The sequence below is a fragment of the Mycobacterium sp. NGS24 genome (assembly GCF_059813065.1).
The window spans coordinates 1-56863 of the sequence record NZ_JCALDW010000007.1; the positions used below are offsets into that span (position 1 = coordinate 1).

The following is a 56863-nucleotide window of genomic DNA, read 5'->3' on the forward strand; positions in this document are numbered from 1 at the left end:
GCTGTTCGATCACGCCAAACCGCTGGCGCTATACCACACCCAACGCCTGGCCTCACCGGCCCAACGCATCATGCTGCACGCCAAAGACCGCGGCTGCACCAAACCCGGCTGTAGCGCCCCCGCCTACCACAGCGATGTCCACCACGTCACCGCCTGGACCAAAACCCGACGCACCGACATCACCGACCTCACCCTGGCCTGCGGCATCCACAACCGCCTGGCCGAACACGGCTGGACCACCCGCACCAACACCCACGGCCACACCGAATGGCTCCCCCCACCCCACCAAGACCACGGCCAACCCAGAACCAACACCTACCACCACCCCGAAAAACTCCTCAACCCCGAACACGACGACGAACCCGCTTGACGACTTGACCCGTCGCTACCCGGACAACTCCCGGCGGATCACCTTGCCTGCGGGATTACGCGGGATGCTGTCGACGATATTGATGTCCCGAGGCTGCTCGAAGCGGGAAACCTTGCCCTTCAGGAACTCTCGCAGGGCGGACTCGTCTACGTCTGCGTCCGGCCGCAGTACAACGAACGCTGCCAGGCGCTTGCCGAACTGCTCGTCGGGAACACCGACCACCGCGTTCTCGGCGATGTCGGGATGGCCGGCGAGCGCGTTTTCCAGCGCACGCGGATAGACGTTCTCACCGCCGGAGACGATCATGTCGTCTTCACGGCCCACGATGTACAGCCGGCCGGCTTCGTCGAGGTAGCCCATGTCCCCGGTGCCGGCCATCCGGTCGATCACCGTCTTGGCTCCGCCGCCGATGTAGCCTTCCGAATTCAGTTCGCCACCAACGAATATCCGCCCGGTAACCCTCGGCCCGACCGGCCTGCCGCTGCGGTTGTAGATGCGGACGGGGCATCCCGCGACGGGCCTGCCCACGGTCTCCGGGAAGCGCCGCAGCTCGGCCGGTGTCGCCAGAGATCCGATTCCGACCTCGGTGGAGCCGTACAAGTTGTAGACCACATCGCCGTATTCATCCATGAAACGCCGGGCGAGTCCGGGATCGAGCCGGTCGCCGCTGGACACCACTACTCGCAAGCAGGGCAACGGGTTTCGCGCCCGAACTCGTTCCGGCAGGTCCAGGATGCGGGCCAGCATGATGGGCACCGCACTCAAAGCGTCGGCCCGGTGCAGCGATGCCTGCGCCAGAGTTGCTTCAGCGTCGAAGCGCCGATGGGTCAGGACAGTTCCGCCCAGGCTGACAGTCAGCGTCAGCATGCCGAAACCCAGACCGTGAAACATCGGTGTTGCCATGGCCATTCGGGTGCCGATGTGCAGCCCGGTGCGCTCGAGAACCGTGACGCCGACACCCAGTCCGGAGCTGACCTTCGGGGTGCGCGGCACCCCCTTGGGAACGCCGGTGGTTCCCGACGTCAGCAGAATGATCCGGCCCGACCGCGCGACCTTGGGCCGCGGACCGCCCCGCGGCTCGACCTGCTGCGGGTCGATTGCTGTGATGGACTCGGCGGTTTGGTGTATCTGGTGCAGAAACTCGTTGTCGCAGCACATCGTCAGGATCTGATGTGCGTCCAATGCGCCGGCCAGCGCGTCAGTACGGAATTCGGTGTTCACCAGCACCACGTCCCCGCCCACCAGGCCGGTGGCGAACACCGCCGCGAGGAAGTTGCGTCCGTTGCGGCACATGACCCCAACCGGCTGGCCAGTCCGGAGGCCGGCGTCGCACAACGCACGCGCCAGCGATTCGGTCATCGCCTGCAGCTCGCGGTAACTCAACGCACCGTCGTCATCGATGATCGCGGTGCGGTCAGGCCACCGCGCCGCCGAAACCGCCAGCAGCGTGAAGAGGTTGGTGCCACCCCGGGCGACCTCGCGCACCAGCCGCAGCGCCGTCAGCGGCCCGGGCGGGGCGAGCAGACCCGACGACAGCACCGCACGAGCTGCCGTGCCCAGCACGCTGTCTGTCACGATCGTCACGCTAGCCCGGGACGGGGCTGTGCAGTAAACCGGCGGTGCCACAATCGGGCCGCGGTTTCGGCCGGCCCGGCCAGCAGTACCGAGGCGAGTTCGGCGGGCCACACCCACGGTGGTTCGCTGGTGCGGGGCCGTTCGATGATGGCCTTTGCGATTGCATCGGCCGCCTCATCAGGAGTCAGCGCCGGGAGCCGGCCCAGCAGCGGAGTGGGCTCGATCATCCGGGTGCGCACCAGCGCGAAGTAGATCGTCGACACGCGGACGCCGTCACCGTGCAGTTCGGGCGCCACGCTGCGCAGCCAGCGGTCGAAGGCTCCCTTGGACGCCTGGTAGGCGCCCCAGTGTGGTCCGGGAACCACCCGTACGCCGACACTGGAGACGTTGACGACGTGCCCGCCGCCCGCCTCGCGCATCGCCGGCAGCAGTCCCAGCAGCAGCCAGATCGGCCCGAGGTAGTTGATGTCGATCGTGCGTTGAAAGTCGTGCGGCCGGTCGTACTGGTCCTGCAGCGACCTGCGCAGCGACTTGCCCGCGTTGCTCACCACGATGTCCAGTGGTCCGTGAGTCTCGTTGATCTGCTTGGTCAGCACGCTGACGGCGGTCTCGTCACTGAGATCAGTCGGGTAGGCGACCGCCCGTCCGCCCCCGGCGTTGATCGCGGCGGCGAGGTCGTCGAGTCGCTCCGCGGACCGGGCCACGATCAACACCGTCGCTCCGGCCGCGGCCAGTTTGCGGGCAGTGGCTTCGCCGATGCCGTATGAAGCACCGGTCACCAGCACGGTCAGGCCGGCCACCACGTTGCGCAACTTGTCGGGATCCGATGTGCGCGCCGGATTGGCAAGGCGGTCGACGCCCGTCTGCAGAGCCGCCTGTACCAGATTCATGGCTGCGTCTCCCGGTTGCGTTCGACCTGTGCCCTCCCATTGTGACCCATGGTCACCACGGAAATTCAAGTCCTCGATCCAGTCCCGCACGACGCCTGGCTGGTCAGCGGATCGAAATCCAGCTCTCACGAGTGCGCAACCAGAACCGGCTGCCGGTCTCCTCGCCGAAGTGCCAGGCGATGGCGGCACGCAGATATGCGTCGGGGTCCGGCACCGGTTCCCGCCTCGGTACGTCCAACAACGAAAAGTCGGCCACGCAAACCACTCTGAAACATCAGGGTGGCAGCTGTCGCGTTCCGGGGCGACCCGCCACCAGGGATTCAGCGGTTATTGATCTTGCGGGGGTCGATCCCCACCCGCTCCCACGCGTCCGCCGCCCAGGACGCATAGACCACGCGCAGCGGTAATCGGTTGAACAGCGGATTGAGCGCTCGCATCACGGCGGCGAACCGCTGAAATCGCTTTTCCTTCTTGGCGTTCCAGTCCAGCTGACAAACTTCGCGCATTTGCGGCGGGCAGGTTCCGGCGACGATCAGCCGGGTATATGCGTTCAGCGGCGCGGACAGCACCTTCCAGATCGGCCGCGGAATCCGGCGCGGTCCCGGGATCCCTTTGCGGATGTAACCGGTGCCGTACAGCACCGTCTTGTGCGGCACGAATCGCTCGAGCATGCCGTCCCAGTAGGCGACGAACTCGTCATAGGTCTGCGGTTGGCCCCGGTCACTGACACCGTAGAGGCTGAACCAGACCTTGCTTTCCTCGAAGATCTGTTCCTTCTCGGCGCGCGACAATCGCCGGATGAAAGTGTCGGTGTTGTAGAGCACCTGGTCGACGAACGTGGCGTGCGCCCAATAGAACAACTCCGGATTGAGCGCGTGATACCGGGAGCCGTCGCTGATGGTGCCCTTGATCGGCTTGTGGAAGTCCCGCACGGTGCGGCCCCACGCGTGTGGATCCTCGGAATAGACGGTTTTCATCAACGGCGGCGCGGTGCGTTTCGCCCGGCCCAGGGTGTCGCTGAAGATCACCGAATGGTCCAGCACACCCTGGCCGAGTTGCTCGATGCAATTCTCGGTACCGGCGACCCGCTGGAATCCGAAGAGTTGGGTGCGGTGGTCTCCGTAGAACTTCCAGATCAGCGAGTCCGGACCGAGCACCGCGGTGTCGTCGACGTCGTCGATCACCATGGGCGTCGCTTCGCGCACGCCGGTATCGAAGCCAAACCCGAGTTCAGCAGTCATCAGGACCCCCCAGTCCAGTTGTGAAGCACAGACACAAAACTGTACCTTTGTTTCAAAGGTACCCCAGGACAGCGGCGTAGGTCGACTGCTGTGGTGACCGCCACAGCCAACCCGGTGCGGAAGGGAGGAGGCACAGCCATGCCTGCCAAGTCCACAGAGACCGACCTCGACCGCAACATCCTGGACACCGCTCGGGCGGTGTTCGAAACCTACGGGGTTCGCCGCGCCAACATCGAAGACATCGCAGCCCGGGCCGGTGTCAGCCGGAGCACCATCTACCGGCGATTTCCCAGCAAAGACGACCTGTTCGAAGCCGTGGTGCGGCGCGAGGGCAAGTCATTCTTCACCACGCTGGACCAGGCCACTACCGGTCGCAACCCCCAGGAGGCGGTGATCGAGGCTTTCGGCCTGGGGGTGCGCCTCATCCGGGACTCACCCCTGTATTCGCGCATCGTGGAAAGTGAGCCCGAGCTGTTGGGCATGTTCTCCCGATCGCAGGCCTTCCCGATCAACCAGTTCGCCGACGGGATCGCGCTCACGCTGCGCCGATGTGGCGCTGAGATGCCTGACGCCGACCTGGCCAACATCGCCGACATTCTGTTGCGGGTCGCCGTCGGGATCATCGTGTTCCCCACCGACCGCCTCGACACCGAGGATCCCGCGGCGGTGCGCGAATATGCGGCGCGTTACCTGGTGCCGATCATCAGCCGGTAGCCGCTGTACTGACCCGTGCGCAGGTGGCCGGCATGCCCTGACCCGCTTGTACCCTGGCGTGGTGACTCCTGTTGTGCAGGGCTCCGACCTGGCGCAGCGGGTCCAGCTCGACGTCTCCGGCATGTCGTGTGCGGCGTGCGCAGCGCGGGTGGAGGCCAAGCTCAACAAGATGGCCGGCGTGCGCGCATCGGTGAACTTCGCCACCCGGGTCGCCACCATCGACGCCGTCGAGGTCCCGGTCGACGAGCTGTGCGAGGCCGTGGCGAGGGCCGGCTACCAAGCCGCACCGCACGACGAGACGACAGCCCGCCACCAGGACGGCCCCGACCCCGACGCCGCCCACGCCCGCAGCCTGCTGCGGCGACTGCTGATCGCCGCCGTGCTCTTCGTTCCGCTGGCCGACCTGTCCAGCATGTTCGCCATCGTGCCCGGCGCCAGGTTCCCCGGCTGGGGATTCGTGCTGGTGGCGCTGGCGACGCCGATCGTCACGTGGGCCGCGTGGCCGTTCCACTCGGTCGCGCTGCGCAACGCCCGCCACCGGACGGCGTCCATGGAGACCCTCATCTCGGTCGGCATCGCCGCCGCCACGGTCTGGTCGTTCGCGACGGTCTTCCGTCCCACCCCGCCCCGGGACACGCACGGTATATGGCAGGCGATCCTGCACAGCGACGCGATCTACCTGGAGGTCGCCGCGGGCGTCACGGTGTTCGTGCTGGCGGGCCGATACTTCGAAGCCCGCGCCAAATCGAAGGCCGGCGGCGCGCTGCGTGCCCTGGCAGCCTTGGGCGCCAAGAACGTGACGGTCCTGCTGCCCGACGGCGCCGAGTTGGTGATTCCCGCCGGCGAACTCAAGAAGCGCCAGCGTTTCGTCGTCCGACCCGGTGAGACCATCGCCGCCGACGGCGTCGTCGTCGAAGGCACCGCAGCCGTCGACACCAGCGCCATGACCGGCGAAGCCGAACCCGTCCGCGCCTCTCCGCGGTCCGACGTGGTGGGCGGCACCGTCGTGCTCGACGGGCGCCTGATCGTCGAGGCGACCGCCGTCGGTGCCGACACCCAGTTCGCCGCGATGGTCCGCCTCGTCGAAGAGGCGCAGGCGCAGAAGGCTCGGGCGCAACGCCTTGCCGACCGCATTTCGGCCGTGTTCGTTCCGGTGGTGTTCGCCATCGCGCTGGTCGCCGGGGCCGGGTGGCTGGTGGCCGGCGCCGGTGCCGATCGCGCCTTTTCGGTGACGCTCGGCGTGCTGGTGATCGCGTGTCCCTGCGCGCTGGGACTCGCGACGCCGACGGCGATGATGGTGGCCTCGGGGCGCGGCGCGCAACTCGGGATCTTCATCAAGGGTTACCGGGCGCTGGAGACCGTCCGCAGCGTCGACACGGTGGTGTTCGACAAGACGGGCACCTTGACGGTCGGGCAACTCACGGTCAGTTCGGTGACGACCGCCGACGGGCACGACCGCGATGAAGTCCTGTCGCTGGCCGCGGCCGTGGAAGCGGCGTCCGAGCATGCGGTCGCCGCCGCGATCGTGGCCGCCTCTCCAGACCCGTTGCCCGTCAACGATTTCGTCGTGGTAGCGGGTTGTGGGGTATCGGGGGTCGTGGACGGCCGCCATGTCGAGGTGGGCAAGCCGACGTGGGTCACCCGCACAGCGCCGGGAGCCGCCCTGCTGGAGTCCGCCCGCGCCGACGGTGAAACACGCGGCGAGACAGTGGTGTTCGTCGCGGTGGACGGCACGGCGCGCGCGGCGATCGCGATCGCCGACACCGTCAAGGACTCAGCGGCCGACGCGATCGCCGCACTGCACCAGCGCGGGCTGCAGACGGTGCTGCTCACCGGCGACAACAAGGCGGCGGCCGACTCGATCGCCGCTCAGGTGGGCATCGACACAGTCGTCGCCGACGTGCTGCCGCAGGGCAAAGTCGATGTGATCCAAGGACTGCGCGAGCAGGGCAGGACCGTCGCGATGGTCGGCGACGGGATCAACGACGGCCCCGCCTTGGCTTGCGCCGATTTGGGATTGGCGATCGGGCGGGGCACCGACGTCGCTATCGGCGCTGCCGACATCATCCTGGTTCGCGACGATCTCGACATCGTGCCGCAGTCGCTGGATCTGGCGCGCGCCACCATGCGCACGATCCGGATGAACATGGTCTGGGCGTTCGGCTACAACGTCGCCGCGATCCCGGTGGCCGCCGCCGGACTGCTCAATCCGCTGATCGCCGGTGCCGCAATGGCGTTCTCGTCCTTCTTCGTGGTGTCGAATAGCCTGCGGCTGCGTAACTTTGGACACAGATATGAGGTAAACCATGGCTGAACAAGTATTTTCGGTAGCCGGACTGCACTGCCAGGGCTGCGTCGCCACCATCACCACCGCACTCACGTCGCTGCGGCCCGTCAATGCGGTCAGCGTGGAGTTGAATGCCGAAGGCACCTCCGCAGTGCGTGTTTCGACCAATGTCGAACTCACCCGAGAGCAGGTCCAAGCGGCGTTGGCGGGCGAGGGCAACTTCACCGTCGTCGAGTGAGCCCCGCCTTGTGACATCAGCGGCGCATCCGCGCCAATTCGCGCAGCATGGCGTTGTAGGCCTCCAGGTCGTCGTCGGCGTAGTCGCTGTCGGCGTGCCGGTCACTGCGTGAGGCTACTTTGCGGTCCTGGCGGGCCCACTGCGTCACCAACGCCACGATGACGATGATCACCGGCAATTCCGTGAGGCTCCAGGCAATTCCACCGCCAAGATGCTGGTCGGCCACGATGTCGTGCAGCCACGGCAGGTTGACCGAGCGGTAGAACGTGCTGCCGACCGGCGTGGCCATCGTCATCAGTGCGATTCCGAAGAACGCGTGAAACGGCATGACAGCGAACAGCAACCCGATACGCCCGGGGTAGGGCAGGCGCCGCGGGCCGGGATCGATGCCGATGATCGCCCAGTAGAAAAGGTAACCGACCAGCAGAAAATGGATCGCCATGAACTCGTGGCCCCAGTGGTAGCGGACCAGCGTGTCGAACAGCGGGGTGAAGTACACCACGAAAGGCGAACCGACGAACAGGACGAACGCCACCACCGGATGCGAGACGAACTTCGTCACTTTGGAGTGCAACAGCCAGGTCAGCCATTCCCGTGGGCCCGGCGCCTCGCCCTCTGCGGCGGCCGGCAGCACCCGCAGCGCCAGCGTCACCGGTCCGCCCAGCACCAGCAACACCGGGATGAACATGTTGAGGATCATGTGTTCGGCCATGTGCATGCTGAACATCGCCGATCCGTAGGCCCGCAGTCCCGAGCTACTGGCGAAAACCAGTGCGGCGCAACCGCTGAGCCAGGCGATCAACCGGCCGACCGGCCACGTGTTGCCGTTGCGCCGCAGCCGCAGGAAGCCGACCGCATACGCGATCGCCAAGACCAGACCGGCCGTTCCGATCAGTCCGTCGAAACGCCAGAAGCTCAGCACCCCGAGGACGGTCGGCGGTCGCGACAGTTCGTAACCCAGGAACACGTCCCAGCCGGTGAAGTGGTGCGTGAGCAGGCGCGGCCCGGTCTGCACCGCCATGGCGGCGATCGCCGCCGTGGCCGCCGTCATGGCCAGCGCGACAAGCGTGCCAACGCCCGCGGAGTTCTGCGGCCGGACGTATCCGCAGCAGTCAGCCAGCAGCACCAACGCGGTCAGGCCGCCCACCACGAGTCCGAGGCGGGCAAAGGTCGAGCCCAGCGTCCAGCCCGGGATCAGCAGGTACAGCAGCACCGCCCCGTAGGTGATGACGAGCCCACCGCAGATCACCCGCAGGCCGCGCACGAAGGGGGTCGGCATTGCCCCGGTCAACGCTGCAACCACCGTCAGCCCGGTCAGTACCGAGACCGCGGCGGCGACGACGAGCACGGTGCTGGTCGAATAGTCGTGATCGGGGCCCTGCCCCGCGTTACCGGTCACCGCGGTAGCGACGACCGCGATCAGCGCGGGAACCAACAGCACCACATGGCTGAGCCAACGGGTGCTGATCCGCAGCGTCACCGCGATCGGCAGGGCGCAGACCAGCACGACGATCCAGGCCCGCGCTGTCTCGGACAACTCGACGGCGTCCATCAGCGCCCCGCTGCCCAGCAGCGCAACCGCATCCACCCCGGTGTCGTGGGCGGCCTGGATGACCACCATCAGCGCGGCCGTGATCGGCCAGAAAAGCGAAACACGCTCTGCCACAAGATGGATGCGGAAGGCAGCGGGATCGAGTAGGCCGTCCGCCTCCGGCCGCGAGATCACTACGACCAGGATCAGTGCGCCCAGGCACAGCGCACCCAGCATCGACGCGACGAAGTAGCCGACCGGTTCGGCGACGCTGACAAAACCGCCGGGGAACGGGTTGCGGCCTTCGGCGTAGCGGCCTGGCCCGGAGATCCATCCGTAGCCGGCGAGGGCGATTGCGACAACCGCGAACCCGACGGCCAATGCCACCCTTTGCACGACCGGCGACCGGGCAGGCGGCGTCGTCGCTGCGCTCGGCTCGGTCTGCACCCTTGCAGCTTACGGGCGCACATACAGCCGGTTCGTCGGTGCAACCGCATAGTCTTCGGTGAATGATCGAGGACCTGCCGCTGCGTTGGGCTGTCACCGCCCTTTTCCTGCTCAGCGGTATCGGCTTCGCGCTCGTCCTGGACCGTCGGTCCTGGACGTCGGCGATCAGTCACGTACTACACCTCACGATGGTGATCGCGATGGCAGTGATGGCGTGGCCGCAGGGTCGCCGGTTGCCCGCCACACCGGCTGAGGTCTTTTTCCTGGCTGCGGCGGTGTGGTTCGTGATGACGGCGGTCCTCGCCGCCCGCGTGATCGCGTCCCGGCTCGCGCGGGGTTATCACGCGGTGAAGATGCTGGCGATGGCGTGGATGTACGCCGTGATGGGCGGGCACCTGACGCCCGGGAGTGCCCACGCGGCGCCGGACATGTCGATGCCGGGCATGGAGATGGCCGAGGCCCAGGAATCCACGAGCGAGGCGGCCCACAACTGGATCGGCACCGGCAACTGGGCGTGGGTCGTGGTCTTCTCGGTCGCGGCTCTGGTGTGGGGATACCGGTTCCTCAAGCTGCCACGGCGGCGCGGCAGGCGGTGCTGGCGCAAGCGGTTGGGCAGTGCGGTCCAGGTGATGACGGCTGTCGGCATGGCGATCATGTTCGCCGTGCTTGCCACGGACTGATCCGTTCCGGCTGCGACGAGATCTCACCCCGCCCACGCGTGCGCCAACAGATCCGGGATCGACTGCACCGGCGCGGTGAGTTCGGCAACGGATTCGAGGCCGAGTGCAATGGTCGGGTAGTCCGCCAGATGCTCGGCGTAAGACCGCCCGCCCAATGTCATGCCGAGGGTCAGCCAGCCGTCGACCACCGACCATCTGCGCGGATTCGTCTTCGCCCAATCGCTGCCGTCGAGCCGATACTTCCACGCTGCAACGTCGAGTTCGTCAAGCGCAAATCCGTTGAGCAGCTTGGCATAATCCGTCGCTTCGCCGCGCAACACGGTGATGCCGCGCCCTAACCCGGTGGGCGCTGCCGAGACGCGTCGCAGGATCGCGGACGCCGCGGCGCGTCCGGTGGTGATCTCTTCGGTGAGCGTGAGCGAAGGGTAGGCCTGCACCGCGTGACACGCGTCGGCGACCGAGACCAGGACATCGGCGGAGTCGCGCACCTGATAGTCCTCGCCGAGCACCCGGGGCAACCGAACAACGGTGAAGTCGAGCGTCTCCGGCGCGGCGGCGACGATCAGTTCCGCCAGGGACTTGGCCGCCGCGTACGGATACGGCGCTGTGCGGGGATCGGTGACCCGCGGCGCCGTGACATCCGCGTCAACGACGAAGGTAGACAAGTGCACCAGTTTGGTGTTGCGCTCGGCGCACACCCCGACCAGTGCGGAGACCAAATCGACGTTGGCCGTGCGTAGTTCGCGATAGGGCACCAGCACATTGGTATTGCCGATGCAATTGATGACGGTCCCGGCATCGCTGTCGCGCAACAGCGCGTCCAGTTCCGCCGCACCGAAGTTCGGCGGGAGTTGTTGTATCCGTACCCCGTCCAGGGTCCGCAGCGCACCCCAGGGACCGGCTGCGGGGAGGTCCGACCTGGCGGCCAAAACTATGTCGGGACAGTGCACTCCGGACTTCTTGAGGTCCAGGATTGCGCCGGCGAATCCGGTTCCGAGGATGCCCGATGCGCCCAGTACGACGAGGGCCGCACCGGAGCCGGTCCCCGCGCGCACCGGGTTCACCGGTCGCGTCAGCACGGCGAGATCGTGCTCGATCTCGGCGGCCGTGTCGGCGTCCATCCAGGACCCGACCGGGGCTGTGTCGGCAACCAGGTTGGCGGCGGTATCGGCACTGATCAGATCGAATATGGAGACCTGTCGGCCCAGGAACTGCCGGCTGTCCGGCAGGATCCGGATCAGGTCCAACGATCCGATGCCCTCGTCGAGCAACGACGAGTCCGCCTGAATGACAGTCCCGAGCCGCCGGCTCCAGACCTGCGCCAGGGCGGTGGCTCTGTCGTCGGCCTCGGCATCGTCGCGCGCCGCACCCGCGAATTGTGGCAGTGCGCGCAGGTGGTCGCTGTCCACCTTGCCGTTCGGCTTGCGTGGGATCGTCGGCACGCCGACAACGAAGAACGAGGAGACCCCCGCGTTCAGCAGGATCAGCCGGATGCGCGCCGCCGCGGCGGCGTCTTCCGCCGCCTCGCGGGTTCGCAAGGTTTCGAACCACACCCCGAGACTGCCGTCGTGCAGCTCGACGGCGACATCGGAGACCGCGGGGTCTTCGGCGATGCGCCTGGTCACGTCCGCGATGTCGACCCGCTTGCCCGCGATTTTGACGACGGCGTCCTTGCGGCCGGCGAACAGCGGAAAGCCGTCACCGTCCAGGGTCACCCGGTCGGCGGTGGCGAACGCCCGAAGTTGCGTGCCGTCGTCGGTGGTCACGGTGCCGAAGCTGCGATCCGCTGTCCCGAGATAACCGGCGGAGACCAGGTCGCCGACGACGACGATTTCACCGAACCCGACGACGACGGTGTTCGGCACCATCGGCCGGCCCACCCTGAGCCGGGCACCGCCCGGCACGTCGGCAGCATCCGGCAGATAGGTCACCACCACGGTGGTCTCGGTCGGCCCATAGGTCGATACCAGCGAAATCCGTTGTGCTGTACCCGAATCGATCCACTTGTCGACGGCGACGGGTCGGACGGCTTCACCGCCGATGACAATTTGGCGCAGGCCTGAATCACGCATCGCGTCAAGTGCGTCGCGATCCTCACACAACAGATGCCAGACGGCAGTCGGCAGGTCGACGACGGTCGCCGCCCGGTCCACGAAATCTCTTGTGAGCGCTGGGAAATCGCCGGTCTTCATCGCTGTGGTGCGGACCAGCCGCGCTCCGCAGCGGACCGCACCGAAGATCTCCTCGACGCTGATGTCCGACGTCAACGGTGCGCATTGCAGCACCGTGTCCGACCGCCCCCACCCGTAAGCACGCGTGACGGCATCACAGAACAACGCCAGCGAGCCGTGGTCGACCCGGACGAGCTTGGGTTGGCCGGTGGATCCCGATGTCGGCATGATGTATGCCGGTTTCGTGGCGAGTGAATTGTCCTGGACCACGTGTGCAATGCGTTCATCAGCCCGCGCGCGCACTGACTCACTTACGACTTCGGGAAAACTGATATCGGACACGTCCAGGGCATGGGCGGCCAGACCAGCACCGTGCTCGGCGATCGCGCCGGCGCGCAGCCCGACCTGGTCCGCGGAGTCGCAGACGCTGTAGGCGTAACCGGCGAGGTGGCAGGCGATCAACAGATCGATCGTCTGGTCGGTGTCGTCGTCGGTGAACACCATGACGTCGCCGGGTCTACCGATGTGCTGCGTCAACCACGCCACCCAGCGGTACACCGTTGGGCGTCTGTCGAGCAGGTCTCGAACATCGACACCTGCGAACCACGCCGGTGTCGACGGTCGCGGCATCTGGGCCGAATCACTGTGGCGCAGTGCGCCGTCCGGGCCGGCCACCAGCCATTCGCCGACCGTCGTGGCCAGGGGCTGTTCCCACCGGGTCGGCATCGCCGCCAGTGCCGCACCGATCCGTTCTGCGATGCCCGTCTTCGACTCCGGCAGATCGGCCCTGTCCCAGATCGCCAAGTGCAGGGTGCGCTGTTGCTCGTCCAGCACGCTCGCCACCGTCATGCCCTCGACTGGGCCGATGTCCGTCGCTACGGGAGCCTCCAGCAGGAACGGCCGCAACTCGGGCGCGCACGTCTCGCGGATGAAGTTCAGCGTCAGCGCCTCGATGTGGGACGTGCGGTTGATCGCCAGATACATTCGGCGGTAATGCTCTTCCCGAAGCCAGCGGCGCCGCACAGCTTTGACATAGCCTCGGTCCAGGGTTCGGACCACGTCGTGCACCGACGCGAAGGGGGAGAAGCGGGCGGAATGTGCGACCGAATTGACCAGACACGTCGCGACATTCAGCGTCGGGTCGCCGAATCGGTTGTCGACGGCGTGGACCAGCAGACACTCGGTACTTTGCCGAATGCTGGCATCCACTGCCACCGCCGCCGCGGACACCAGCACGTTCAGCGGTATCTGCTGGTCCTCGGACAGGGCGAGGATTGCGTCAAACGCGCTGCCGGACAACGTCACCGATTCGCGTAGGACACCTTTGGCGGCCGTCGCGGGCGCCGTCCCCGCACCCTGTCCGTGCGCACCCAGCCGCGCTTCGTCGGCGAGCTCGCGCTGCACCCCGGCGGCAGTCCGCTGCAACGACTCTTCGACTTTGGCTCGCTCCCGCCGGTGAGCCTCGACCAGTTTCGCCAAGCCCGCAGAAACACCGGGCTTTTCGATGATGTCCACGGCGGTGAGATGGCGCGCCAGGGCAGCTTCGATCAGCCCGGTTCCGCCACCATCGACCACGATGTGATGGCTGCACACCGACATTCCGGTGATCGAACCGTCCTCATCGGTCCACACGGTGTAACGGATCAGCGGCACACCGAGGATGCCGGAGGACCAACTGCCCACCAGCTCGTCGTCCGGCGGGCCCGGGGCACCCGGGCGCACCCGGACGATGTCGTCGAATGCCAAGCGCAGTACGAGTTGCGGATAATCTTGGTCGGTCGCAGCCGGTTCGAGCACGCAGAGCTGCACCGGGTTCTCCAGCACCGAGGCCTCCAGTGCGCTGAGAAACCGGGACAGATCCAGCGGGCGGAACCGGTACTTCTTACCGATCAGGTACAGCTCCGGGTCGTTGTCCTGCAGCACCCCGTGGTAGAGGTTCTGTTGCGACCGGCTCAGTGGAACCGGTTCAGACGGACTCACTCGCGCACTCCAGTTCGCGCACCCAGGCCGCGATCGACAGATTGTCCGCCAGCCGGGACGGCATGTCGGATTCCCGGTCCACCCCAAGCTGTTTCATCAACAGGACGAACCGGACGGAGTCCAATCCCAGGTCCCGGAGATCGGTGGCGTCGCCGTCGGTCAGGTCTTCCTCGTCGATGTACAGCACGTCGCAGACAGCCGCCAGGACCGTGTCCCGCAGATTCTCAGCCACCGGTACCCACTCCCCCCACCGTTCCCGCCAGCGAGGCCCGCATGACCTTGCCGGACTGGGTGCGCGGAATCTCCGCGACGATCACGATCGACGACGGTCGCGCCGCCGACTCGGACTCGCCCCGGAAATGCGCCGCGACCGCCTGCTTGAGCTTGCGGGCCTCGGCGTCGTCAAGACGCTTCGACGGGACGACGGCCAAACCGACCAGTGCCCCGAATTCGGGGTCCGGGATTTCATAGCACGCGGCCTCGCGCACACCCGGCACGCGTTCGGCGATTCGATCCACCTCGTCCGGCGCGATGTTCACGCCGCCGGAGATGAACATCTCCGACGATCTGCCTTTGATATAGAAGAAGCCGTCGTCGTGCCGCTCCAGCAGGTCGCCGGTGTTGACCCAGCCGTCGACCAGTACCTCCTGGGTACGGACGGGATTGTTCCAGTACCCCAACATGTTTGCCGGTGACTTGATCCACAGCGTCCCGAACGAGGCAGACGGTGCCGCGTCCGGGTCCGTGGGGGCGCCGCCGTCCGGGCCGGCGAGGTAGAACTCGACACCGGGGTAGGGACGTCCCACCGCGCCCGCCTCGATCTTGGCAATCGAATTCTCATCGGTCGGCAAACACAAAGCGGTGCAGCCTGTTTCACTCAATCCGTAGACCTGGGCGGTGCGCACTCCGGTCGCTTCGATGAAGCGCACATCAGCCGCGATCGCCCGCGACCCGCCATATCCGACCAGCCGCAGCGACGGAACCTTCCCGTCACTGGATTTCAGTTCAGCAACCAGTTTCGAGAGGAGGGTCGGCACCAGGCAGGTCGTCGCGACCTCGTTGGTGTTCAGAATCTCCATCAGAGAGGTCGTGTTCTCACCGCCGGTGATGCAGGTTCCACCGCGCATCAGGCAGGTGAAGATCCACCACAGTCCACCGATGTGTGTCGCCGGCAGCGGTGAATAGGTGGTTTCGCCGTCCACCCAGGTGACCCAGTTCAACCCCGTTTCCCGCAGGATGTCCGGGATGGCGAAAAAGGTGCGGTTGGCCAGCAGGACGGCTTTCGGCTCGCCCGTCGTGCCGCTGGTGAAGATCATCGCCAACGGAGTCTGCGCGCCCTGCCGGTCAGGCTTGGCATCGTCGACGTTGTCGATGCTCTGACCCGTAGCCGCGAAATCGACGGCGATCGCCGGTATCGAAGCCGGCAGGGCGGCCGATCCGATCCTGCTGGCGGGCGCGACGAGAATCGCCTCCGGGCTGGTGATCTCGGCGAACCGCGCGATGGTTGCCGGCGGCAGGTTGCCGTCGGCCATGACCGCGATCGCCCCGAGCCGGGCGCAGGCCAGCACCGACAGATAGGTCTCGGGACCGTTGTCGGAGATGACGAGCACCCGGGAGCCCTGCGTCACCGCATGCGCTCGCAACCCTGCGGCGAGCCGCTCTACTTCCCTGACGAGTTCCCCATACCGCAGCGCGCTGCCGCCGTCGCAGCGGCGCAGGGCAACTGCCTCGGGCCGCTGCTGCGCTTGGGCAACCACGCGCTCCAGCACGGTGGGTGGTAAGTGCGACATGACTGTGCAGCTTTTCCTTCCAGCGGGTTCAGGGGATGTTGAGCGCGGCCAGTTCGACCTCCGCGGTCGCGGCTCCGCCGAACTCGTCCCAGAACTCGATGGTGCAGGGAACCGAAAGATAGCGCATCGATCGTTCCATGACCTGGAAGTTCTGGCACAGCAATCGCGCGGAGAACTTCTGCGCGTGGATCATCCGCTTGAACCGCGACGAGGTGTTCTTGATCAGCATGCTGGGCAGCTGCAGGCTCAAGAAATCCGCGATCGACCAACCCCGCAGTGGCGGAATTTGCTCATGCAACACTGCCGGCGCGAAAGCGCTGTATGCGAGCTGATTGAAGCAGATGATGAGTTCGACCGCGTTGAAATGCCCCGTGCTGCGAATGTACGCCGGGTCGCTGATGCTGAAATTTCCGTACGCCAGAACCGAATCTTCGGTCGCCTTGTAGCTGGCGTCGATCAAATAGCGGCACCCTTTGTAGGCATACGGCTCGAGCACTTGCTCAAGCAATTTCTCGTCAATCGGTTCCGTATCGCTGATGTCGGTGAATTCAGTCGTCCGGGTGTACGGGGACAAAGTGATGGTGGTCATGCTGGATATCCTGGTGTGATAAGGCCGTCCAACATGGTCAGACGGTGAGTGGTCAGATGTCCCGCGGCGGTACCGTGTTTCGCCCGGTGCATGAGCACGCGGTTGTCCCACAAAATGATGTCGCCGACTTCGTAATGCTGGGTGTGGATGAATGGCGATTCGTATTCGGCGTCGAGCTGCCCCGTCGCCTCCATGAGTTCCTGCAGCACCGCCGGGTCGAGGACATTCCCCTCTGTGTCCTCGATCTTGGTGGTGCCGGTCGCGCAGATGTACAGAATCTCCTGGCCGGTGTGCGGGTGCCTGATCACCGTCGGCCACTTGATCGGCGGCGTGGTGCGGTTGATCTCGTCCCAGACTTCGCCGATCGGCTTGTAGACGTCGCTGGGACGAATCTTGATGTGGCGCCTGGGATCGTGCGTGCTGAGTGTGCCGCGGACCGCGTCCTGCTTGGTGGCCGGCAGCGACTCCCAAACTCGGTTGAGATCGATGAAATAGGTTCCGCGATCGTGCCCGGGCACCGTCAGCGGCAGCACCATCGAAAAGGCGAACGGCTCCGGCATGAACATGTAGTCGATGTGCCAGAACGCGCCGGTTTTCGGGACCCCTTGGCCTTGCTCCGTGGACGACACAAAGATCTCGTGGTGGTCCTTGTGGTGGTAGACCGGCTCGTAATAGGGAACGATTTCTCCGATCAGCCGGCCGAGGTTGATGAATTCTTCCGGTGTCGGGTGCACATCTTTCAGAACGACGAGCTTGTTCGTGTAGACGATATTGCGGAGTTCTTCGGTGGTGATATGGTCCAGATTCGAGGGATCCAGTCCGGTGACTTGCGCACCGAGCCCCTCACCTTTGACGTTGAGCGTCATTGACGATTTTCCTTTGTCGATTTCGGTTTGGCTGTGTCGTGTCGGGGCCGGCAGCGCGCCTGAACACGTATTGCGCTAATTTGGACCAGCGTGCACCAACCTCCTTGGCTTCGATGTGATTTCTCGAGAATGCCAGTGCGCGCTCCGCGTATTCTCAAAGCATTCTTGGCGGATTCTTGGAGTTGGGGTCGGCATTATCGGCGTCCCGCCGCGCTGTAGGTGTCGTCCGGCCACGTGGTGGGCAGCAACGGGACGCCGGTGTTGTCGAGTGCTTGTCGCACCAGTCCGGCCGGGCTGGTGGCGGCCGTCGGCAACGTGCCGGTGAAGCCGAGCGGACCCGCCCCCTGCCCACTGGTGCTTGATTCCGGTTCAGCGTCGTCGGCGACTTCCAGGTCGGCAGTGAGGAATTCGTCCCGGTATCCGCGTACTCCGGTCTTGCTGCGTCGGTGCCGACTGATTCGCCCGGTGGCGGGGGCCGGTCGAGTTGGCGCTGCGGCCCCGACGCTGTCGGCCATGTCGTCGGGGGATTTGGCACCGGCTTTGGGCCCTGAACTCACCCCGGGCGGCGCCGACGCCGCGACGGCGTAACCGATGCCGGCGGCCGGCGGTGCACTGCCGGCCGGAGCGGACGTGGGTGCACTGGATACCGGACTGCTGGCCGGTGCGCTAGCGCCGGCGACGGCCGCGCCGACCGGTGCAACAGCAGCCGGCAGGTCTGCGGCGACGTGCTGGCCGACGCTGGGCACCGCGGGAACAGCAGACAACCCGGCCGCCGGCCACCCGTTGAGCCACTGCGCCAACACATTCAGGGCCCCCAGCGCACTGAGCGCCGGGGTGAAGAAGGGCAGCAGCAATAGCGCATAGGACGCGTAGTACGGGTACCAGAGGATGTCGTACAACAGCAGGGCGATGACAGCCAGCACGACGGTAGCCCCCGGACTGAACCCGAACTGCTGGAAGAAGTTCAAGAAATAGGTGTACGGGTCGGCCATCAAATCTGCCAGCTCGCTGAAGAACTGGGAGATCGAGCCCAACCCGTCCCACGGCGCGCCGAGCGCTTCCGCGCCGCTGGTGCGAATGGGCGGTGCCGGTGCGGTGGTGGGGGTCGCGGCCATCGCGGTTTCGGTGATGGTCTGGTAGACCGCCATGGTGTCGGCAGCCTGAATCCACATCCGGACGTAATCGGCTTCGTTGACGGCGATGGGAATGGTGTTGATACCGAAGAAGTTGGTGGCCAGCAGCACGCCGTGCACCGTGTGGTTGGCGGCCAGTTCCACCAGGGTGGGCATGGTGGCCAGGGCGCTGCTGTAGGCCGCGGCCGCTGCGTCGTGTTGCGTGGCGAACGCCGCACTGTCGGCCGCGGCTTGCTCCAACCAGGCGAGGTAGGTGCCGTGTGCGGCCACATATGTGGCCGCACTACTGCCCTGCCAGCTGCCCTGGACCTCGGCGAGCAGCTGGCTCAACTCGGCTGCGGTATTGCTGTACTGGATGCTGAGCCCCTGCCACTGGGCTGCGGCGGCCAGCAGCGACCCCGGGCCCGGCCCGGCGCTCAACAGGGCCGCATGCACCTCCGGAGGCATCGCCATCCATATCGGGCCGGTCAGGCGTCCACCTCCTTCTCGCGCGTGTCGGAGGTGTAGTCGTTGCGGGCCGGCGGAAAGTTCCCGCGGCGCTCAATTGGAGCAGGACCCTCGTGCGCAGGCCAGTACAGTCAGATCCATGCCAGTCGTCGACGGCCGTCACCTCGACGGGATCTCCGAGACCGCACTCATCACGCTGCATCAGCGAGCGAGCGAGGCCGCCCGGTCCGACGGCATCATCGACGACCCGATGGCGATCGAGCTGCGGGACAGCATCGACTACGACTACGAGAACTTCGGCCGTACCCATCAAGCCACTGCGTTGCGCGCCTTGGCATTCGACGATGTTTCACGCCAATTCCTGGCCGCGCATCCGCGCGCCACCGTCGTCGCACTGGCAGAGGGACTGCAAACGAGCTTCTGGCGTCTCGACAACGGCGAACTCAACTGGATCTCGGTGGACCTGAAGCCGATCGTGCAGTTGCGCCGGCAACTGCTGCCCGCCTGCGACCGGCTGCGGTACTGTGCTCAGTCCGCGCTCGACCACTCCTGGATGGATCAGGTCGACGACACCGACGGTGTGCTGATCACCGCCGAGGGATTGTTCCAGTATCTCGACCGCGACGCGGTGTTTGCCCTGATTGCGGCGTGCGCCCACCGTTTTCCCGGTGGCCGGCTGGTTTTCGACAGCATCCCGTGGTTGCTGAGCGTGTACTCGCGGCGGCGGGGGTTCAAGCTCAGCAAGTACTACACGGCGCCGCCGATGCCGTTCTGGTTCACTGCCGACAACTACGACGACTTGCGCGCGGTGGCCGGTGTCCGCTCGGTGCGTGAGTTGCCGGCGCCCCCGGGGCGGGGCAGGCTGCTGCGGAGCGTCGTCCCGCTGGCTTACCGGCTGTCTGCGCTGCGCCGCTTGCGGGCTCCGACCACGCTCGTCGAATTCGGTTGACCGGTTTGACTACCGGCGGAAAAGTACGGGTGCACCGGGAATTATTCGCCGCCGTTGCGCGACTATAGAGACATGGATTGCGAGGTGGCCCGCGAAGCCTTGTCGGCTCGCATCGACGGGGAGCGGGAGCCGGTACCTTCGGCGCGCGTCGACGAGCACCTGGGCGAGTGCGCTGCCTGTCGAGCCTGGTACGAGCAGGCAGGCGACCAGGCCGAACTGCTGCGGCGCCTGGTCCAGTCCCGGCCGGTGATCACACCACTGGGCCCGTTCGGGCCCGACCGCATCCCCCGGCCCCGACGGGCCCGAATGGCTTGGCAGCGTTGGGCTTTGCTCGGTGTCGGCCTGGTTCAGCTGATCCTGGCCGTCGCACAGGCCCTGGGCCTGAGTGTCGGATTGGGTCACGATCACGGTGGCAACCCGGGCAGCCACCTGGTCAACGAGTCGACGTCGTGGTCGGTCGCACTTGCGGTTTCGATGATGGGTGCGGCGTTGTGGCCGCGTGCCGCTGCCGGTCTCGCCGGCGTGCTGACGGTGTTCGTCGGTGTGCTGACCGGCTATGTGGTGGCCGACGCCCTGTCCGGTGCCGTCACCGCCGCGCGGATGCTGACCCACGGTCCGGTGCTGCTTGGCGCCGTCCTCGCGATCATGGTGTGGCGAAGCCACCAGACTCCCCGGCCGGCGCCGTCAGATATCGCAACAGAGCCGGAGATTGTGTTGCCCGACAACGCATCTCGCGGCCGCCGGCGCGGTCACCTGTGGCCGACGGACGGGGCGGCCTAGCCTTTCGGTCGGCGGCCCACGCCGAAGTTGCGCAGCCGCAGGCTGTTTGACACCACGAAGAACGACGAGAACGCCATCGCTCCCCCGGCGATCAGCGGGTTGAGCAGCCCGGCCGCGGCGATCGGGATCGCGGCGATGTTGTAGCCGAACGCCCAGATCATGTTGACTCTGATGGTGCGCATCGTCGCCGCAGCCAGATCCAGCGCCAAGGGCACCACTTCGAGGTCGTCGCGCACCAAGATGACGTCAGCCGCACCGATCGCGACGTCGGTGCCACGTCCCATCGCCATACCCAGATCGGCGCACGCCAGTGCCGGTCCGTCGTTGATGCCGTCGCCCACCATGGCCACCACGTGCCCGCGCTCGCGCAGCTGCTCGATCACGTCGACCTTGCCTTCGGGCAGGATGTCGGCGATCACCTCGTCCAGGCCGACGCGAGCGGCCACCGCGGCCGCTGCTGCCGGGTTGTCTCCGGTCAACAACACCGTCCGATAGCCCCGCTCGTGCAGGGTGGCGACCGCGCCGGCCGCCGAGTCCTTGACGGTGTCACCCACCGCGATGACACCGCAGGGCGCACCGTCGACTTCGACGAGAACCGCTGTCTCGCCCCGTGATTCGGCGCTGCGCCGAGCCGCGGTGAGGACGGTTTCCGGTCCCGGGGCGCCGATCCACGACGGTTTGCCGACTCGCACTTTGCGGCCGGCCACACTGCCGCTGACGCCACGACCGGGCGCCGCACGGAAGTCGCTGACCGGTTGGTGTTGGGCTGCCGATGCCGCGATCGCCAGCCCGACCGCGTGTTCGGACGCTGCCTCCACTGCCGCCGCCAGCTCGCGTACCTCGTCGGCGTCCCAGCCCGGCGCCACGGTCACCGCGCCGACCGTCAAGTGGCCCGTCGTCAACGTGCCGGTCTTGTCGAATACGACTGTGTCGACAGCGCGGCTGGCCTCCAACGACTGGTGGCCCTTGATGAAGATGCCGAGTTGGGCGCCACGACCGGACGCCACCATCATCGCTGTCGGGGTGGCCAGGCCCAGCGCACACGGGCAGGCGATGACCAGCACGGCCAGGGTGGCTGAGAAAGCCTGATCAAGCCGTCCGCCAGTGATCAGCCAACCAGCGGCGGTCAGGGCCGCGATCGCGAACACGCACGGCACGAACACCGAGGCGATCCGGTCGGCGAGTCGTTGCGCCTCGGCCTTCTGCGCCTGCGCCTGTTCGACCAACCGGACCATGCCGGCGAACTGGGTGTCGGCGCCCACCGCTGCCGCCTCCACGATCAGCCTTCCGTCGAGCACCGTCGTGCCGCCGACGACCTGCGATCCGGGACGCGCCCGCACCGGTTTGGCCTCGCCGGTCATCGCGCTGATGTCCACCGCGGCGGACCCTTCGACGACGAGTCCGTCGGCGGCGATCGTCTGACCGGGGCGGACAACGAAGCGCTGCTGCTCTTGCAGCTCGTCTGCGGGAATGACCGATTCCGACCCGTCAGCCTGCAGCACCGCTACATCCTTGGCGCTGAGCGCGGCCAGCGCCCGCAGAGCGCCGCCGGCCCGCGACTTCGCCCGGGCTTCGAAGTAGCGGCCCGCCAATACAAACACCGTCACGCCTGCGGCGACTTCGAAGTAGATCGCGTCACTGCCCAGCAGTGCCTGCCAGACACCCCGCCGCTCGGTGGTCGGGTGGACGCTGAAGACGGTATAGAACGACCAGATGGTGGCGGCCGTGATGCCCACGGAGATCAACGTCTCCATCGACGCGCCGCCGTGCATCGCGTTGCGCAGCGCGATGCGGTGGAACGGCCACGCCGCCCACAGCACCACCGGCAGGGCCAGCCCGGTCAGCACCCACTCCCAGCCGGTGAAACGGGAGCTGGGCAGTACCGCGAACAACACCGACAGGTGCGCCAGCGGGACAAAGCACACGGCGGCGACCGCCAACCGGATGAACAGATATCGCGCACGGTCGGCGTCGGGGTCGCTGCCGAGGTCACCGCCGCGGCGCACCTCGGCGTCATACCCCGCAGCGCGGACCGCCTCGCACAGCTGGTCAGCCGTGACGTTCTCACCGGATTCGACGGTCGCGACCCGGGTCGCGAAGTTGACCGAGGCACGCACGCCGGGCAGTTTGTTCAGAGTCGATTTCACCCGGTGAGCGCAGGCGACGCACGACATCCCGGTGATGTCGAGTCGGACGACCTCGAGCTCTGGGTGCGCCTCAGTGGGGGCGGTCGTCGCCGTCATCGTGGGTCCTCATCTCGTGAAAATCCGTTCCGACTAGATCAGTCGTAGCAACCAGCCCGCTAGTTCCCACCTCGTCGTGGAAGTTATGCCCTATTCTCAACATCCGTGGCGACAGGTGGCGACGACGACCAGATCACCCAGCTCGCCAAGTGCGCCGGACGAGGCGACCAGGCCGCGCTCACGCAGTTCATCCAGGCCACCCAGCGCGACGTGTGGCGGATGGTCGCTTATCTCACCGATCCCGCCAGCGCCGACGATCTGACGCAGGAGACGTTCCTGCGGGCGATCGGCGCGCTGCCGCGCTTCGCCGGGCGTTCCACCGCCCGCACCTGGTTGCTGTCGATCGCGCGTCGCGTCGTGGTCGATCAGATCCGGCACAACACGAGCCGGCCGCGCACCACTCACGTGGTCGATCTCGACACGGCGCTCGCCGCCGGCCAGGCGGTGGGCCCGCGCGGCAACCGGATCGAGAACATGGTGGAGATCCGGATATTGATCGACGGACTCGACCCCAAACGGCGCGAGGCCCTGGTGCTGACCCAGATCCTCGGGCTGTCCTACGACGAAGCAGCCGAGGTGGCCGGGTGTCCGGTCGGTACCGTCCGCTCCCGGGTGGCCCGGGCGCGCGACGATCTGCTGCGCGCCGCCAGCGAGAGCGACCGCACCGGCTAGTTCAGCGCTTGAGCGCAGGATGACTGCGGGTGAGCAGCGGCAGCATCCACTCCGGTGGTGCGATCCGGAACAGTCCGGACGAGATCCGGTTGACCAGACCCGGTACGACGACGGCCTTGCCGGCGGCCAGCCCGTCGATTCCGGCCTGCGCCACCTTATCGGCCGGGACCCACATCACCCGAGGTAACGCCGCGTCGGCCTCTTCCTTGGAGAATCCGGCCGCTTCGCCGAAGCCGGTGTCCACCGGGCCGGGGCACAGCGCCGTCACCGAGACGCCGGTGCCCGTCAATTCACCCCGCAGGCTGTGGGAGTAGGACAGCACGAACGCCTTGGCCGCGCCGTAGGCTGCTTGCCCCGGCAGCGGCCCGAACGCGGCCACCGAGGCAACGTTGAGGATGGCGCCGCGATGGCGGTCCACCATGCCCCGCAGGAACCGGCTGCACAGGTCGACGACAGCGGCGACGTCGACCTCGACCAGGTTGAGTTCCTGCTCGGGGTCGGATTTCGCGACGACGCCCGTGGTGGACAGCCCGGCGTTGTTGATCAGGATGTCAGGGGTCAGGCCGAGGGCAGTGACGCGGTCCAGCAGGCTAGCCCGGTCGGTGCGATCGGACAGGTCGGCGGGCAGTGGATGCGCCGATGCGCCCAATCGGGCGGCGATCTCTTCGAGGCGGTCGGCGCTGCGCGCCACCAACACCACCTGATAGCCGCGTTTCGACAGGATCTGGGCGAGCTGCTCGCCGATACCCGACGAGGCACCGGTGACGATCGCGGCGCGGTCCTTACCGGCTGGTGGGAGGGCCATCTGCTGACCGTACCCGGTATCTCAGCAGCGCTCGGCGCCCCGCTCCATCAAGCGGAAAGCGCTGGCCGACCGGCTCGGTTGGCTGCGCCGCACGGCGTGCCACGCGTGGCAGGCCCGCGCCTTGATGGGTGCGACGATGTCAGCGCCACTGGGGCCCGGATTCATCCAGTTGTGTAGTGCTGTCACGGCAGTGGTCCCTCGTCAGTGCGACTCGTGTTGTCCTCGGCGAGTGCCGGGTCGGTGCGGCGGATGAGTCACTTGTTGAATTGCAGTCTGTCCCCTTTACATCATGGCCGCCCTCAGGTGAACAACGAGAGAACCGGCTGTGTGGGATCCGGCACAACTGCGTGGGGCAGGCCGCGACGTCACACCATGCGGCTTCCGCGCTTCGCAATGCGCACTGTCGTGTCAGCCAACGAAACGTCGTGACCCGCTGTACACCGGACGTGCGGTGCCACGGCCGCACCGCAGCCGTCGTGGACGAGCTCCATCGCACCGGCCTCGCCCTGCAGCAGTCTGCCGAATTCGATCAGGCTGACGAGCACCGGGAACAGGGCGCGGCCACGCTCGGTAAGCACGTATTCGTAACGGGTGCGCTGGCCCGGCCGTTGATAGGGCCGCTTTTCCAGCAGGCCCGCGTCGACGAGTTGGCGCAGCCGTTTGGCCGCGATCTGTTCGGTCACCCCGGCGCGGCGCGCCAGATCGTCGAAGCGCCGTTCACCGAAGAACGCCTCCCGTAGCAACACCATCGCTGAACGGGTGCCGATCAGCTGCAGCGCGTGTTCCATCGGGCACCAGTCCGCCGCCGCCCAACGGTCCCGATCAGCTAGCTGGCCCGCTAAGTTCATGTCTGTCCTGTTGTGCTGCAATCGATTACGGATGGATGATCAGACAGTTGCTGGTCGCCGTGGCCAACAGCTTGCCGGTGCCGCTGGTCAGCACCGCTTCGGCGAGCGCGGTACGGCGGCCGAGGTGTTTGACGGTTCCGGTGGCGCGCACCGGTCCGGTGTCGACGCTGATGGCGCCGATGAAGCGCACCGACAGATCGAGGCTGGTGTAGGCGACGCCGGCCGGCAGCATGCTGTGGACCGCACAGGCGGCGGCCGAGTCCAGCAGCGTGCAATACATGCCACCGTGGACGGAACCGATCGGGTTGTAGTGGAATTCGGCCGGCGTCATGGTGAAGACGGCGGTCCCTTCCGAGACAGCCTCCAGTCGCGCACCGATCGTCGTCATCACCGGCGGCGGCGCCACTTCGCCGTCGACCATGGCCTTGAGGAAGTCCAGCCCGCTGCGGTTGCGCGCCGCGTTGGCCGGCTCCAGCGGATCGGCCCATTCGATGGTCCGGGTTCGCCCGGCTCGTCGGGTATCGCAGGTTGTCTCGGTCACAGCGACCATCCTCACCGCTGACTAAACTCGAGTCAAGTCAGTGTCGTCTTGGTCACTCGGCGGTATTCAGGAAGCGGTCATCGCAGCACGTTCGAGGTCCAACAACTGCTCGCCGTGCAATTCCTCGTCGTAGGCGCGGCGCCCGCCCCGCGCCCCGAACAAGCGCTTGGAGATCACCAGGTACAGGACGGCGGCAATGTTGATGGTCAGGGTGGCCACCCTGGTGGTGGTCACTCCCTTGAGCAGGTCGTGAATCTCCAGCGGCAGAAAGACAGACGTAGCCACCACCGCGAAGTACTCGCCCCAACGTTTGAGCAACCAGAGGCCGATGCCTTCCACGATCTGCAGCACGGCGTATGCGGCGAGCAGGCAGGTTATCAGCGCCAGCGTGGAAGGCTTTGCCGCCAAGGCCTTTTCCAGCTCGTGGATGGCCGACATCTGATCGACCTTGAAGCCGGCGGCGCGAAAGATCGGCAAGTCGCGATCGAGGGTGGCCTGAATGGCTCCGCGCGATCCGCGAAACGTCCAGACCGCCCACGCAGCCAGACCCAGAATCACAGCGCGCCCGAGTCTTTCGACGGCCAGTGCACGGATGATGATGGCTTGACGCAGGGCCTTGCCGCGCATGATCAACGGCGCGTCCTCCGGGCGCCCGCGACCGTGCGGCTCGCCGAGCGCGAAATCACCACAGCGTAGGCAGCGCCACACGTCGCCAAGGTTGGTCTTGGCATGCAGCCGGTCGGCCAGCGCCTCGTCGTCGGGGGCGTAGGTGGCGTGGCCGGCGAACGCGCAGGTGATCAACTCCCACCGGTTCAGGGCACGGTTCCTGGCTTTGGTCACGCGCGCTCCTTCGGGGCCGGTGTGCGACCGGTCCGACGCCGGCATGCGCAGATCATTCAATGTGGGTAGCAGACAACGCAAGCGGATCCGTGCCGCGGCTTTACGTCCTTGCGACACCACCGGCTCCTCGGCATCGAACCACTCGACGGCAAGAACCCCCGTTCCATAGAGTGAGTCCTTGAACATTCGGGGCTGTATCTCGAATGTTCGAAAATTCAGGAAGAGGGTCTGTGGCGATGCGGGCAGTGGTATTGCGTGGCGGCAAGTTGGAAGTGCGCGATACCGCCGACCCCCGGCCCGGCCGCGGGGAGCTGTTGTTGCGGACGCTCAGTACCGCGATCTGCGCCTCCGACGTGCACTTCATGGATCACCCGGAATTGGGCGTCAACGACCCCACCGGCCGATCGCTTTACGACGCCGACCGGGACGTGGTGCTCGGTCACGAGTTCGTCGGCGAAGTAATCGAGCTCGGACCCGACTGTTCGGATCAGTGTGCGCTCGGCACCCGCGTAACGGCCATGCCGGTCCGCCTGGTGGACGGCGGTGCCGGAGGCATGCGCATCATCGGCCAGCATCCTGAAGCGCAGGGCAGCTTCGGTGAACTGCTGGTGGTCTCCGAGGCAGCTGCCAAACCTGTCGACAGTGAAATCTCCAGTGACGCAATCGCGCTCACCGATGCCTTCGCCGTCGGCGAATTCTATGTGCGATCGGCGGCCGTCGCGCCCGGTGAAGTCCCGATCGTCGTCGGTGCCGGCGCGGTCGGGTTGTCTGCCGTTGCCGCCCTGGCGAGTCGCGGCCTAGAGCCGATCGTCGTGTCCGACTTCAAGGCCGAACGACGCGAACTGGCCCGGAACGGATTCGGTGCCCACGTTGTGGTCGACCCCGCCGAGCAGTCGGCGTTCGACGCATTCCGCGAGATTCGCAGTCAGCGCGGATTGCCCGGGCCGGCAGTCATTTTCGAGTGTGTCGGCGCCCCCGGCCTGATCCAGCGGCTCGTCGAAGACGCCGAATTCGGCACCCGGATCTATTGCGCCGGCGGCTGGTACACCGGCGACACCCTGGACATCACCACTGCCACCCGGCAAGGCGTCACCATTCAATTCGGTGGCGGCCCACATCCGCAGGACTGGTACGGCACGCTCGAGGCGATCGTCTCGGGACGACTCGACCCATTACCCAGCGTGGGCAAGGTCATCACCCTCGACGAAGTGCCCGACGCGCTCGACCTCGCCCGCCGATCCGATGGTCCGCCCCGGATCGTGGTTCATCCCAACGGAGCCGTCAAATGACTGAACGCGAAGACCGCCAGGATATTTCGGAGCTGTTGGTGCGTTATGCCACGGCCATCGACCGGCGCCAATGGCAGCTACTCAGCACGGTTTTCGCCGCCGAGTGCGACGTGGACTACGGCGAGATCGGCACCTGGACGAGCGCTTCCGCGGTCGCGGAGTTCATGGAACTGGCGCACGCGATGGCCGGATACACGTTGCACCGGCTGAGCAACATCGCGATCACCGTCGAGGGTGACCGCGCCGAGGCCCGCACCTACATCGACGGCCTGATCATGGCGGCCGACAACCAGGGTGGTGTCAACGCGGTCGGCTTCTACGACGATGTGCTCGTCCGCACGAACGAAGGCTGGCGCATATCGAAGCGCCAATTCACGTCGGTGCGCATCACCGCGGTGAGCTAGGAGTGCCGATGAACTTCGCCGCGAAGTACGGCCCGTGGGCATTGGTCGCGGGCGCATCCGACGGCGTGGGTGCCGCGTTCGCCATGGGCCTGGCACAACGCGGGGTCAACGTCGTGCTGCTGGCGCGGCGCCGGGACGTGCTGGATCAGGTTGCCGCACAGATTAATTCGGCGACTCACGCGCAAACGCGGACTCTGGCAGTCGATCTCGCGCAACCGCACGCGGCGACCATCATCGCCGAAGCCACCAGTGATCTGGAGATCGGCTTCCTGGTGTACTGCGCGGGCGCCGACCCGAATTTCGAGCCGTTCCTGGCCAACTCGGTCGAGGCCGCGGAGTCGATGGTGCGCCGCAACTGCATGGTGCCGATGCAGCTGTGCCACCACTTCGCTCCGGCGATGGTCGAGCGGGGGCGCGGCGGCATCGTCCTCTTCGGATCGGGCGCCGGATTCGCCGGCGCACCCAACATGGTCGCCTACGGCGCCTCCAAGGCATTCGACATGGTCTTCGCCGAGGCGTTATGGGCTGAACTGCACGGCAAAGGCATCGACGTCCTGGGTCTCATCCTGGGTAAGACCGACACCCCCGCACTGCGCGAACTCGAATACCGCCGCGGTCAGATCACATCGGCCGACGACATGCCACCCGGCGCGGCCCCTGTCGACGAGGTGATCAGCGAAGCGTTCGACAACCTGACGAACGGTCCGACCTGGATCGTCGGTGCAGACATGCGCGCGGCGATGCAGATGCTCGGATCGCTGACGCGCAACCAGGCGGTCAACCTGATGGCGCAGGCCAGCGCTGCGGCGATGGGCACACCTCCGCACTAGCCTGCCAGCTGATCAGCACCCGTCCGTAGAGCAGCCGGCGGACGCGGGCTCCGGGGAGCACCGCGCGAACGTGCGTGCGCAGCTGCGAAAACGTATCCGGCGGAGGCCATTTGATCGGCGCGGTGTGCTCCCATTTTCCCTTGACCTGGTTGACGACCGCGCAGGCCACCCAGCTGGTCAGGTGCCACAAACTTTCTCGCAGGGCAGGTTTGACGAAGCTGACCACGGCCAGCGTTCCGCCGGGTCGCACCAGGCTCGCCAATCTTGCCAGCGCGGCTCGGGTGTCGTCGATGTGGTGCAGGGCGGCGTTGGACACCACGGCGTCGAACCCGGGCAGATCGGCCGTCATGACGTCTGCATGTGTCCAGCGGACCGAAGTACCGGCAAAGCGAGCCCGGGCACGCCCCAGTACGGGAGCGTCGATGTCGATCGCGGTGACCTCGGGTATTCGAGCGGCCAGGCGGGCGGCCAGAAAGCCGTCACCGCACCCGACGTCGAGCACCTCGCGCGCGGTGGGCGGGACGGTCGCATCGACCAAAGAGTCGTAGTGGATGTTGATGTTCCACGGTCGTTCCGCCGACACGCAGCCAACCTAACCGCTCGACCACCCTATTCTTCGCCTGGGGACGTTTTAGTCAGGACGTGCGCAGAGGAGATGCAATGAGTCAGTACCGGGAAGTGCTGGTCGTGGTCGGCGTGGGCGGCATGGGTCAGGCCATCGCCCGGCGGCTCGGTCCGGGCAAGACGGTACTGCTGGCCGATAACAACGACGCCACCCTGAGCTCGGTGACCGACGCGCTGGTCGCGGATGGGTACGAGGTGCAGAGCCAACGCGTCGACGTGTCGGCCGCGGAGTCAGTGCACGCACTCGCCGACTTCGCCGCCTCCCTCGGCACCGTTACCCAGTTGGCGCACACCGCCGGCCTGTCCCCGGCACAGGCTTCGGCACAGGCGGTGATGGCCGTCGATCTGCTCGGTGTCGCCCTGGTGCTGCAGGAATTCGGCGAAGTGATCGCGCCGGGCGGGGCCGGCGTGGTGATCGCCAGCATGGCCGGCCACCTCTTCCCGCCGTTGACCGCAGACCAGGAAAAGGCGTTGGCGCACAATCCGCCCGCGGAGTTGCTGGACCTCGAATTCATCAGCAGCGTCACCGAATCCACGTTTGCCTATCCGATCGCCAAGCAGGCCAACCTCATTCGGGTCCGAGCTGCCAGCGCACAATGGGGCGAACGCGGTGCGCGGATCAACTCGATCAGCCCGGGCATCATCTCCACTCCCATGGGTCAGGAAGAGTTGGCATCCGCGGTCGGTGACGGTATGCGGGCGATGACCGCGATGTCGGGCACCGGCCGCATCGGCACTCCCGACGACATCGCGGCCGCGGCCGCATTTCTGCTCGGCCCCCAGGCATCTTTCATCACCGGCGCCGACCTGCTGGTCGACGGCGGGGTAGTCGCTGCCCTCAAGGCCGGGAACCGCTGACAGCCCAGCGAACCTGACTACCGTTCGTGGTATTCGTGCAGAGTTTGACCGGCATACTCGCTGATGGTCACGTATCCCCGTCCATCGGGGTGGAATGCGATCGCCTCACCCTGCCGTTCGGCCGCGACCGGCCCCTCCACCGGTTGCTCGCTGAACGGTGACCAGGAGCTGCTGCCGGTGCTGCGGTCCCATAACAGCACGTCGTCGTAGGTGCGCACCGCCAACTGCGACCCGTCCGGCGAGAAGTCAGCGCTGGTGACGAGTTGTTCGTCAGCCGCCGAAAGGTTCAGTGTGGCAACGTGTGTCAGTGTCCTGGTGGCCGGGTTGGCGCCAGCGGTGCTCCACCCGCTGTCCGGTGTCGAATACACCCGGGAGACGTCTCCGTCAGTCTTCTCGATGAGCAACATGTTGTGGTGGACCGGATCGACCGCCAGCGCTTCGGAATTGAGCTTCAGCCCGTTCGGGTAAACCAGTTTCTGCTGCTGGACGCCGGTCAGCGTCGTGTTCGTCGGGTTGTTCGCGGTGCCGGTGACGATCGGCTCCTCGACACGGTAAATGGTTACGCTGCTTCGTGATTGACCGTTATCGCCGATGTCGCCGACATAGATGTAGGACTTGCCGTCCGGCCCCTTGGCCACCTCGATGTCCTCCCAGTCGTTGGCGGTTGCTCCACTGAGTTGGTAGGTGGCCAGCGTCTGGCCGGTCTTGGCGTCGATCGCGAAGATGCGCGCGGTGTCCCCGGAATCGTTGTGCACCCAGTAGACGTCCGGGTTGTTGATGCCCGCATCGATGCCGGAGATCTCGGTCAGATTGGCGTCGGTGACGGTTCCGCCGTTCGACGAAACCAGGTCACCGTCGCGGGCCGCCGCCACGGCATTCGGCCGCGGTGGTTCGCTCGGGGTGCCGGGATCGGTCGGGGATCCAGGGTTCGTCGCTGTGGCTCCCGACGCCCCGGCGGCACCGTCAGCACCCAGCAACCCACCGGACCCGCCAGCGCCACCCGCGCCCGGAATCTGGCCGGTGCCGCCGCGGCCACCGACGCCACCGTCACCGGAAAGCCAACCGCCGTCACCGCCGCGACCACCGGCAGGAGCCGCAGCCATGGCATCGACAGCCGCGCCACCCTGACCACCGGCGCCACCGCGTCCGATCAATCCGGCGCTGCCACCGCGGCCGCCCGCGTGACCGGCGGCGCCCGAGCCACCGTCGCCGCCGTCGCCGTACAGCAGTCCGCCCGCGCCGCCGTCCTGTCCAGTGCCGGGCAGGCCATCCGTGCCGGTGCCGACCAACGGGCGACCCAGCAGAGTTCGGGTGGGTACGTTGACCAGGTCCAATGCCAGTGCGGCCGCGTTGTTTGTCTCGGCCGTTGCGTACGCGCCCGCCCCCGAACCCAGCAACTCGACGAACCGGGTATGGAACGCTCCGACCTGCGCGCTCAGGAGTTGATACTCGCGACCATGCTCGGCGAACAGGGCGGCCACCGTGGTCGACACCTCATCGTTGGCCGCGGCCGGTATCCCGGCAGTTGGTAGCGCCGCGGCGGCGTTCGCCACTGCGAGGGCCAACCCGACGCGCCCTAGTTGAGTTGCTGCCGCCGACAACAACTCCGGTGCCGTTACCACGTACGACATGGCCGCCTCCGTCCACCGCTCATATAATCAATCGATTGATCGTAAATGGAACGCGTCGTTCAGGGGCCGGAAACAGGAAACCAATTGATCAGTCGATCACTTCAGGCGGCGTGAATCTCGGGCAATAGGTTCGGCCCCGCTCCAGGATTCGCCCGACGCTGCAATCAATCAGTTGATCGCATCAGAGCTGCTGCTGCCGAAGAGTGCCCCGGCGACCAGGACCTTGGACGCGCCGAGCGCATCGTGGAAATCCGCCGGCGCCAGGGTGGCTGCCAGTTCGGTCAACCCGTAGATCAGCGCGTAGACAGCCTCCAGCACGGCCTGCGGATCGGGGTCCGGCCCGAGCTCTCCGTTCTGGTGTGCATCGCCGACGATGTCGGCGAGAATTTCGCGGACCGACTCGAACCCCGGGCGCGTGTCACCGGAGGCGCCATCGCTGCCGATGTTCTCGGCCCGAATCGCCCACTCGAAAGCAGCCAGGTCGGGGTAGTCCCGCAGTAGCTCTCCACACTCCTCGAGCACTGCTGTAATGCGGTCGACGACGGTGCCCGCGGCTGCGGCGGCGCGGCGTAACCGTGGCATCGCGGTTTCGGACCGGGTCGCGATGGTCGCCCTGATCAAGTCCGATTTGTTCGGAAAATAGTTGTACAGGCTGGCACTTGTCACGTGCGCCAACTGTGCGATCTGGCGGATCGTCGCCCGGGAGTATCCCACCTCGGCCACACACTTCATCGTTGCCAGGATGACCCGCTGCCGAGTCTGTTCGCCGCTGGCGCCGGCCGGACGCCCCAGCTGCGTGCGGGCCATGCGTCTCGTGTCCTCACCGGCCCGATCGGCCACTCGCAGGTGCTGCACCGAACGCGGCACATCGGTCGAATATATTCGACCGATCAATTATTTCCGGTGTCCGCGGCGGTACCTGGCGTGACCGGCGGCTCTTCCCCACTCGGTCGGCCGGTCGGCGCCAGCGGCGAGCAGACCCGTCGGCGAATCATCCACGCGACGATGAAGTGTGTGGCCACGACCGGCTACTCCCAGGCATCCATTCGCGAGATCGCCCGCGCCGCCAACATGACCAGCGGCAGCCTCTATCACTACTTCCCCAATAAGGCCGAACTGATCCGAGCGACCGGGGAAGAGATCGAGCAGATCGTCCTGCCGCGGCTGCGCGACGCCGCTGCCCGGTCCGACGAGATCGTCGACCGACTCGAGGCGGTACTGGACGAGTCCAAGGCTCTGATGCGCGACTACCCCGCCTTGGCCGGATTTCTGCAGGCCACCCGTGCGCAGGGCACCACGCAGTCGCGTCCCGAAGGCCCGCAGTACCCGGGATCCAGGGCACTGCGCGACGTCGTCACCGAGATCATCGACGACGCCCGAAGCCGCGGCACGCTGTCTCCGAGCACCAGCACGACCGCCGCGACCGAAGCCGTGTGCGCGCTCACCCGAGGCCTGTCCGAGCAGGCCGCGCGGCTGTCGCCGCAGGCATACGACGCCACCCTGGAGTCGATCAAACAATTGCTCAAAGGCACTCTCTTTGGCATCCCGACCGAACGGTGACCAGAGTCTGCCGGCTACGCGACACAGCATTACCGCAGGTGCAGGCACACCCCACCGGCTCGCTAGGTACCGGTCGAGCCGCTAAAATTTCTCGTCGTCGTTACGCTTGCATTGGTTTGGGATGCGGTGAGGAGGGAAAAATAATGCCCATGATTTCGCGTGTTCTGGGGTCCGCGGCTGCCGTAGCCGCAGGGGTGAGTTCGGCAATATTCATGCCCGTCATACCGTCCGCGTCGGCGGCGCCGCCGTGCCCGGATGTGCAGGTGGTGTACGCCAGGGGTACCGGGGAAGACGGTTTGGGCGCCACGGGTCAGGCGTTCGTGGATTCTCTGCGGCCCCGGATCGGTGCGCAGTCGATGGACGTGTACTCGGTCAACTACCCCGCCAGCGACGAATGGGCCACCGGGATCGATGGCGTCCGGGATGCCGGTGCGCACGTCAACTCGATGGCAGGTGCGTGCCCGAAGACCAAGATGGTGCTCTCCGGCTTCTCCCAGGGCGCGGCCGTGATGGGCTTCGTCACGTCGGCCCGGGTGCCCGACGGGGTCGACCCCGCCACGGTGCCCAAACCGCTGGACCCCGGGGTGGCTGATCACGTCGCCGCGGTGGTGTTGTTCGGGACGCCGAATGCGCGGGCCATGGAGTTCCTCGGTCAGCCGCAGGTGGCGATCGGACCGCTGTACCAGGCCAAGACGCTGAAGATCTGCGCCATCGACGACCCGGTTTGCTCCGAAGGCGTCAACTTCGCCGCCCACAACTCCTACGCCGACGATGCGGCGGCGATCGATCAGGGTGCCGCGTTCGCGGCCAGTCGGGTCGGCGCGCCGGGTCCGGCGCCGGCGCCGCCTCCGGCCGGGTTCGGGGAATAGTCGCTGCGACCAGGGACCGGCCGCCCATCTCACACCATGGCGCGTCGCCCCGGGCAGGTGTCGTGAGACGCACACTCGGTGCTGCGGCGATCAGGCGTAGCGGTCGCGCAGCTTGGTGAGCGTTGCCTCGATACCGGTCGCGTTAGATTTCGCGAAGCCCATCCGCTCGTAGTACTTCAGCTTGTTCTTCAGCGTTCCGGCGCTGTGGTAGTCGAAAGTCTCGGTGACCCGGGTCAGCGTCGGGGAGAGTGCCTCGAACTCCCAACGCCACCGGTGCCCCAGCGGATGACGCCATTCGACCACCTTGTCCGGTTCCAGCACGGTCACCGTGCTGGTGATGCGGTATGGCACGCCCAGCATCTTCATATGGGTCGAAAACTTAGATCCCTCAACAAGATTGGCCGGCGTCTTGATGTTGTCGCGAACCGTGCCGGATCCGTCGAGTTCACTGTGACGCCGGGGATCGGCTGCCATCTCGAACAGTTCGGTCGCCGGGGCGGCAACCTCCACCGATCGACTGACCCGCCGTGGTCCGGCATCGACGACGTTGATGGTCATCGTGTCTCCCTTTCTCTCAATTGTTGCGGCTCTGCGAAATTCGGATCCCAGGCCGCGGACGGCACGACGCGCGCCGGCCAGCGGCCGGATTTGACCAGTCGCGTGACCTCGTCGCGCAGTAGCACCCCGACCTTCGCGGCGAACTCGCGGGGCACCTCGAGCGCAGCAGTGGCCGCGACACCGAGCTGATGACTGATCTCCGGTTCGCAGATCGGTGCATACCGCAGCAGGCCGGCCCTCACCTCCGCGTCGCAGGCCGACAGCGGCAACACCGCATGCGCCAGCCCCGCCCCGACCAATGACTTCGCCACGTCGGGCGAGTCCGTCGAAAAGCGGGCTGTCACAGTGACTTTGAGACGCAACGCGGTGTTCTCCAAGGTGTTGCGGATCCCGGTGGGCGCACCGGGCAACACCAGCGGCATAGTGGCCAGTTCGGTGAACCGGACCGGGACGTCCGGTGCCAACCCGGATGCGGGACCGCCCACCAGCACCAGCTCTTCGACCAGCAGTGGACGGAAGAACAGCCGGTCGTCGGGCACCGGATTGATCACCGCGAGGTCGATCGCGCCATGGAGCATCCGCTGCACCAGATCGTCGGTGTCGGCGACCGCCAGGTGGATGTGGACGTTGGGAAACGCCGCGGCAAGACCGCCCGACAGCGGAGCCGCCAGCACGCCGGCGGCGGTAGGCACCACGCCGAGCAGCAGGCCACGCTCGATCCGCGCCAGCGGGGACCCGGCGTACTGCACGGCGAGTTCCAACTGACGCAGCGGCGCGGCGGTCGACGCCCGCAGCCGCTCGCCCTCCTCGGTCAGCACCACACCTCGCCGCGTCCGCTGGAACAGCGTGATGCCGAGATCTTCTTCGAGCAGCCGGACCTGGCGACTCAGGGCCGGCTGCGCGATGCCCAGGGCGGTGGCGGCACGTGTGATCGAACCTTCTTCGGCTATCCGCAGGAAGTACTTGAGCCGATGAGTGTCCATCACCTCCACATCTACCAGCCATACAAATCGAGCATGACTGGTTTTCTGAATCGGTATTACCTGAGCTGCGCATTTCGGTCATATCGTCGGCGTGAGCCGCCCGGTGTTGCCGGCCCGGTGCAGCTGTCTGGTCGAGTGGAACGTGGGGTCTGAATGCCGCAGGACGTCGAGACCGATTGGGTGCAGCTACTCGGATTGGACCAACTGCCGGAGCACGTCGTCGGTAAACGGGTTACCGACCTGATGGACCTGTCCGGCAAGAAGGCGTTCGTCACCGGCGCTGGTGGTGACGGGCTGGGCCAGGCCATTGCCCACCGCCTCGGCGGTCTCGGCGCAGATGTGGCACTGATCGGTCGCACCTTCGAGAAGGTCCAGCGGCGCGCGCAGGAGGTCGAACAGCGCTGGGGTGTCCGCGCCGTCCCGGTCAAGGCCGACATGTCGCAGTGGGACCAGGTGCACCAGGCTGTCGATCAGGCCTACGGCGAGCTCGGTGGGCTGGACATCATGGTGAATAACCCGGTGATGGTGGCTGCCGGTCCCTTTGAGAAGCAGACCCAGCAGGAGATCGACTACACCGTGCTGGGCAGCTTGACCATGATGATGTACGGCGCGCACGCCGCGCTGCAGCACCTGCTGCCGCAACAGTCGGGCAAGATCATCAACATCGGAGCCGTGGGCGGCCGCATCCAGCAGCGCGGTCTGGTGGTCTACAACTCCTGCAAGGCGGGCGTCATCGGGTTCACCCGCAACCTGGCCCACGAGGTGGCTCCGCGGGGAGTCAACGTGTTGGGCGTGGCGCCGGGAATCATGATCAAGGCGGAGATGCGCCAGTATCTGCTGGACCCGCAGGATGACCGGCAGCGCGCCGGCCGCGACGCGATTCGCGAGGCGATCACCCACCAGGTCCAGCTCGGCCGGGCTTCATTGCCCGAGGAAGCCGCCAACGTCGTCGCGTTCCTGGCGTCCGAGGCCGCCGACTACATGTGCGGGCAGACCATCGATGTCGCCGGCGGGCAGTGGATGGGATGAGCGACCCCATGGCTCGACCACTTTCGGGACGCGTGGCGTTGATCACCGGCGCGGCACGGGGGCAGGGCCGTGCACATGCGGTACGGCTCAGCGCCGACGGCGCCGACGTCATTGCGGTGGATCTGGCCGGACCCTTGCCGGCCAGCGTGCCGTACGACTCGCCGACGCCGGCCGACCTCGCCGAGACCGCACGGCTGGTACAGGACAACGGCCGGAAGGTCATCACTGCCGAGGTGGACGTACGCGATCTGGACGCGCTGCGCGGAGCGGTCGACTCCGCCGTGCGCGAACTCGGCCGATTGGAGATCATCGTCGCCAACGCCGGGATCTGCAGCCCCGCGCCCTGGGATCAGATCAGCGCGCAGGCATTCCGCGACACCATCGACACCAACGTGATCGGCACCTGGAACACCGTGATGGCCGGGGCCCAGCACCTCATCGACGCCGGCCGTGGCGGATCGATCATCCTGATCGGTTCCGCCGCGGGGATAAAGATGCAGTCGTTCATGATCCACTACACGGCCAGCAAGCACGCCGTCGTCGGCATGGCGCGCGGATTCGCCGCCGAGCTGGGCCGGTACAACATCCGCGTCAACAGTCTGAACCCGGGAGCGGTCGCCACGCCGATGGGCACCGGCCGGATGCGGGAGGCGCTGCAATCGGCGGCCGACACCTACCCACACCTGCGCGGCATGCACAAACCGTTGTTGCCCGACGGCATCGCGCAACCAGAAGACATCTCCGACGCGGTCGCCTGGCTGGCCTCCGATCAATCCAAATTCGTGACGGGAAGCCAACTTTCGGTCGACATCGGGGTTGGTTACTGCTGATGCGCGGACTACGGGGCAAGACTTTCTGCATCGCCGGCGGTGCTACCGGGATAGGGGCGGCCACCGCCAAACGGTTGGCCGACGAAGGCGCGCGGGTTGCGATCGGCGATATCAACGTCGACGCGGCCACAGCCACCGCCGAACAGATCACCGAGGCGGGCGGCGCGGCCATCGTCGTCGAATTCGACCTCGCCGATGAGAGGTCGGCCCGCCACTTCGTCGAGCGGACCCTCGCGGAATTCGGCGCGGTGCACGGTCTGCACAATGTCGGCGCCGACCTGTCCGAGGACAACCTGGGACGCGACACCACGATCCTGGACACCGACCTCGACGTGTGGCACCGGACATTGGAGGTCAACCTGCTGGGCTACGTCCGCACGATCCGAGCGGTTCTACCGCATCTGCTCGAAGCCGGCGGCGGCAGCATCGTCAACACATCCTCGGGTGCGGCATTGGGCAGCGACCCGATGCACGTCGCCTACGGCGCGTCCAAGGCCGCGGTGAATCACCTCACCCGCCACGTAGCGGTCAACTGGGGCCGGCACAACATCAGGAGCAACGGGGTCATGCCCGGCCTCGTGATGGGCGAGACCCAGGAGCGGCAGAACGACCAGCAACTTCAGCAGGCCTTCCTGACCTTCGGCAAGACCACCCGCCTGGGCAGACCCGACGACCTCGCCGGCGTGGTCAGCTTCCTGTTGTCCGACGAAGCGGAATGGATCACCGGCCAGGTCTGGTACATCGGCGGCGGTTCACACCTGCGGCAGTGACCCACTGCTGTGACTGCCACAACACTCGGGCGGCACACCGGCGTTTCCGGCCGAGTCGGCCGCCCCGGCCGTGGTACGGTTCGCTGCTGTGGTGTCGTCGCTGGTCAGCCTAGGTCGCAGCCCGAGTGGGGGCGTGCCCGGATCACGCGATCGATTGCGGCCGGGAAATGTCTGAGCTGAACCGACGCCGATTTCTCGGGTCGCTCGCCGTCTCCGCAGTGGCCAGCGTGGGTCTGGCCCGCTGCATGGTCGACCCGCAACCGCGAACGTTCGCCCAGACGCCGGCAGCTGCCATGCCACTGCCCGCCGGTCCGACTGTCGCCGGCCTGCTGCCGCCGCCGCCCCCCAGTGCGCGCATCCGACTCCCCGGCGGAGGTGCGCTCAGCCAGCTGCCCGGGACCGGTGATCTGCTCGCCCTGACGGTCGACGACGGCACCAACAGCGAAGTGGTGCGTGCCTACACGCAGTTCGCCAAGGACACCGGTATCCGGATGACGTTCTTCGTCAACGGCATATACGACTCGTGGACCGACAACGTGGCGATGTTGCGGCCGCTGGTCGAATCCGGTCAGATCGAGCTCGGCAACCACACCTGGTCGCACCCCGACTGCACCTCGATCCCCCCGGGCGAGATCACCAAGCAGCTCAGCCGCAACGACGAATTCCTTCGCAAGACGTATGGCGTTGGCGCCAAACCCTATTGGCGCCCGCCGTACGCCAAGCACAACGCGGCTGTCGACGCCGTGGCGGCAGACCTCGGATACACCGTGCCGGTGCTGTGGTCGGGTTCGCTGTCGGATTCCACGTTGATCACCGAGGAATACATCGTGAAGATGGCCGACCAGTACTTCACCCCGCAGTCGATTGTGATCGGACACCTCAATCACCTGCCGGTCACCCACGTCTACCCGCAGCTGGTCGACATCATCCGCGAGCGAAAACTACGCACCGTCACCTTCAACGACATTTTCCTGAAGACGCCGTAGCCTTTCCTGTCCACCCTCCCGCACACGGTCGCGGGGACAATTTCATGTCCATTGTCCTCGTCAGCCTCAGCACATGTGCGTATGCCGGTCAGCGGCGGATGCTACAACATCGTCTGATCGATCAACAACACGTGGGGCCGCACTGCAGAAGGCTGGGGCCGGCATCTTGCTGCCCAAACACGCTAGCCCGCAACGCATTCGCAAAGCCGTAGCGGCAACGCTGCACGACCCTCGCTACGAGCAAGCCGCCCGCAGTCTCGGGGTGGCGATCCGGCGCCGCGACGGAGCGCAGTTGGCAGCGGACGCGATCACCCAGTTCGCAGTGACATCGATGTCTCCCTGATCGGATCTCCAAATAGCTTGTCGGACAACAGCACCGTCACTGCGGGCTGATTAAGTTGTGCGAAGGGCACGCTCATGGGCGACCGAATCAAAAAGCCCACGACTCGGTGTTGAGTCGCGTCATCGACAAGAATGGCAAGAATGCCCGCTGCGACCCGGCTCACCACCCGAACTCTCGTCCACGAGTCGAATGAAAAGCGCCGGCAATAGATGGCTGAGAATGTGTTTCGACATCGACGCGCCGTAGGTTCGCTCGTCCTGGCTGGTCTGGTTGGCGCGACATCCCTGCTGGTCAGTTGCCAGGACCACCCGCCGGGACCAGGGGGCCAGCAGTCATCGCCGTCGCGCACCACGAAGCAGGCCGTGCACGGACCGGCCTTCCCGGAATGCGGTGGCGTCAGCGATCAGACCGTCGCGCAACTCACCAACGTGTCCGGCCTGGTCGTCACCGCTCGCAACCCGATGGGCTGTCAGTGGTTGCTGCACGGCAGCATCGACGGGCCGTGGTTCTCCTTCAGCTGGTTTCGCGGCAGCCCGATCGGGCGTGAACGCAAGAACGAGGACCTCACCCGCTCCACCGTCAGCGACGTCACCATCGACGGACACAGCGGCTACATCGCGGCAGGCACCGACCGGCTCGGCACCCGGTTGTGCGACGTTGCCGTCCAGTTCGGCGACGACTTCTTCGAATGGTCGATCCAGTTCACCAGGAAGCCGTTTCCCGATCCGTGCGAGATCGCCACTGAGCTGTCCCGCCGGACCATCGCGGCGGTGAAGTGACGGCGGCCGCCCGGGACCGTCAGCCCTCGAGCATCCCATCGATGATCAGACGCAGCACCTGGCTGATCTCCTCGCGCGCCCGCTTCTGGTCGGCCGCCGTGGCGATCGCCATGGCGGCTTCGTCGAGTGCGCCGATCAACACGGTGGCCATCGGACGAACCGGTAGCGGTTGCAATTGGCCGGCATCGATGGCCGCCGTGATCAACTGCTCGGTCATACCCAGGCTGTAACGCTGGGCAACGTCACGGAAGCCGGCCCAACCCAGCACAGCCGGCGCGTCCAGCAGGATCAACTGGCGCGCCTCCGGGTCCCCGGAGACCTCGAGCCAGGCGTCGACCGCGGCGCGGATCGTGTCGGCGGGCGTGGTGGCACCCGATGCAGCAACCAGCGTGGCCATCCGATTCATCAGATCCTGCTCCACCGCTTCGACGACGTCGCGGAAAAGCGCTGCCTTGTCGGCGAATTGGTGATACATCGCGCCTCGGGTCACGCCTGCTTCGCCGGCGATCTCCGGCGTACCGACGTCGGCGTAACCCCGCGATCCCCACAGCTTGCGGGCAGCCGAGACCAGCGCCGCGCGGGTTGCCGCGGAACGCTGTTCCTGAGTGCGCTTCTTGATTTCCATACACCCTGTTGGTAACTTACGAACAGACAGCCTGTTTGTAACATATTGCGAGTAGGAGCTTGCCATGCCGACGATCGACATTAACGCCGGAACCATCCATTACGAAGCAACCGGACCCGCAGCCGGGCGTCCCGTCGTGTTCGTGCACGGATACCTGATGGGCGGCGAACTCTGGCGCGACGTCAGCACCCGCCTCGCCGAACAAGGACTGCGCTGCATTGCCCCCACCTGGCCGCTCGGTGCCCACACCCAAGCCCTGCGCGCCGGTGCCGACGCCACCATCACCGGCGTCGCCAGGATCGTCGCCGACACGCTGGCGGCGCTCGACCTCGACGACGTGGTCCTGGTCGGCAATGACACCGGCGGGGTGGTCACCCAGTTGGTGGCGGTGCACCATCCCGAACGGCTGGGGGCGCTCGTCCTCACGAGTTGCGATGCGTTCGAACACTTTCCGCCGCCGATCCTCAAGCCGGTGATCCTTGCCGCCAGGTCCAGGTCGTTGTTCCGCACCGCCATTCAGACCATGCGAGCGCCCGTCGCGCGCCGGCGCGCCTATGCGGGTTTGGCCCACAACGACATTGACGATCTCACCGCGGTGTGGGTGCGCCCAGCACTGTCCGACCTCGCGATCGCGGAGAACCTGCGCCAGCTCTCGCTGTCGCTGCGCCCCGAGATCACCACCGGGGTCGCCGCACGGTTACCCGAATTCGGCAAACCTGCCCTCATCGCATGGTCGGGCGACGACAAGTTCTTCGACCTCGAAGACGGCCGACGACTCGCCTCGACGATTCCGAATGCCCGGCTCGAGGTCATCGAAGGGGCCCGCACCTATTCGATGGTCGATCAACCCGCGCGTCTCGCCGAGCTGTTGGCTACGGTCGCGGTGCCTGCGTAGCACGAGCGGTCCAGCCACGCTGGGCGCTCACCCGGCCGGGCCATGCGGCGACGGAGCTGATCGTCAGTGGCGGCCAGCACCCCAGCACCAGGTAGGCGGTGATCGGCAGGCCGTTGGCGGTGCGAGCGGGACTCACGGCGATCCGGTGAAGTACGGCAGCGTGACCTCGGAGTCGACCGCGTGGAATTGCACACGCACCCGCATCCCGATCCGCAGTGCGTCGGCGGCCACGCCGACGATGTTGGTCAGCAGCTGATAACCCTCGTCCAAGGTGACAATTGCCGGCGCATAAGGCGGTTCGAATTCCGCGGTGACCGGCCTGTGCACGACGGTCCAACTGTAGATTTCGCCGACGCCACCGCCCCGTGTCCACCGCAGCTCGGCCGACAGGCAATGGCGACAGTGCTCGGTCGGTGGGAAGTTGGCCAGGCCACACTGTCCGCAGCGTTGGTAGCACAGTTCGTGACGACGGCATCCCGCCCAGAACGGCACGCTGAGGTGACTGCCGGCGTGCGGCAACGGGCCGGTCTGCGGCAATAGATTCATCGCGGTTCGTCCCCCAGTAGCAGCACTGTGGTGAACATCGCACCCGCTCCCCCGTTGCTGCACAACGCAATACGCGCGTCCGGCACCTGCAGTTCACCCGCCTCGCCGCGCAGTTGCTGCACGGCCCGCACGGCGCGCTGCATCATCTGCGGGTTGGCTCCCGCGTGACTGAACGACATGGTTCCTCCGTCCGTGGTGATCGGGTGACTGCCGCCGATCGCGATGTGACCGTCGGTGACGAACGGCCCGCCTTCACCGGGTGGGCAGAACCCGAACGCCTCCAACTGGCGGATGATCTCGAACGAGAACGGGTCGTAGAGCTCCAGCACGTCGACGTCGTCGCGGCGCAGACCCGCGTGCGCGAAGGCACGGTCGGCAGCCCGCCGGCCCACCACGCCGTTGACGTGATCGCCGCGGCGGCCGACCAGGTCCCACGCCGGCGGATGCTGATAGGACGGCCCGTGAAAGTCTGCGCCACTGCCCAAGATGTAGACCGCACGGTTGCGCGGGTCGACCTTGGCGAGGTTCGCCAGTACCAGCGCACAGCCACCCTCGGACGTGGTGGCGCAATCGAGAAGGTGGAAGGGATCGGCGATCAGCCTGGACGCGGTGATGTCGTCCGGGGTGAACGGACCACGTTGGTGATACACGGCTTTCGGGTTGCGCGATCCGTTGTTGCGGATGGTGGCCGCCACGATGGACAGCTGCTCGCGGGTGGTGCCGTAGACGTGCATGTGCCGACGCGCGATCAGCGCGAATTCCGCGGCCGTGAACATGCCCCACGGCGCTACGAATTCGTTCTCCGGTCGCGTCCAGGGCGCGGTGGCTTCGTGGTCGCGATACTCACCGGCCTGGGCGGCGACCAGCACCACCACGTCGGCCATGCCGTGTTCGATAGCAGTGGCCGCCTCGGTGATCATGCCGACCCCGAAGCCCAAGCCTTGCCACGCCGGTCCGAGCCGCAGGTCATAGATCAGTGCGGTGGACTGTGGACCCGCGCTGATGCCGTCCACGTCGTGCAGGCTCAGACCGGCGTCGGCGAGGGCTCCTCGGATCGCAGTAATGGCCAGACTTCGTGAGGTCTCACCTTCCAGCCGGCGGCCCTGCGCGGTGTTGAACACCCCGACGATGGCCGCGGTGCGGTGTGCGCTCAATCCCACTCCACTCTGATGCCGTCAGTTTTCATCAGCGACGACTCTCGACGCCGGTAATGCGATGGCGCGCAGTCAATTCCATCACCACCGAATCCTGCCGCAGCAGGAACCGCACCGGTGCGCACAAGTCACCGCAGCGAGGCGGCACACCCAGGGTGACGGCCATGCCACAGCCCTGCCGGTCCTGTGGCGCTGACGCCCGACCGGGAGAGATCCAGCAACTTCTCTGGGGTGCAATGCAATACATCCCGCAGCACTTCCTCCATGTGCTGGCCGTAGAGCGGTGACACCCTGCCGATCCAGCGTCTCGGCTTGGCGGCGAAAAACCAGGTCAGCTGGCAAGTTCTAGGGTCATTCCTCTCACCAGGTCGCTCGGACGGACACGCTCGATTCTGATGCTATTAGTCTGCCAACAGACCGGATATCCGCGGGAGGGTGCGCTGGCGTGGACACCCCGTGCCACCATGTGGCAGGAGCAGCCCGGGAAGGTGACGCGTGAGCACGGACAAAAGTGTGCGACCCACCACCGCTGACGTGGCTCGGCTGGCGGACGTGTCGACCGCGACGGTCAGTTATGTGCTCAACAACGCCGAGGGCCGCCGAATATCGGCCCAGACCCGGGACGCGGTCAATCGGGCCGCCAAACTACTCGGCTACCGGCCCAATCTGGCCGCGCGCAATCTTGCCCGCGGCAAGAGCGGAGTGGTGCTGTATGTGGTGCCACACGTGGCGGTGGGCGACATGCCGATGCAGGCCGGCAGCCGGATGACCACCGAGCTCGCGCGACTGGGTCTGTTGCAAGTGCAGATCTTCGAGACCGAAGACGACCACCACGTCGTCGATGCGATCGCCAATCTCGATCCGGTCGCGGTGACCAGCCTGTTCCCTCTCAGCGAAGCCGCCGCCGGGGCGGTGAGCGAGGCGGCCATTCCGCTGGTCGAAATCGGGACCCTGCCGGCGCTGGGTGATCCCCACCTCGCGGTCGGCGAGATGCGGGTCGCCCATCTGGTGTCGCGGGGCCACCGACAGATCGCGTTCGCCAATACGGGAATCGCGAAGTGGCGGGCGCTGGGCGAGTACTGGCTCGAAGGTGTCGTCCGCGCGACACAGGTACGCGACCTCCCGCCGGTGCCCGTCGCCGAAATTACCGTCGCCAACGCCGCCGACGTCGTCACCACGTGGGTGCGCGACGGCGTCACCGCGGTGTGCGCGCAGAGCGACGAAGTCGCCTGCCTGGTGCTGTACGGGATACACCTGGCGGGTATGCGCTGCCCCGGGGACCTGGCCGTGATGGGCGTGGACGCCAGCACCATGGGCATGGTGAGCACCCCGCCGCTGACCACCGTGCAGTTCGACCCGAACGCGGTTGCCGACGCCGCGATCGCCGCGGTTTACGAACGGCTGGGCTACCCGCCGCCGCCGTCGCCGGATATCACCGACATCGCGCGTCTGATCGTGCGCTCCTCGACCTGACGTGCCCGCCTGCTGACCGAACGTCCGTGGTTAAGCGCATCACTCGCGATGACGTGCGGCTGATACCCGAGGAGGAGTACCGATCGCGCTCAGGCAGGTTCGTAGCGCAACATGGTCACGTCGTGCTCGGGATAGTCGAAGAACACCGGACGCACCCGCATTCCGATTTCGAGGTCACCCGGCTCGACGTTGACCATCTCGGTGGAAAACCTTGGGCCCTCGTCCCATTCGACGATGGCCAGCAGTTGTGGCACCGCGTCGGCGAAGTGCGGGCCGGCGCGCCACCGTGAACGAGTACAGCGTGCCCATACCGGAGATCTCGCGCCATTCCAGGTCGTCGGCCAGGGTGCGGGGCGCGCGCACCCGCGGGTAGAACACATAGGCCTGCGACGACGGCGAGTACTGGATCACCACCCGGTGTTCGGCCAGCGCATCCCAGAACGGCGCGGTGGTGGGCGTCTTGACCGGCATCGGTCGGTCGAAGCTGATCGCCATGAATCCTCCTGCTGCTCAATCGCCTTCGAGGACCAGCGCGGTCTGTTCGGACAGGATTCCGCCGTTCCCCGACACGAAGGCCCGGTTGCAGTCGCTGACCTGCGCCGCACCCGCACGCCCCATGATCTGCCGGGTGGCGTCGCAGACATGATGCATGCCCCCGGCCAATCCGGCCTGACCGAACCCGAGTTGGCCGCCGGCGGTGTTCAGCGGGAAGTCACCGCGGAAGGTCAGGTCGTGGCCGGCAACGAATTCCAGGCCCTTGCCCTTCGGGCAGAAGCCCGCGTCCTCCAGGGACAGCATCACGGTGATGGTGTAGCAGTCGTAGATCGAGACCATGTCCATCTGGTCCCGGGTCAAGCCGGTCATTCCGAATGCAGTGTCGGCGGCCTCGAGCATCGGTGTCTGCAGCAGATCCTCGGCATAGGTGGGTGTCTTGAACGGCACGTTCTCACCGAACCCCCTGACCCACACCGGACGGTTACGGGCCCGCTTCGCGATGTCGGCGTTGGCGACGACGACGGCAGCGCCGCCGACGCAGGGCATCACGATCTCGAGCATGTGCAGCGGGTCGGCGATGACCGGACTGGCCAGCACATCGTCGACCGACAGTAATTTGTCTTTCCAGATCGCACCGTCGGTGTGGTTGGCGTTGACCCGCTGGTCGACCACGATCTTGGCCATAGCGCGCTCGTCGTAGCCGTAGACCGCGGCGTAGCGTTGCGCTACCTGGCCGTACGGGCCATTCTGACCCAGGTTGCCGTAGGGAATCTCGAATTCGGCTTGCGGAGAACCGTATTGGTTGCTCGACGAGCCGAAGAACATGGCATCCACCAGCGGCCTGGGCTTCTGCTTCGACGACGGCGTGATGTAGCGGGCCGGCAGGGCACACAGCACCGCGTCACAGATTCCGAGCTCGATCGCCGCGGCGGCCCGCCACACCATGGCGGCGGCGCTGGCTCCGCCGAGATCCACCAGTTCGGCGAATCGGGCCGGCATTCCGAGGTATTCGGCGATGGTGGACGGGACGAAGATCTGTGACTCGGCAAGGTGGGACGTCACGATGCCGTTGACTACATCACCGGACAATCCCGCGTCCTCGAGTGCTGCCGCGGCCAGTTCTGCCCACTGCTCGATGACGAACGGCGCCGGTGCCGCTTTGTTGAGGCGCTCGGGTGGCAGCTCGACGTAGCCGACTATTGCGGCTTCTCCGCGTAATCCCATGTGCGTTCCCTTATTTCCGCGGCAGTCCGAGAATCATTTGAGCGATGATGTTGAGCTGAATCTCACGGGTGCCGCCGCCGATCAACTCCGCCGGCAACCGCAGGTACGGCTCCACTACAGCAGGTTGCGCAGCGGGATCGGGGTCGGCCACCATTGCCAGCCGTCCGGTCAGTTGCAGTGTGGCCGCAAAGGTGCGGCGCAGCAACACATTCATCGCGACCTTGGCGATGCTGGACGCCGGACCCGACGGCTGCCCGTCAAGCAAGCGGATGGTCTCCCGCACACCCAGCGCTTTGATCGCATTGGTGTATGCGTCGAGTTCGCCGAGCGCGCGCAGCGCGTCCGCACGGTCCGGGCCGTCCTCCGACGCCAACCGGCGCAGTGCGGCAGCGCGGTCGAATTTGACGTAACCGCTGATGGCCGAACGCTCTTCGGCCATGGTCGCGATCGCCAGATTCCAACCGCCGACCGGGTCACCGAGCAGCATCGCGTCGGGCACGAAGACATCGGTGAGGAACACCTCGTTGAAATGCGCCTCGCCGGTGGCGGTCTTGATCGGCTGGATCTCGATGCCCGGGGATCGCATGTCCAGGATGAAATAGCCGATGCCGCGGTGCTTTGCGGCGTCGGGATCGGTGCGGGCCAGCAGCGCCCCGAAGTCGGCGCGGTGGGCCACCGATGTCCAGATCTTGTGTCCGTTGATCTGCCAGCCGCCGTCCACTTTGGTGGCGCGGGTGGTCAAAGCGGCCAGGTCGGACCCTGCTCCCGGCTCACTGAACAGCTGGCACCAGGCGATCTCGCCGCGTTGGGTCGGCGGGATCAGTTTGTCCTGCAGCTCTTTCGGCGCAGCACGTAGCACCGAGGGCAGGATCCATTCGGCAATGCCGAGCGACGGGCGCACCAGGTCGGGCCGCTTGGCGAACTCGTCGTCGATGATGAGCTGGCGTAGTGGCCCGGCGTCGAGTCCCCACGGCGGCGGCCAATGCGGCGCGATCAAGCCGGCTTCGGCGATCAGGGTGCGTTGCGGACCGGTCTTGAAGTCGTCGTAGTCACCTTGACGGCCGGGTTGGTCGTTGCTCAATTGCCGTGCCGCGTCCAGGGTCTGGGCCACCTGCGACCGGAACTCGGCATCCGCGTCGCCCAGGTCCACCGACATGTCACGCTGCTGGGTGCAGGTGAGCCGGCCCAGCCGCCGGGCCCAGCGATTCGCCGGACCGATCGATGCGGCCAGGCTGATTGCGCGCCGCCAGTACAGGTGTACGTCATGCTCCCAGGTGAATCCGATGGCGCCGAACATCGTGAGCGCATCCAGCACGAGATCGGGCACCGGCGACACCGCGATCAACGCGGCTCCGGCCGCGGCGATGCGGTGCTGATCGAGTGGCTCATCCACCGCCCGCACCGCGTCCCACGCCGCCGACGTCGCCAATTCGCTGCTGACCAACAGCATCGCCGCGTTGTGCTGCAGGGCCTGGAAGGTGCCGATCACTTTGCCGAACTGTTCCCGGATGCGCAGGTGCGCGGTGACCGCATCCACGCACCACTGCGTGATGCCGGCGGTTGTCGCGGCCACCAGTGCCAACACCACGCATTCGGCGCGTTCCGGCTCGATGCCGGTCAGCACGTCGGCCGCAGCGTAGTCGGTCAAACGCAGGATTCCGGCATCGGTCACCAGATCGGTGCCGTCTGCCGAATCGATTGCTGCCGCGGGGTTTTCGGTATCGACCGGAATCCATACCACGCCACCGTCCGCGGTCCGCACACCGACCAGGACCAGCCGCGCCGAGCACACCCCAGCGGTAACCTCCGAGGTCCCGGTCACCCGCCATCCCTGGCCGACCCGATCGACGCAAAATTCGCCGTCGCCCGGCAGGATGACCGCTGCCGGCGCACCGGCGGCAAGCTCACGCAGCAGCGACTCCGCCATCGGGGTCCGATCTGCCGACAGCGCGACCGCGCCGGTGGCGACCGTCGGCAGCAACGGCCCGGCCAACAACGCTGTGGCCGCGGCCTCGAGCACACATGCGCCGTCGACCAGCCGACCACCCTGGCCGCCGACCTCCTCCGGCAGGTGAACGGCGTGAAAGCCGTTGTCGACCAATGCTTCCCACCAGTCGGGCATCTTCCCGGCGGCGAGCGCGTCCAGGCTGTCCCGGGTGGCGGCAACCGGAGCGTGCCGTGCGGCGAATTGTCCGACAGCGGCGCACAACTCCTGCTGCTCGGCGGTCAGTCCCACGCTCACGACGGCGACCCAGCCGTGGCAGCTGCGCTCGACAAACTCCACATGGGCGGCACCGGCTGCTATCCTCTCGCTTTACAAGACGAACCGTCTCGTCTTGCAGAGACTAACAAGGCGGACGCCGGAAAGTCGAACAGGACCACCTGACATGTCGACCGATCTCACGCCGCGCCGCCGCAGCGAAAAATCACGTACCGCAATCGTGACAGCAACGCGCGAGTTGCTCCTGGAACGCGGCTTCGATGCGCTGACCATCGAGGCGGTGGCCGCCCGGGCCGGGGTGGGCAAGCAGACCATCTACCGCTGGTGGCGCAGCAGGCCCGAGCTCGTCGCCGACGTCATGCTCGAGGACGCCGACAAGATCCTCGCCGCGATGAACCACACCGACGATCTGGCCGCCGATCTGGTCGAGTGGGTGGGCAAGCTCGCCGCGAGCCTGACCACCGCCCGCGGCTCGGCAATGCTGCGCACCCTGACCGTTGCCGGCATGGAACACCAGGACACCGCGGCCAAACTGCGCGACGGATTCAGTACGCCGCTGCACGACAGCGTCCGCACCCGGCTGCTCGCCGCGGGGATCGATCCGGCGACCGCGGACTCGGCGGCCGATGCCGTCGTCGGCGGCGTCGTGTATCCGATTCTGTCTGCCGGACAGGCGTATCCACGACGGCGCGCCGAGCTCACCACCCGGCTCATCGTCGACGCGCTGACACTCAACCGCTAGGAGATCGAAGCTATGACTCGGGTCGACGCACCCCAGGCGGTCGGCGCCTGGAAGTTCTTCCAGCAGATGCTGGCCGACGTCACCACCATCGTCACCCAGGACGCCGAAACCGAACGCGAACTCCTCGAAGGGCTGCGGGTGATCGCCCGGGTGTCGTCGCTGTGTTCGCAGATGGCCGTCGAAGCCGACCTGAGCCGGCCGGTGTTCTTCGACATGTGCTCGCCGAACCGGATGGTCGGCGGCCCGAACCCGGACGGCAACTACTACCTGGCCATGATCCGCGGTGACCGTCGCTATCGGATCACCGGCGCCCGGGGTACGTCGGCCTACCTCGGGATGCAGATCCTGGCCGGCACCGGTCTGACCCCGCGACGCATGTCCGGCTATCTCAGTGACACCGAATTGGACTTGTGCTCAGAACAATTCGCGATCGTGCTGGCCGCACAGCAACCGGCGGACCTCGACGGGGCGCAGTGGTTGCCGATCCCTGGGGACGCGTCGTCGGTGGTGGTGCGGGAGTACATCGGTGACCGCGCCCGCGAGGAACTGGCCACCCTGCACATCGAGGCTCTGGACCCCGACCCGGTGACTGCGCTGACCGACGACGCGCTGGCCGAGCAGTTCACCGCGATGGCGTGGTCGCTGATGAAGCTCGCAACCCTGCACCGCACCATCAAGCCCGAGCTGCTCGATCAGCCCAACGCGCTGTTGACCGCCGAGGCCGCCGACCTGGGCGCGGCGGACACCACGCCGGACAACCTGTACATGATCGGCACCTACCGCCTGGAGCCGGGCCAGGCACTCGTGCTCGACATCGAGCCGCCCGACACCAGGTATTGGAACGTCACCCTGGAAAACATCTGGCACGAGTGTCTGGAACCGCGGCGACGGCACAGCTCGGTGACCAACCGCGGCGTGCAACCCGGCCCGGACGGGCGGGTGCGCATCGCGATCGGTGACCGGGATCGCGGGCTGGGCCACTGGCTCGACACCGGTGGCCGTCACCGCGGGTTCATCGTGCTGCGCTGGCTCGACAACCCGAACCCGCCCCGCGTCGAGGTGTCGGTACAGCGATGACGCCGCAGGAGCGTTTCCAGCCCGCACGTTTGATCGCCACGGCCTGCGCGGAAACCGGGCACGACGACTTCGGAGATGCCGCCCCGGGCTGGGAAGCCGGACTCGAACGGGTGGTGGACGGCCTGCTCAACGAGGCCCGGCTGTCGGCCATCGGAGTCGAGATCGCCTATCTGGATCTGATGCGTGCCCTGAAGAACCGGCTGGACGTGATCGACTGGCGCAATCGCAACCCGCAGATAGCGACCGAGCCGGTCGAGGCGCCGATCTTCATCGTCGGGCAACCCCGCACCGGAACCACCATCCTGTACGACCTGCTGGCCCAGGATCCCGCCCTGCGCGCGCCGCTGACCTGGGAAGTGGATGCGCCCTGCCCGGTTCCGCAACCGCAGACCTATCACGACGACCCGCGGATCGCCCTCACGCAGGCCAGCCTGGAGATGGCCGAGCAGATCATCCCCGGTTTCCTGAAGTACCACCCGATGGGCGCGCTGGTCGGGCAGGAGTGCGTCCGCATCACTGCCAGTTCCTTCGTCAGCATGATCTTCTCGGTGCAGTACCGCCTGCCCACCTACTACCGCTGGCTGCTCTACGACGCCGACCACGCCGCGGCCTACCGGTTCCACCGGATCTTCCTGCAGCACCTGCAGTCGGGCGTGCCCGGGCAGTGGCTACTGAAGTCGCCGGCGCACCTGTGGCAGCTCGATGCGCTGCTCGCCGAGTATCCCGACGCGCTGATCGTGCAGACGCACCGCGACCCGCTCAACGTCATCTCGTCGATCGCCGCCCTCACCCATCATCTGCGCCGGATGGGCAGCGACGAATCCGATATCGGTGAGTGCGCGGCCCAGTCCTACGAGGAGATTGTGGTCGGTCTCGAGCGGGAGATGGCGCTGCGTGACAGCGGCAAGATCGCCGCCGACCGCATCATCGACGTCCACTACGCCGATTTCATTGCCGACCCTTGGACCACCATCGACGGCATCTACCGAAAGCTGGGCCGCGAACTGCGGCCGCAGGCGAAGCAACGCATGCGCGACTTTCTGGCCGCTCACCCGGGAGACGGCGGACGGGGCCGCTACACCTGGTCGGACACCGGTCTGAACGCCGACGAGGTGCGCGACCGGGTCCGCAGCTACCAGCAGCGCTACGCGGTGCCGACCGAGCAGCTGCGCTGAGGCCGCGAATCCGCGAAAAATGCGGGACGGATCTGTCCCCAAAATGTGATGAAGGACATAGACTTCCCGCTTGTGACGACCCCGTCGAACCCCTGGGGCGACGAACGACAGCGACTCGCGCAGCAACTGCAGCTACGCGGCCAGGTTCTCGGCCGCAGGCAGGCACGACGACTGAGCCGGCGCTTCGCAGCCGTCGGAGTGCATATCCCGGCGACCCGCCTCCGCCAGTTGTTCACCGGCTCCCCGGTGGCCGAACGGGAGATGACCAACGTCAATTTCGCGTTGATCGCCACGGAACTCAACCGCGAGAAACAGTCCGCCCGAGTCACGCGGCTGCAGCGGCGCTGCAGGCACGCGCTGGTGTGCGCCGGGCTGGTCCTCATCTCCCTGAACTTCTTGTTCTGCCTCGCCTACGTCTTCTTCACCCTGGCCCACCAGGCCTAGTCAGTGGTAGGACTACCCGCCCGGAACGAGTAGTCCTACGCAGGTGCCGGCCCGCACCCACCAGCAATGCTGCAGGAATGACAACTTCCCCGGGCTTGCTGCGCTTTCCGAGCGCCCCTGAACTGGCCGCCACCACGCCGGTCGACCGCGACCGCGCCATCGACGTCATCCGCATCACCGCACTGGTCGGCGTGGTGATCGGCCACACCGTGATGGCGATCAGCACCATCCGCGACGGCGTGTTCATCTGGGACAACCTGCTCACCACTTCGACCGTGTTCCAGGCTTTGACCTGGATTTTCCAGATCATGCCGCTGTTCTTCTTCGCGGGCGCCGCGGCGTGCGTCTCGTCCTGGGGACCGGAGGTCAACTGGGGGGGTTGGCTGTTGAAGCGGTGCACCCGGTTGTTCCGGCCGGTCTTCTACTACCTGGCCTTCTGGGCCGTCGCGTTGGTAATGCTGTATCCCTTCCTGCCCCAACATGTGTACGAACCGGTCGCAGGCATCAGCATTCAGCTGCTGTGGTTTCTCGGCGTGTATGTGCTGGTGCTCGCGGCGATGCCGGCCTTGTGGCGGATCACCACGGCGACCCGCCTGGTCGGCGGCGTCGCCGCCGTCTACGCGATGGTCGCGGTCGTCGACGTGCTTCGGTTGCATTGGCCGGCACTGGCGCCGATCGGCTATCTCAACCTCGCGGCCTGGCTCATCCCCGGCATGTTCGGCGTCGCCTACCGCCGCCAGTTGCTCAGCGGTCGTGTCGCGTTGAGTGTCGCGGCGGCAGTGTTCACGGTCAACATCGCGCTGCTGCAGTGGGGTCCCTACGAGCTGAGTCTGGTCGGTATTGAGGGCCAGCAGCTGCCTAACATGAGCCCCCCCTCGCTGCTGCTCGCCGGACACGCGATCGTGCTCAGCGCCCTGGCGATCGCGGCCGCACCGGCGATCAACCGCTGGGCGCAACGGCCGCGGGTGTGGTGGTTCACGGCGATCGGCAACTCCGGCGCAATGACGCTGTACCTGTGGCACATGCCGGCGCTGCTGGGCGTGCACCTGCTGTTCGACGCCTTCGGCCACCCGCGCTTCCCGGGTCAGCCCGACTTCCTGGCGATCGGCGTTGCGCAACTCGTCCTGATGATCGCCGTGGTGGCGGTGCTGTTCGTGGCGCTGCGGGTGCTGGAGAACACTCCGCTGCCCGGGTGGGACGGCGCCCCCGCCATTACGTCGGCGTGGCGTGGCGTCAGCGTCGGCGTGTTGCTGTGCGTGGCCGGGGCGGCGATCCTGGCCGCGGTGAAGTGGGGTCTCAAGGACGACGGGCTGGTCTGCGTCTCGGTGATGCTGGCGGCGTTGCTGGGCGCCCGGGGGGTGGCCGCCGTGCGGCTGCCGAAGCGGGAAACGGCTGCCCGGGCGCGCCGGGCGCTCGGGCGCGCACTCGGTGTACGTGCGATGCGCTGACGTCTGCTCGGCGACTCAGTCCGACGCGGCCAGCCCCCGGACGCCACCGACACCATCTGGCGGTTCTTCGCCCAGCACCACTCGTAGCGGATCAGTCGCTGCTGAGCTCGCGGTGTCCGATCAGGTCGCGCGGGCCGCCTGCGCCGAGACGCTCCCGGAAGGCCTGGGCGGTGTACCCCATCACCTTCGCATCGGTGCGCGCCCGCGCGGTCGCCGAGCGTGGCATGTGGAACAGCACGCCCATCTCCCCGAAGTAGTCACCCGGCCCGACCACCTTGATCAATTCCTCACCGCCGTCGGCCAATTCATGTACCAGATCGAATTCGCCCTCGATCACCACGTAGATCAACTCACCCATGGTGCTCTGCTCGAACAACACCACTCCGGCCTTCAGTTCGAACAGCTCCGGCGACCTGTTGGTGTCGGCGAAATCCGGAGTCAGTTCGACGACCCGGTCCGCCATCGGCAGCATGCGGCTGTCGTGGGTTGCCACCACCACCACCCGGTCACCGTCGGCCAGTTCACGGATCAGCCGCAGCACCTCTTCGACTTGGATGAAATCCAGGTGTGCGGTCGGCTCGTCGGCCAGGATCAGCGGCGGATCCAGCGCGATCGCCCGAGCGACCGCCACGCGCTGCTGCTGACCGCCGCTCAGATCGCCGGGCCGGTGCTTGATCCGGTCGCCGAGGTTGACCCGTTCGAGCAACTCGGTGGCGCGCTTGCGCGAGGCCGCGCGTGACATCCCGGCGGCCCGCAACGGAATCATCACGTTCTCGAGGGCGGTCAGGCTGGGGACGAGATTGAAGGCCTGGAACACGATGCCGACCTTGTCGCGCCGGTACTGCGCCATCGCCTTGCCGTCCAGTGCCGTGATGTCGACGTCGTCGAATTTGATGGTGCCGGACTTGGGCCGCAGGATGCCGCCGAGACAGGACAGCAATGTCGTCTTCCCGCAACCGCTCGGTCCCAACAGGATCACCAGGGATCCGGACGCCACATCGAGATTCAGTCCGTTGATCGGGCGCAGTGCATAGCCGCCGCTGTAGTACTCGACGACCAGATTCTGGATGCTCAGATCGCCCATGATCAGGGACCTCCGAACGCGAGCGCTGGGTCGATGGCGACCACCCGCCGCAACCCGGCCAGGCTGGCCAGCAGGCCGATCCCGGTGGCCACTACCGGTAACAGCACATAGGCGACGGACGGGACCGCGACGACCATCGGGAACAGCGGCGCCAGCAGCTTGGACAGGATCACCCCCACCCCCGCGGCCAGCAGGGAGACGACCAGCGCCTGCAGCGCCAGGCCGGCGAGGATCGAGCGCGTCGGGGTCCCGATCGCCTTGAACACCGCGAAGTCGCGGACCCGTTCCAACGCGGACAGGTACACCACCGAGCCGATGATCAGCACCGCCACCACCCACAGCAACAGCGCAACGATGGTGATGGAGTTCACCGCGACCTTCAACGGCCGGATCAGGTCGGCCACGGCACCGTCCCGGTCATAGGTCCGGTAGCCGTTCGGCAGCGCCCGGGGGGTGCCGTCGATGCCGATCGAGGTGACCATCGGCTGCCCGTTGTACGCCAGTTGCTGCAAACCCTCGGTGGTCAGAAAAATGTTGGGGATCTTGGCGAGTGCGGTCGAATTGGGCACGATGCCTACGATCCGCAGCGTATGGGCGCCCACCTGCAGGGTGTCGCCCAGCCGGCGCCCCAGCGTGCTTGACGCCGCCACCTCGTCGGGCTTCGACGGGGCCCGGCCCTGCGAAACGGACGGCATGCCGGGACCACGCTCAGGTGCCCCGAACGCAGTGACGTTCCGGGTCGAGTTGCCGTCCCTCATGATCGTCCCCACACAGCCCAGCGGTGCCGCGGCGGAGACACCCGGTTCGGCGCGCACCCGCGCCAGGTCGACGTCGGGAAATGGCGTCGACCCCAGAAAAGGTCCCGCCGCGCCGTCCTTGACCACAAATGCGTCGACCCCCATGGAATCCACGGTCTGCCGGGCTTCGACGCGAAACCCGTAGGCAAGTCCGCTCATCACGAGCGTCATCCCGAAGATCAGCCCGGTGCTGACGATGGCAATAACCAGGCGACGTTTTCGCCATTGCATATCGCGCAGCGCAGCAAAGAGCATTCGTAGACGCTATCAACCCCGCACAAGGCCTTGACCCCGTTGTGCACCACTGTCGGCGCACGCGGCGCAGGCCGGCCGGAAAAGCGATCGGCCGCCCGCGGTGGCAGAATGTTTACCCGGCGGAACGGTACCCGGCGGGTGTTTCGCGCGATGGCCTAGGATTGGCTTTCGTTGGCTGCCGCGGCGCTGCATTCGGCAAGCAAGTTCGTGGCGGTTTTCCGGCGGGTTGAATCCACAG

General features: G+C 66.6%; 51 protein-coding genes and 4 pseudogenes. 26 read left to right on the forward strand and 29 right to left on the reverse strand.

Translation table 11 applies throughout. The annotated features are described in order from the left end of the window. A partial coding sequence (locus tag AC5Y6Y_RS11530; RefSeq protein ID WP_499930092.1) for an HNH endonuclease signature motif containing protein occupies nt 1-370 on the forward strand: 370 nt, incomplete at its 5' end. Between the two features lie 15 nt (nt 371-385). Here the strand turns inward: AC5Y6Y_RS11530 and AC5Y6Y_RS11535 are convergent. The 4 genes and pseudogenes from AC5Y6Y_RS11535 to AC5Y6Y_RS11550 all read right to left on the reverse strand — a co-directional run bounded on the left by AC5Y6Y_RS11535 (nt 386) and on the right by AC5Y6Y_RS11550 (nt 4076). Then, nucleotides 386-1948 (reverse strand): AMP-binding protein, encoded by a 1563-nt coding sequence (locus tag AC5Y6Y_RS11535; RefSeq protein WP_473138940.1) that lies wholly within the window; start codon nt 1946-1948, stop codon nt 386-388. 2 nt (nt 1949-1950) lie between these two features. Next, nucleotides 1951-2835 carry an SDR family NAD(P)-dependent oxidoreductase gene (locus tag AC5Y6Y_RS11540; protein ID WP_473138827.1) on the reverse strand — a complete coding sequence of 295 codons (885 nt, stop codon included), beginning with the start codon at nt 2833-2835 and terminating at the stop codon, nt 1951-1953. A gap of 101 nt (nt 2836-2936) precedes the next feature. Then, nucleotides 2937-3091, reverse strand: a pseudogene (locus AC5Y6Y_RS11545) (phenazine antibiotic biosynthesis protein); the annotation flags it as partial. Nucleotides 3092-3155: 64 nt separating this feature from the next. Further along, nucleotides 3156-4076: an oxygenase MpaB family protein gene (locus tag AC5Y6Y_RS11550; RefSeq protein WP_463827861.1), complete on the reverse strand. Its 921-nt coding sequence runs from the start codon at nt 4074-4076 to the stop codon at nt 3156-3158. A 138-nt stretch (nt 4077-4214) separates the two neighbouring features. Here AC5Y6Y_RS11550 and AC5Y6Y_RS11555 point away from each other — a divergent pair, with 138 nt between their 5' ends. Genes AC5Y6Y_RS11555 through AC5Y6Y_RS11565 form a run of 3 tightly spaced genes read left to right on the forward strand, consistent with a single transcriptional unit; the run spans nt 4215 to nt 7315 of the window. Beyond that, on the forward strand, nt 4215-4790 hold the full coding sequence (locus AC5Y6Y_RS11555; RefSeq protein WP_463827860.1) for a TetR/AcrR family transcriptional regulator: 576 nt from the start codon (nt 4215-4217) through the stop codon (nt 4788-4790). 58 nt (nt 4791-4848) lie between these two features. Next, the gene (locus AC5Y6Y_RS11560) at nt 4849-7104 is read left to right on the forward strand and encodes a heavy metal translocating P-type ATPase (protein WP_473138826.1); all 2256 of its coding nucleotides are present in this window, start codon (nt 4849-4851) and stop codon (nt 7102-7104) included. Then, nucleotides 7097-7315, forward strand: coding sequence for a heavy-metal-associated domain-containing protein (locus AC5Y6Y_RS11565; RefSeq protein WP_463827858.1), 219 nt, complete (start codon nt 7097-7099; stop codon nt 7313-7315). Before AC5Y6Y_RS11560 ends, AC5Y6Y_RS11565 begins: the two co-directional genes overlap by 8 nt. A gap of 16 nt (nt 7316-7331) precedes the next feature. Here the strand turns inward: AC5Y6Y_RS11565 and AC5Y6Y_RS11570 are convergent, their stop codons facing one another. Further along, a complete protein-coding gene (locus AC5Y6Y_RS11570; RefSeq protein WP_473138825.1) occupies nt 7332-9293 on the reverse strand; it encodes a cytochrome c oxidase assembly protein in 1962 nt (653 codons plus the stop codon). Nucleotides 9294-9355: 62 nt separating this feature from the next. On the opposite strand from AC5Y6Y_RS11570, the gene AC5Y6Y_RS11575 reads away from it, so the two are divergent. Beyond that, on the forward strand, nt 9356-9973 hold the full coding sequence (locus AC5Y6Y_RS11575) for a DUF5134 domain-containing protein (protein ID WP_463827856.1): 618 nt from the start codon (nt 9356-9358) through the stop codon (nt 9971-9973). 23 nt (nt 9974-9996) lie between these two features. On the opposite strand, the gene AC5Y6Y_RS11580 is transcribed toward AC5Y6Y_RS11575, so the two are convergent. The 6 genes from AC5Y6Y_RS11580 to AC5Y6Y_RS11605 form a co-directional block, all read right to left on the reverse strand. After that, nucleotides 9997-14124 carry an AMP-binding protein gene (locus tag AC5Y6Y_RS11580; RefSeq protein WP_473138824.1) on the reverse strand — a complete coding sequence of 1376 codons (4128 nt, stop codon included), beginning with the start codon at nt 14122-14124 and terminating at the stop codon, nt 9997-9999. Next, nucleotides 14111-14344, reverse strand: a complete 234-nt coding sequence (locus tag AC5Y6Y_RS11585) for an acyl carrier protein (protein ID WP_463828016.1) — start codon at nt 14342-14344, stop codon at nt 14111-14113. The genes AC5Y6Y_RS11580 and AC5Y6Y_RS11585 overlap by 14 nt, the downstream gene beginning before the upstream one ends. 4 nt (nt 14345-14348) lie before the next feature. After that, a complete protein-coding gene (gene fadD10 / locus AC5Y6Y_RS11590) occupies nt 14349-15914 on the reverse strand; it encodes a fatty acid--CoA ligase FadD10 (protein ID WP_473138823.1) in 1566 nt (521 codons plus the stop codon). Nucleotides 15915-15942: 28 nt separating this feature from the next. Beyond that, nucleotides 15943-16503, reverse strand: coding sequence for an FcoT family thioesterase (locus tag AC5Y6Y_RS11595; RefSeq protein WP_463827853.1), 561 nt, complete (start codon nt 16501-16503; stop codon nt 15943-15945). Continuing rightward, nucleotides 16500-17369: a (3R)-3-[(carboxymethyl)amino]fatty acid oxygenase/decarboxylase gene (gene scoE, locus AC5Y6Y_RS11600; protein WP_463827852.1), complete on the reverse strand. Its 870-nt coding sequence runs from the start codon at nt 17367-17369 to the stop codon at nt 16500-16502. Before scoE ends, AC5Y6Y_RS11595 begins: the two co-directional genes overlap by 4 nt. 194 nt (nt 17370-17563) lie before the next feature. Next, nucleotides 17564-18955: a PPE domain-containing protein gene (locus AC5Y6Y_RS11605; RefSeq protein ID WP_499930093.1), complete on the reverse strand. Its 1392-nt coding sequence runs from the start codon at nt 18953-18955 to the stop codon at nt 17564-17566. A gap of 133 nt (nt 18956-19088) precedes the next feature. On the opposite strand from AC5Y6Y_RS11605, the gene AC5Y6Y_RS11610 reads away from it, so the two are divergent. Next, nucleotides 19089-19898, forward strand: a complete 810-nt coding sequence (locus tag AC5Y6Y_RS11610; RefSeq protein ID WP_473138821.1) for a class I SAM-dependent methyltransferase — start codon at nt 19089-19091, stop codon at nt 19896-19898. A 72-nt stretch (nt 19899-19970) separates the two neighbouring features. Continuing rightward, nucleotides 19971-20069 (forward strand): annotated as a pseudogene (locus AC5Y6Y_RS11615) (zf-HC2 domain-containing protein); the annotation flags it as partial. A 513-nt stretch (nt 20070-20582) separates the two neighbouring features. Here the strand turns inward: AC5Y6Y_RS11615 and AC5Y6Y_RS11620 are convergent. Further along, nucleotides 20583-22921, reverse strand: a pseudogene (locus AC5Y6Y_RS11620) (heavy metal translocating P-type ATPase). 105 nt (nt 22922-23026) lie between these two features. Between AC5Y6Y_RS11620 and sigC the strand changes: the two are divergent. Then, nucleotides 23027-23593, forward strand: coding sequence for an RNA polymerase sigma factor SigC (gene sigC, locus AC5Y6Y_RS11625; protein WP_473138820.1), 567 nt, complete (start codon nt 23027-23029; stop codon nt 23591-23593). Between the two features lies 1 nt (nt 23594). Here the strand turns inward: sigC and AC5Y6Y_RS11630 are convergent, their stop codons facing one another. The 4 genes from AC5Y6Y_RS11630 to AC5Y6Y_RS11645 form a co-directional block, all read right to left on the reverse strand. Further along, the gene (locus tag AC5Y6Y_RS11630; RefSeq protein WP_473138819.1) at nt 23595-24398 is read right to left on the reverse strand and encodes an SDR family NAD(P)-dependent oxidoreductase; all 804 of its coding nucleotides are present in this window, start codon (nt 24396-24398) and stop codon (nt 23595-23597) included. Nucleotides 24399-24763: 365 nt separating this feature from the next. Beyond that, nucleotides 24764-25246 carry a winged helix-turn-helix transcriptional regulator gene (locus tag AC5Y6Y_RS11635; protein WP_473138818.1) on the reverse strand — a complete coding sequence of 161 codons (483 nt, stop codon included), beginning with the start codon at nt 25244-25246 and terminating at the stop codon, nt 24764-24766. A gap of 25 nt (nt 25247-25271) precedes the next feature. Beyond that, entirely contained in the window at nt 25272-25787 is a 516-nt protein-coding gene (locus AC5Y6Y_RS11640; protein WP_473138817.1) for a PaaI family thioesterase, read from the reverse strand. A 66-nt stretch (nt 25788-25853) separates the two neighbouring features. After that, a complete protein-coding gene (locus AC5Y6Y_RS11645) occupies nt 25854-26627 on the reverse strand; it encodes a DUF2127 domain-containing protein (protein WP_463828015.1) in 774 nt (257 codons plus the stop codon). Nucleotides 26628-26872: 245 nt separating this feature from the next. On the opposite strand from AC5Y6Y_RS11645, the gene AC5Y6Y_RS11650 reads away from it, so the two are divergent. Genes AC5Y6Y_RS11650 through AC5Y6Y_RS11660 form a run of 3 tightly spaced genes read left to right on the forward strand, consistent with a single transcriptional unit; the run spans nt 26873 to nt 29150 of the window. Beyond that, nucleotides 26873-27916 (forward strand): zinc-binding dehydrogenase, encoded by a 1044-nt coding sequence (locus AC5Y6Y_RS11650; protein WP_473138939.1) that lies wholly within the window; start codon nt 26873-26875, stop codon nt 27914-27916. Further along, entirely contained in the window at nt 27913-28320 is a 408-nt protein-coding gene (locus tag AC5Y6Y_RS11655) for a nuclear transport factor 2 family protein (RefSeq protein WP_499930094.1), read from the forward strand. Before AC5Y6Y_RS11650 ends, AC5Y6Y_RS11655 begins: the two co-directional genes overlap by 4 nt. Before the next feature lie 8 nt (nt 28321-28328). Beyond that, entirely contained in the window at nt 28329-29150 is an 822-nt protein-coding gene (locus AC5Y6Y_RS11660; RefSeq protein WP_473138815.1) for an SDR family NAD(P)-dependent oxidoreductase, read from the forward strand. On the opposite strand, the gene AC5Y6Y_RS11665 is transcribed toward AC5Y6Y_RS11660, so the two are convergent. Further along, nucleotides 29098-29733, reverse strand: coding sequence for a class I SAM-dependent methyltransferase (locus AC5Y6Y_RS11665; protein WP_473138814.1), 636 nt, complete (start codon nt 29731-29733; stop codon nt 29098-29100). The genes AC5Y6Y_RS11660 and AC5Y6Y_RS11665 overlap by 53 nt on opposite strands. A gap of 77 nt (nt 29734-29810) precedes the next feature. Here AC5Y6Y_RS11665 and AC5Y6Y_RS11670 point away from each other — a divergent pair, with 77 nt between their 5' ends. Then, a complete protein-coding gene (locus AC5Y6Y_RS11670; protein ID WP_473138813.1) occupies nt 29811-30632 on the forward strand; it encodes an SDR family oxidoreductase in 822 nt (273 codons plus the stop codon). 17 nt (nt 30633-30649) lie between these two features. Here AC5Y6Y_RS11670 and AC5Y6Y_RS11675 read toward each other — a convergent pair whose 3' ends face one another. Together AC5Y6Y_RS11675 and AC5Y6Y_RS11680 are read right to left on the reverse strand one after the other, a co-directional pair. Further along, on the reverse strand, nt 30650-32263 hold the full coding sequence (locus tag AC5Y6Y_RS11675; RefSeq protein ID WP_473138812.1) for a PE domain-containing protein: 1614 nt from the start codon (nt 32261-32263) through the stop codon (nt 30650-30652). Nucleotides 32264-32431: 168 nt separating this feature from the next. Further along, nucleotides 32432-33070 carry a TetR/AcrR family transcriptional regulator gene (locus AC5Y6Y_RS11680; RefSeq protein ID WP_473138811.1) on the reverse strand — a complete coding sequence of 213 codons (639 nt, stop codon included), beginning with the start codon at nt 33068-33070 and terminating at the stop codon, nt 32432-32434. Nucleotides 33071-33187: 117 nt separating this feature from the next. Here AC5Y6Y_RS11680 and AC5Y6Y_RS11685 point away from each other — a divergent pair, with 117 nt between their 5' ends. Together AC5Y6Y_RS11685 and AC5Y6Y_RS11690 are read left to right on the forward strand one after the other, a co-directional pair. After that, on the forward strand, nt 33188-33823 hold the full coding sequence (locus AC5Y6Y_RS11685; RefSeq protein ID WP_463827839.1) for a TetR/AcrR family transcriptional regulator: 636 nt from the start codon (nt 33188-33190) through the stop codon (nt 33821-33823). A gap of 143 nt (nt 33824-33966) precedes the next feature. Then, on the forward strand, nt 33967-34692 hold the full coding sequence (locus tag AC5Y6Y_RS11690; protein ID WP_463827838.1) for a cutinase family protein: 726 nt from the start codon (nt 33967-33969) through the stop codon (nt 34690-34692). A 90-nt stretch (nt 34693-34782) separates the two neighbouring features. On the opposite strand, the gene AC5Y6Y_RS11695 is transcribed toward AC5Y6Y_RS11690, so the two are convergent. Both AC5Y6Y_RS11695 and AC5Y6Y_RS11700 read right to left on the reverse strand, forming a co-directional pair. Further along, nucleotides 34783-35250: an SRPBCC family protein gene (locus tag AC5Y6Y_RS11695; protein ID WP_463827837.1), complete on the reverse strand. Its 468-nt coding sequence runs from the start codon at nt 35248-35250 to the stop codon at nt 34783-34785. Then, entirely contained in the window at nt 35247-36233 is a 987-nt protein-coding gene (locus AC5Y6Y_RS11700; protein WP_473138810.1) for a LysR family transcriptional regulator, read from the reverse strand. The genes AC5Y6Y_RS11695 and AC5Y6Y_RS11700 overlap by 4 nt, the downstream gene beginning before the upstream one ends. A 153-nt stretch (nt 36234-36386) precedes the next feature. On the opposite strand from AC5Y6Y_RS11700, the gene AC5Y6Y_RS11705 reads away from it, so the two are divergent. From AC5Y6Y_RS11705 to AC5Y6Y_RS11725, 5 genes are all read left to right on the forward strand, one after another. Beyond that, on the forward strand, nt 36387-37262 hold the full coding sequence (locus tag AC5Y6Y_RS11705) for an SDR family NAD(P)-dependent oxidoreductase (RefSeq protein ID WP_473138809.1): 876 nt from the start codon (nt 36387-36389) through the stop codon (nt 37260-37262). An 8-nt stretch (nt 37263-37270) separates the two neighbouring features. Further along, on the forward strand, nt 37271-38092 hold the full coding sequence (locus AC5Y6Y_RS11710; protein ID WP_473138808.1) for a mycofactocin-coupled SDR family oxidoreductase: 822 nt from the start codon (nt 37271-37273) through the stop codon (nt 38090-38092). Next, nucleotides 38092-38862 (forward strand): SDR family NAD(P)-dependent oxidoreductase, encoded by a 771-nt coding sequence (locus AC5Y6Y_RS11715; RefSeq protein ID WP_463827833.1) that lies wholly within the window; start codon nt 38092-38094, stop codon nt 38860-38862. Before AC5Y6Y_RS11710 ends, AC5Y6Y_RS11715 begins: the two co-directional genes overlap by 1 nt. A gap of 176 nt (nt 38863-39038) precedes the next feature. Then, a complete protein-coding gene (locus tag AC5Y6Y_RS11720) occupies nt 39039-39848 on the forward strand; it encodes a polysaccharide deacetylase family protein (protein WP_473138938.1) in 810 nt (269 codons plus the stop codon). 552 nt (nt 39849-40400) lie between these two features. Further along, nucleotides 40401-40970 (forward strand): DUF3558 domain-containing protein, encoded by a 570-nt coding sequence (locus AC5Y6Y_RS11725; RefSeq protein WP_473138807.1) that lies wholly within the window; start codon nt 40401-40403, stop codon nt 40968-40970. A gap of 19 nt (nt 40971-40989) precedes the next feature. Here the strand turns inward: AC5Y6Y_RS11725 and AC5Y6Y_RS11730 are convergent, their stop codons facing one another. Continuing rightward, nucleotides 40990-41595, reverse strand: coding sequence for a TetR/AcrR family transcriptional regulator (locus tag AC5Y6Y_RS11730; RefSeq protein ID WP_473138806.1), 606 nt, complete (start codon nt 41593-41595; stop codon nt 40990-40992). Between the two features lie 64 nt (nt 41596-41659). On the opposite strand from AC5Y6Y_RS11730, the gene AC5Y6Y_RS11735 reads away from it, so the two are divergent. Beyond that, a complete protein-coding gene (locus AC5Y6Y_RS11735; RefSeq protein WP_473138805.1) occupies nt 41660-42490 on the forward strand; it encodes an alpha/beta fold hydrolase in 831 nt (276 codons plus the stop codon). 132 nt (nt 42491-42622) lie between these two features. Here AC5Y6Y_RS11735 and AC5Y6Y_RS11740 read toward each other — a convergent pair whose 3' ends face one another. Then, nucleotides 42623-43036 (reverse strand): Zn-ribbon domain-containing OB-fold protein, encoded by a 414-nt coding sequence (locus AC5Y6Y_RS11740; protein ID WP_473138804.1) that lies wholly within the window; start codon nt 43034-43036, stop codon nt 42623-42625. Next, nucleotides 43033-44190, reverse strand: a complete 1158-nt coding sequence (locus AC5Y6Y_RS11745) for a thiolase family protein (RefSeq protein ID WP_473138803.1) — start codon at nt 44188-44190, stop codon at nt 43033-43035. The genes AC5Y6Y_RS11740 and AC5Y6Y_RS11745 overlap by 4 nt, the downstream gene beginning before the upstream one ends. A 495-nt stretch (nt 44191-44685) precedes the next feature. Here AC5Y6Y_RS11745 and AC5Y6Y_RS11750 point away from each other — a divergent pair, with 495 nt between their 5' ends. Beyond that, nucleotides 44686-45663 (forward strand): LacI family DNA-binding transcriptional regulator, encoded by a 978-nt coding sequence (locus AC5Y6Y_RS11750; protein ID WP_473138802.1) that lies wholly within the window; start codon nt 44686-44688, stop codon nt 45661-45663. A gap of 89 nt (nt 45664-45752) precedes the next feature. On the opposite strand, the pseudogene AC5Y6Y_RS11755 reads toward AC5Y6Y_RS11750, so the two are convergent. The 3 genes and pseudogenes from AC5Y6Y_RS11755 to AC5Y6Y_RS11765 form a co-directional block, all read right to left on the reverse strand. Further along, a pseudogene (locus AC5Y6Y_RS11755) lies at nt 45753-46158 on the reverse strand (Zn-ribbon domain-containing OB-fold protein). Nucleotides 46159-46173: 15 nt separating this feature from the next. Beyond that, complete coding sequence (locus AC5Y6Y_RS11760) at nt 46174-47382, reverse strand: thiolase family protein (RefSeq protein ID WP_473138801.1); 1209 nt, start codon at nt 47380-47382, stop codon at nt 46174-46176. Between the two features lie 10 nt (nt 47383-47392). Next, nucleotides 47393-49624 (reverse strand): acyl-CoA dehydrogenase family protein, encoded by a 2232-nt coding sequence (locus AC5Y6Y_RS11765; protein ID WP_473138800.1) that lies wholly within the window; start codon nt 49622-49624, stop codon nt 47393-47395. A 145-nt stretch (nt 49625-49769) separates the two neighbouring features. Here AC5Y6Y_RS11765 and AC5Y6Y_RS11770 point away from each other — a divergent pair, with 145 nt between their 5' ends. The 5 genes from AC5Y6Y_RS11770 (at nt 49770) to AC5Y6Y_RS11790 (ending at nt 54489) form a co-directional block, all read left to right on the forward strand. Beyond that, entirely contained in the window at nt 49770-50345 is a 576-nt protein-coding gene (locus tag AC5Y6Y_RS11770; protein WP_463827824.1) for a TetR/AcrR family transcriptional regulator, read from the forward strand. Between the two features lie 12 nt (nt 50346-50357). Then, the gene (locus AC5Y6Y_RS11775) at nt 50358-51422 is read left to right on the forward strand and encodes a DUF1214 domain-containing protein (protein WP_473138799.1); all 1065 of its coding nucleotides are present in this window, start codon (nt 50358-50360) and stop codon (nt 51420-51422) included. Beyond that, nucleotides 51419-52597, forward strand: a complete 1179-nt coding sequence (locus tag AC5Y6Y_RS11780) for a sulfotransferase family protein (protein WP_473138798.1) — start codon at nt 51419-51421, stop codon at nt 52595-52597. The genes AC5Y6Y_RS11775 and AC5Y6Y_RS11780 overlap by 4 nt, the downstream gene beginning before the upstream one ends. A gap of 72 nt (nt 52598-52669) precedes the next feature. Continuing rightward, a complete protein-coding gene (locus AC5Y6Y_RS11785; protein WP_473138797.1) occupies nt 52670-53041 on the forward strand; it encodes a hypothetical protein in 372 nt (123 codons plus the stop codon). Nucleotides 53042-53118: 77 nt separating this feature from the next. Further along, nucleotides 53119-54489 carry an acyltransferase family protein gene (locus tag AC5Y6Y_RS11790; RefSeq protein ID WP_473138796.1) on the forward strand — a complete coding sequence of 457 codons (1371 nt, stop codon included), beginning with the start codon at nt 53119-53121 and terminating at the stop codon, nt 54487-54489. Nucleotides 54490-54580: 91 nt separating this feature from the next. Here the strand turns inward: AC5Y6Y_RS11790 and AC5Y6Y_RS11795 are convergent, their stop codons facing one another. Beyond that, entirely contained in the window at nt 54581-55573 is a 993-nt protein-coding gene (locus AC5Y6Y_RS11795) for an ATP-binding cassette domain-containing protein (protein WP_463827819.1), read from the reverse strand. Nucleotides 55574-55575: 2 nt separating this feature from the next. Further along, nucleotides 55576-56625, reverse strand: a complete 1050-nt coding sequence (locus AC5Y6Y_RS11800; RefSeq protein ID WP_463827818.1) for an ABC transporter permease — start codon at nt 56623-56625, stop codon at nt 55576-55578. Nucleotides 56626-56863 lie beyond the last annotated feature (238 nt).

Bases quoted from the DNA above. Each gene is read 5' to 3' on its own strand.
- AC5Y6Y_RS11540 (WP_473138827.1), bottom strand. From the start codon at position 2,835: ATGAATCTGGTACAGGCGGCTCTGCAGACGGGCGTCGACCGCCTTGCC.
- AC5Y6Y_RS11550 (WP_463827861.1), bottom strand. From the start codon at position 4,076: ATGACTGCTGAACTCGGGTTTGGCTTCGATACCGGCGTGCGCGAAGCG.
- AC5Y6Y_RS11555 (WP_463827860.1), top strand. From the start codon at position 4,215: ATGCCTGCCAAGTCCACAGAGACCGACCTCGACCGCAACATCCTGGAC.
- AC5Y6Y_RS11565 (WP_463827858.1), top strand. From the start codon at position 7,097: ATGGCTGAACAAGTATTTTCGGTAGCCGGACTGCACTGCCAGGGCTGC.
- AC5Y6Y_RS11575 (WP_463827856.1), top strand. From the start codon at position 9,356: ATGATCGAGGACCTGCCGCTGCGTTGGGCTGTCACCGCCCTTTTCCTG.
- fadD10 (WP_473138823.1), bottom strand. From the start codon at position 15,914: ATGTCGCACTTACCACCCACCGTGCTGGAGCGCGTGGTTGCCCAAGCG.
- AC5Y6Y_RS11595 (WP_463827853.1), bottom strand. From the start codon at position 16,503: ATGACCACCATCACTTTGTCCCCGTACACCCGGACGACTGAATTCACC.
- scoE (WP_463827852.1), bottom strand. From the start codon at position 17,369: ATGACGCTCAACGTCAAAGGTGAGGGGCTCGGTGCGCAAGTCACCGGA.
- AC5Y6Y_RS11605 (WP_499930093.1), bottom strand. From the start codon at position 18,955: ATGGCGATGCCTCCGGAGGTGCATGCGGCCCTGTTGAGCGCCGGGCCG.
- AC5Y6Y_RS11610 (WP_473138821.1), top strand. From the start codon at position 19,089: ATGCCAGTCGTCGACGGCCGTCACCTCGACGGGATCTCCGAGACCGCA.
- AC5Y6Y_RS11630 (WP_473138819.1), bottom strand. From the start codon at position 24,398: ATGGCCCTCCCACCAGCCGGTAAGGACCGCGCCGCGATCGTCACCGGT.
- AC5Y6Y_RS11635 (WP_473138818.1), bottom strand. From the start codon at position 25,246: ATGAACTTAGCGGGCCAGCTAGCTGATCGGGACCGTTGGGCGGCGGCG.
- AC5Y6Y_RS11655 (WP_499930094.1), top strand. From the start codon at position 27,913: ATGACTGAACGCGAAGACCGCCAGGATATTTCGGAGCTGTTGGTGCGT.
- AC5Y6Y_RS11660 (WP_473138815.1), top strand. From the start codon at position 28,329: ATGAACTTCGCCGCGAAGTACGGCCCGTGGGCATTGGTCGCGGGCGCA.
- AC5Y6Y_RS11670 (WP_473138813.1), top strand. From the start codon at position 29,811: ATGAGTCAGTACCGGGAAGTGCTGGTCGTGGTCGGCGTGGGCGGCATG.
- AC5Y6Y_RS11675 (WP_473138812.1), bottom strand. From the start codon at position 32,263: ATGTCGTACGTGGTAACGGCACCGGAGTTGTTGTCGGCGGCAGCAACT.
- AC5Y6Y_RS11680 (WP_473138811.1), bottom strand. From the start codon at position 33,070: ATGGCCCGCACGCAGCTGGGGCGTCCGGCCGGCGCCAGCGGCGAACAG.
- AC5Y6Y_RS11690 (WP_463827838.1), top strand. From the start codon at position 33,967: ATGCCCATGATTTCGCGTGTTCTGGGGTCCGCGGCTGCCGTAGCCGCA.
- AC5Y6Y_RS11695 (WP_463827837.1), bottom strand. From the start codon at position 35,250: ATGACCATCAACGTCGTCGATGCCGGACCACGGCGGGTCAGTCGATCG.
- AC5Y6Y_RS11700 (WP_473138810.1), bottom strand. From the start codon at position 36,233: ATGGACACTCATCGGCTCAAGTACTTCCTGCGGATAGCCGAAGAAGGT.
- AC5Y6Y_RS11705 (WP_473138809.1), top strand. From the start codon at position 36,387: ATGCCGCAGGACGTCGAGACCGATTGGGTGCAGCTACTCGGATTGGAC.
- AC5Y6Y_RS11710 (WP_473138808.1), top strand. From the start codon at position 37,271: ATGGCTCGACCACTTTCGGGACGCGTGGCGTTGATCACCGGCGCGGCA.
- AC5Y6Y_RS11715 (WP_463827833.1), top strand. From the start codon at position 38,092: ATGCGCGGACTACGGGGCAAGACTTTCTGCATCGCCGGCGGTGCTACC.
- AC5Y6Y_RS11725 (WP_473138807.1), top strand. From the start codon at position 40,401: ATGGCTGAGAATGTGTTTCGACATCGACGCGCCGTAGGTTCGCTCGTC.
- AC5Y6Y_RS11730 (WP_473138806.1), bottom strand. From the start codon at position 41,595: ATGGAAATCAAGAAGCGCACTCAGGAACAGCGTTCCGCGGCAACCCGC.
- AC5Y6Y_RS11735 (WP_473138805.1), top strand. From the start codon at position 41,660: ATGCCGACGATCGACATTAACGCCGGAACCATCCATTACGAAGCAACC.
- AC5Y6Y_RS11740 (WP_473138804.1), bottom strand. From the start codon at position 43,036: ATGAATCTATTGCCGCAGACCGGCCCGTTGCCGCACGCCGGCAGTCAC.
- AC5Y6Y_RS11760 (WP_473138801.1), bottom strand. From the start codon at position 47,382: ATGGGATTACGCGGAGAAGCCGCAATAGTCGGCTACGTCGAGCTGCCA.
- AC5Y6Y_RS11770 (WP_463827824.1), top strand. From the start codon at position 49,770: ATGTCGACCGATCTCACGCCGCGCCGCCGCAGCGAAAAATCACGTACC.
- AC5Y6Y_RS11775 (WP_473138799.1), top strand. From the start codon at position 50,358: ATGACTCGGGTCGACGCACCCCAGGCGGTCGGCGCCTGGAAGTTCTTC.
- AC5Y6Y_RS11780 (WP_473138798.1), top strand. From the start codon at position 51,419: ATGACGCCGCAGGAGCGTTTCCAGCCCGCACGTTTGATCGCCACGGCC.
- AC5Y6Y_RS11790 (WP_473138796.1), top strand. From the start codon at position 53,119: ATGACAACTTCCCCGGGCTTGCTGCGCTTTCCGAGCGCCCCTGAACTG.
- AC5Y6Y_RS11795 (WP_463827819.1), bottom strand. From the start codon at position 55,573: ATGGGCGATCTGAGCATCCAGAATCTGGTCGTCGAGTACTACAGCGGC.
- AC5Y6Y_RS11800 (WP_463827818.1), bottom strand. From the start codon at position 56,625: ATGCTCTTTGCTGCGCTGCGCGATATGCAATGGCGAAAACGTCGCCTG.